Source organism: Neisseria sp. Marseille-Q1983, assembly GCF_018224585.1.
Taxonomy (GTDB): domain Bacteria; phylum Pseudomonadota; class Gammaproteobacteria; order Burkholderiales; family Neisseriaceae; genus Neisseria; species Neisseria polysaccharea.
Genome location: NZ_JAGTUI010000006.1, coordinates 1 through 57,423, shown reverse-complemented (window position 1 = coordinate 57,423; position 57,423 = coordinate 1). Strand labels below are relative to the sequence as shown.

General features: G+C 53.3%; 52 protein-coding genes, 2 tRNA genes and 2 pseudogenes (1 of these 56 only partly in view). 28 read left to right on the top strand and 28 right to left on the bottom strand.

Translation table 11 applies throughout. From position 1 onward, the window contains the following. Positions 1–14 carry the 5' end (the start) of a L,D-transpeptidase gene (locus KEM39_RS02480; protein ID WP_118997748.1) on the bottom strand. The gene continues 1,006 nt to the left of window position 1, outside the view, so only the first 14 of its 1,020 coding nucleotides appear in the window; the start codon lies at positions 12–14; its stop codon lies beyond the left edge, outside the window. Positions 15–77: 63 nt separating this feature from the next. On the opposite strand from KEM39_RS02480, the gene rlmD reads away from it, so the two are divergent. From rlmD to KEM39_RS02445, 7 genes are all read left to right on the top strand, one after another. Next, positions 78–1,409 carry a 23S rRNA (uracil(1939)-C(5))-methyltransferase RlmD gene (gene rlmD / locus KEM39_RS02475; protein WP_118997747.1) on the top strand — a complete coding sequence of 444 codons (1,332 nt, stop codon included), beginning with the start codon at positions 78–80 and terminating at the stop codon, positions 1,407–1,409. Between the two features lie 252 nt (positions 1,410–1,661). Continuing rightward, positions 1,662–3,080: a tetratricopeptide repeat protein gene (locus tag KEM39_RS02470; protein ID WP_118997746.1), complete on the top strand. Its 1,419-nt coding sequence runs from the start codon at positions 1,662–1,664 to the stop codon at positions 3,078–3,080. Positions 3,081–3,099: 19 nt separating this feature from the next. Further along, positions 3,100–4,197 carry a response regulator gene (locus KEM39_RS02465; protein ID WP_118997745.1) on the top strand — a complete coding sequence of 366 codons (1,098 nt, stop codon included), beginning with the start codon at positions 3,100–3,102 and terminating at the stop codon, positions 4,195–4,197. Between the two features lie 11 nt (positions 4,198–4,208). Beyond that, positions 4,209–4,745: a GTP-binding protein gene (locus tag KEM39_RS02460; RefSeq protein ID WP_003710372.1), complete on the top strand. Its 537-nt coding sequence runs from the start codon at positions 4,209–4,211 to the stop codon at positions 4,743–4,745. A gap of 1 nt (position 4,746) precedes the next feature. Next, positions 4,747–5,391, top strand: a complete 645-nt coding sequence (locus KEM39_RS02455; RefSeq protein ID WP_003710371.1) for a hypothetical protein — start codon at positions 4,747–4,749, stop codon at positions 5,389–5,391. 20 nt (positions 5,392–5,411) lie between these two features. Continuing rightward, the gene (locus KEM39_RS02450; RefSeq protein WP_003710368.1) at positions 5,412–5,771 is read left to right on the top strand and encodes a roadblock/LC7 domain-containing protein; all 360 of its coding nucleotides are present in this window, start codon (positions 5,412–5,414) and stop codon (positions 5,769–5,771) included. 92 nt (positions 5,772–5,863) lie between these two features. Then, positions 5,864–5,939, top strand: a tRNA-Asn gene (locus KEM39_RS02445). Between the two features lie 396 nt (positions 5,940–6,335). Here the strand turns inward: KEM39_RS02445 and KEM39_RS02440 are convergent. After that, positions 6,336–6,452, bottom strand: a pseudogene (locus KEM39_RS02440) (IS5/IS1182 family transposase); the annotation flags it as partial. Positions 6,453–6,645: 193 nt separating this feature from the next. Then, positions 6,646–8,055: a D-alanyl-D-alanine carboxypeptidase/D-alanyl-D-alanine-endopeptidase gene (dacB, locus tag KEM39_RS02435; RefSeq protein ID WP_211709546.1), complete on the bottom strand. Its 1,410-nt coding sequence runs from the start codon at positions 8,053–8,055 to the stop codon at positions 6,646–6,648. 158 nt (positions 8,056–8,213) lie between these two features. On the opposite strand from dacB, the gene KEM39_RS02430 reads away from it, so the two are divergent. The 3 genes from KEM39_RS02430 to KEM39_RS02420 all read left to right on the top strand — a co-directional run bounded on the left by KEM39_RS02430 (position 8,214) and on the right by KEM39_RS02420 (position 10,907). Next, a complete protein-coding gene (locus KEM39_RS02430; RefSeq protein ID WP_211709545.1) occupies positions 8,214–8,786 on the top strand; it encodes an NADPH-dependent FMN reductase in 573 nt (190 codons plus the stop codon). Positions 8,787–8,900: 114 nt separating this feature from the next. Then, positions 8,901–9,575 (top strand): response regulator transcription factor, encoded by a 675-nt coding sequence (locus KEM39_RS02425; RefSeq protein WP_211709544.1) that lies wholly within the window; start codon positions 8,901–8,903, stop codon positions 9,573–9,575. 81 nt (positions 9,576–9,656) lie between these two features. Beyond that, on the top strand, positions 9,657–10,907 hold the full coding sequence (locus tag KEM39_RS02420; RefSeq protein WP_211709552.1) for an ATP-binding protein: 1,251 nt from the start codon (positions 9,657–9,659) through the stop codon (positions 10,905–10,907). A 34-nt stretch (positions 10,908–10,941) separates the two neighbouring features. On the opposite strand, the gene rng is transcribed toward KEM39_RS02420, so the two are convergent. Then, positions 10,942–12,435 (bottom strand): ribonuclease G, encoded by a 1,494-nt coding sequence (gene rng, locus KEM39_RS02415; RefSeq protein ID WP_118997767.1) that lies wholly within the window; start codon positions 12,433–12,435, stop codon positions 10,942–10,944. 213 nt (positions 12,436–12,648) lie between these two features. Between rng and grxC the strand changes: the two genes are divergently transcribed. The 3 genes from grxC to recG all read left to right on the top strand — a co-directional run bounded on the left by grxC (position 12,649) and on the right by recG (position 15,498). Further along, positions 12,649–12,906, top strand: coding sequence for a glutaredoxin 3 (grxC, locus tag KEM39_RS02410; RefSeq protein ID WP_002214462.1), 258 nt, complete (start codon positions 12,649–12,651; stop codon positions 12,904–12,906). Positions 12,907–12,926: 20 nt separating this feature from the next. Further along, a complete protein-coding gene (gene secB / locus KEM39_RS02405) occupies positions 12,927–13,370 on the top strand; it encodes a protein-export chaperone SecB (protein WP_003754271.1) in 444 nt (147 codons plus the stop codon). An 85-nt stretch (positions 13,371–13,455) separates the two neighbouring features. Next, entirely contained in the window at positions 13,456–15,498 is a 2,043-nt protein-coding gene (recG, locus tag KEM39_RS02400; protein WP_118997742.1) for an ATP-dependent DNA helicase RecG, read from the top strand. A gap of 181 nt (positions 15,499–15,679) precedes the next feature. Here the strand turns inward: recG and KEM39_RS02395 are convergent, their stop codons facing one another. The 4 genes from KEM39_RS02395 to KEM39_RS02380 form a co-directional block, all read right to left on the bottom strand. Then, the gene (locus KEM39_RS02395; RefSeq protein WP_153067776.1) at positions 15,680–15,994 is read right to left on the bottom strand and encodes a hypothetical protein; all 315 of its coding nucleotides are present in this window, start codon (positions 15,992–15,994) and stop codon (positions 15,680–15,682) included. A gap of 118 nt (positions 15,995–16,112) precedes the next feature. Continuing rightward, on the bottom strand, positions 16,113–17,156 hold the full coding sequence (gene argC / locus KEM39_RS02390; protein ID WP_118997741.1) for an N-acetyl-gamma-glutamyl-phosphate reductase: 1,044 nt from the start codon (positions 17,154–17,156) through the stop codon (positions 16,113–16,115). A gap of 72 nt (positions 17,157–17,228) precedes the next feature. Beyond that, on the bottom strand, positions 17,229–17,678 hold the full coding sequence (locus tag KEM39_RS02385; protein WP_118997740.1) for a DUF6636 domain-containing protein: 450 nt from the start codon (positions 17,676–17,678) through the stop codon (positions 17,229–17,231). Positions 17,679–17,682: 4 nt separating this feature from the next. After that, positions 17,683–18,903, bottom strand: coding sequence for a YihY family inner membrane protein (locus KEM39_RS02380; protein ID WP_118997739.1), 1,221 nt, complete (start codon positions 18,901–18,903; stop codon positions 17,683–17,685). Positions 18,904–19,418: 515 nt separating this feature from the next. Here KEM39_RS02380 and queC point away from each other — a divergent pair. The 6 genes from queC to KEM39_RS02350 all read left to right on the top strand — a co-directional run bounded on the left by queC (position 19,419) and on the right by KEM39_RS02350 (position 23,131). Beyond that, positions 19,419–20,078: a 7-cyano-7-deazaguanine synthase QueC gene (queC, locus tag KEM39_RS02375; protein ID WP_118997737.1), complete on the top strand. Its 660-nt coding sequence runs from the start codon at positions 19,419–19,421 to the stop codon at positions 20,076–20,078. A gap of 27 nt (positions 20,079–20,105) precedes the next feature. Then, positions 20,106–20,624, top strand: coding sequence for a DUF1543 domain-containing protein (locus KEM39_RS02370; RefSeq protein WP_002243792.1), 519 nt, complete (start codon positions 20,106–20,108; stop codon positions 20,622–20,624). A 6-nt stretch (positions 20,625–20,630) separates the two neighbouring features. Next, positions 20,631–21,053, top strand: a complete 423-nt coding sequence (gene queD / locus KEM39_RS02365) for a 6-carboxytetrahydropterin synthase QueD (protein WP_118997736.1) — start codon at positions 20,631–20,633, stop codon at positions 21,051–21,053. A gap of 381 nt (positions 21,054–21,434) precedes the next feature. Continuing rightward, positions 21,435–21,854 (top strand): hypothetical protein, encoded by a 420-nt coding sequence (locus KEM39_RS02360; protein WP_042508533.1) that lies wholly within the window; start codon positions 21,435–21,437, stop codon positions 21,852–21,854. 270 nt (positions 21,855–22,124) lie between these two features. After that, a complete protein-coding gene (locus KEM39_RS02355; protein WP_118997734.1) occupies positions 22,125–22,496 on the top strand; it encodes a DUF1304 domain-containing protein in 372 nt (123 codons plus the stop codon). Further along, complete coding sequence (locus KEM39_RS02350; RefSeq protein ID WP_107863368.1) at positions 22,493–23,131, top strand: 7-carboxy-7-deazaguanine synthase QueE; 639 nt, start codon at positions 22,493–22,495, stop codon at positions 23,129–23,131. Before KEM39_RS02355 ends, KEM39_RS02350 begins: the two co-directional genes overlap by 4 nt. Before the next feature lie 333 nt (positions 23,132–23,464). On the opposite strand, the gene KEM39_RS02345 is transcribed toward KEM39_RS02350, so the two are convergent. The 6 genes from KEM39_RS02345 to KEM39_RS02320 all read right to left on the bottom strand — a co-directional run bounded on the left by KEM39_RS02345 (position 23,465) and on the right by KEM39_RS02320 (position 29,352). Beyond that, positions 23,465–23,541 (bottom strand) — tRNA-Pro (locus tag KEM39_RS02345). A gap of 223 nt (positions 23,542–23,764) precedes the next feature. After that, the gene (gene nagZ, locus KEM39_RS02340; RefSeq protein ID WP_118997733.1) at positions 23,765–24,850 is read right to left on the bottom strand and encodes a beta-N-acetylhexosaminidase; all 1,086 of its coding nucleotides are present in this window, start codon (positions 24,848–24,850) and stop codon (positions 23,765–23,767) included. A 56-nt stretch (positions 24,851–24,906) separates the two neighbouring features. After that, positions 24,907–26,427: a Na+/H+ antiporter NhaC family protein gene (locus tag KEM39_RS02335; protein ID WP_118997732.1), complete on the bottom strand. Its 1,521-nt coding sequence runs from the start codon at positions 26,425–26,427 to the stop codon at positions 24,907–24,909. Between the two features lie 200 nt (positions 26,428–26,627). Further along, on the bottom strand, positions 26,628–28,127 hold the full coding sequence (locus KEM39_RS02330) for a DegQ family serine endoprotease (RefSeq protein ID WP_118997731.1): 1,500 nt from the start codon (positions 28,125–28,127) through the stop codon (positions 26,628–26,630). 137 nt (positions 28,128–28,264) lie between these two features. Next, positions 28,265–28,894 (bottom strand): endonuclease III, encoded by a 630-nt coding sequence (nth, locus tag KEM39_RS02325; protein ID WP_078836083.1) that lies wholly within the window; start codon positions 28,892–28,894, stop codon positions 28,265–28,267. 44 nt (positions 28,895–28,938) lie between these two features. Beyond that, positions 28,939–29,352 (bottom strand): YqaA family protein, encoded by a 414-nt coding sequence (locus KEM39_RS02320; protein WP_118997730.1) that lies wholly within the window; start codon positions 29,350–29,352, stop codon positions 28,939–28,941. Positions 29,353–29,557: 205 nt separating this feature from the next. Here KEM39_RS02320 and KEM39_RS02315 point away from each other — a divergent pair, with 205 nt between their 5' ends. Both KEM39_RS02315 and nhaC read left to right on the top strand, forming a co-directional pair. Next, positions 29,558–30,781 carry an MFS transporter gene (locus tag KEM39_RS02315; protein ID WP_118997729.1) on the top strand — a complete coding sequence of 408 codons (1,224 nt, stop codon included), beginning with the start codon at positions 29,558–29,560 and terminating at the stop codon, positions 30,779–30,781. A gap of 290 nt (positions 30,782–31,071) precedes the next feature. Continuing rightward, positions 31,072–32,451, top strand: coding sequence for a Na+/H+ antiporter NhaC (gene nhaC, locus KEM39_RS02310; protein ID WP_118997727.1), 1,380 nt, complete (start codon positions 31,072–31,074; stop codon positions 32,449–32,451). A 128-nt stretch (positions 32,452–32,579) separates the two neighbouring features. Here the strand turns inward: nhaC and KEM39_RS02305 are convergent, their stop codons facing one another. Together KEM39_RS02305 and ybeY are read right to left on the bottom strand one after the other, a co-directional pair. Next, positions 32,580–33,404: an HlyC/CorC family transporter gene (locus tag KEM39_RS02305; RefSeq protein WP_118997726.1), complete on the bottom strand. Its 825-nt coding sequence runs from the start codon at positions 33,402–33,404 to the stop codon at positions 32,580–32,582. 1 nt (position 33,405) lies between these two features. Continuing rightward, entirely contained in the window at positions 33,406–33,921 is a 516-nt protein-coding gene (gene ybeY / locus KEM39_RS02300; protein WP_002240338.1) for an rRNA maturation RNase YbeY, read from the bottom strand. A 120-nt stretch (positions 33,922–34,041) separates the two neighbouring features. On the opposite strand from ybeY, the gene hemC reads away from it, so the two are divergent. Continuing rightward, complete coding sequence (gene hemC, locus KEM39_RS02295; protein ID WP_211709551.1) at positions 34,042–34,977, top strand: hydroxymethylbilane synthase; 936 nt, start codon at positions 34,042–34,044, stop codon at positions 34,975–34,977. Between the two features lie 276 nt (positions 34,978–35,253). On the opposite strand, the gene KEM39_RS02290 is transcribed toward hemC, so the two are convergent. Both KEM39_RS02290 and KEM39_RS02285 read right to left on the bottom strand, forming a co-directional pair. Then, a complete protein-coding gene (locus tag KEM39_RS02290; protein ID WP_118997725.1) occupies positions 35,254–36,447 on the bottom strand; it encodes an amino acid aminotransferase in 1,194 nt (397 codons plus the stop codon). A gap of 81 nt (positions 36,448–36,528) precedes the next feature. Continuing rightward, positions 36,529–37,026, bottom strand: coding sequence for a DMP19 family protein (locus KEM39_RS02285; RefSeq protein WP_118997724.1), 498 nt, complete (start codon positions 37,024–37,026; stop codon positions 36,529–36,531). Positions 37,027–37,141: 115 nt separating this feature from the next. Here KEM39_RS02285 and KEM39_RS02280 point away from each other — a divergent pair, with 115 nt between their 5' ends. Then, positions 37,142–37,345, top strand: a complete 204-nt coding sequence (locus tag KEM39_RS02280; RefSeq protein ID WP_211709543.1) for a zinc-finger domain-containing protein — start codon at positions 37,142–37,144, stop codon at positions 37,343–37,345. Between the two features lie 167 nt (positions 37,346–37,512). Here the strand turns inward: KEM39_RS02280 and KEM39_RS02275 are convergent, their stop codons facing one another. Together KEM39_RS02275 and lpxH are read right to left on the bottom strand one after the other, a co-directional pair. Then, the gene (locus KEM39_RS02275; protein WP_118782981.1) at positions 37,513–39,099 is read right to left on the bottom strand and encodes an L-lactate permease; all 1,587 of its coding nucleotides are present in this window, start codon (positions 39,097–39,099) and stop codon (positions 37,513–37,515) included. Between the two features lie 267 nt (positions 39,100–39,366). After that, a complete protein-coding gene (gene lpxH, locus KEM39_RS02270) occupies positions 39,367–40,089 on the bottom strand; it encodes a UDP-2,3-diacylglucosamine diphosphatase (RefSeq protein WP_002230310.1) in 723 nt (240 codons plus the stop codon). A gap of 247 nt (positions 40,090–40,336) precedes the next feature. Between lpxH and smc the strand changes: the two genes are divergently transcribed. After that, the gene (gene smc / locus KEM39_RS02265; protein ID WP_211709542.1) at positions 40,337–43,822 is read left to right on the top strand and encodes a chromosome segregation protein SMC; all 3,486 of its coding nucleotides are present in this window, start codon (positions 40,337–40,339) and stop codon (positions 43,820–43,822) included. A 75-nt stretch (positions 43,823–43,897) separates the two neighbouring features. Here the strand turns inward: smc and adhP are convergent, their stop codons facing one another. Both adhP and KEM39_RS02255 read right to left on the bottom strand, forming a co-directional pair. After that, a complete protein-coding gene (gene adhP / locus KEM39_RS02260; RefSeq protein WP_192886339.1) occupies positions 43,898–44,944 on the bottom strand; it encodes an alcohol dehydrogenase AdhP in 1,047 nt (348 codons plus the stop codon). 283 nt (positions 44,945–45,227) lie between these two features. Continuing rightward, a complete protein-coding gene (locus KEM39_RS02255; RefSeq protein ID WP_118997721.1) occupies positions 45,228–45,617 on the bottom strand; it encodes a type IV pilin protein in 390 nt (129 codons plus the stop codon). A gap of 225 nt (positions 45,618–45,842) precedes the next feature. On the opposite strand from KEM39_RS02255, the gene KEM39_RS02250 reads away from it, so the two are divergent. Next, the gene (locus tag KEM39_RS02250; protein WP_211709550.1) at positions 45,843–47,021 is read left to right on the top strand and encodes a MacA family efflux pump subunit; all 1,179 of its coding nucleotides are present in this window, start codon (positions 45,843–45,845) and stop codon (positions 47,019–47,021) included. Between the two features lie 65 nt (positions 47,022–47,086). Then, complete coding sequence (locus tag KEM39_RS02245) at positions 47,087–49,021, top strand: MacB family efflux pump subunit (protein ID WP_118997720.1); 1,935 nt, start codon at positions 47,087–47,089, stop codon at positions 49,019–49,021. A gap of 100 nt (positions 49,022–49,121) precedes the next feature. Here the strand turns inward: KEM39_RS02245 and KEM39_RS02240 are convergent, their stop codons facing one another. Next, the gene (locus KEM39_RS02240) at positions 49,122–49,904 is read right to left on the bottom strand and encodes a DsbC family protein (RefSeq protein WP_118997719.1); all 783 of its coding nucleotides are present in this window, start codon (positions 49,902–49,904) and stop codon (positions 49,122–49,124) included. A 257-nt stretch (positions 49,905–50,161) separates the two neighbouring features. Here KEM39_RS02240 and KEM39_RS02235 point away from each other — a divergent pair, with 257 nt between their 5' ends. Then, entirely contained in the window at positions 50,162–50,827 is a 666-nt protein-coding gene (locus KEM39_RS02235) for a hypothetical protein (protein ID WP_118997764.1), read from the top strand. A 41-nt stretch (positions 50,828–50,868) separates the two neighbouring features. Continuing rightward, a complete protein-coding gene (locus KEM39_RS02230; RefSeq protein WP_118997763.1) occupies positions 50,869–53,058 on the top strand; it encodes a primosomal protein N' in 2,190 nt (729 codons plus the stop codon). Positions 53,059–53,104: 46 nt separating this feature from the next. Here the strand turns inward: KEM39_RS02230 and KEM39_RS02225 are convergent, their stop codons facing one another. From KEM39_RS02225 to KEM39_RS02205, 5 genes and pseudogenes are all read right to left on the bottom strand, one after another. Beyond that, complete coding sequence (locus KEM39_RS02225) at positions 53,105–54,202, bottom strand: NnrS family protein (RefSeq protein WP_192886338.1); 1,098 nt, start codon at positions 54,200–54,202, stop codon at positions 53,105–53,107. A gap of 295 nt (positions 54,203–54,497) precedes the next feature. Continuing rightward, positions 54,498–55,112, bottom strand: coding sequence for a CadD family cadmium resistance transporter (locus KEM39_RS02220; protein ID WP_211709549.1), 615 nt, complete (start codon positions 55,110–55,112; stop codon positions 54,498–54,500). Positions 55,113–55,419: 307 nt separating this feature from the next. Then, positions 55,420–56,112: an ATP-binding cassette domain-containing protein gene (locus KEM39_RS02215; protein WP_211709541.1), complete on the bottom strand. Its 693-nt coding sequence runs from the start codon at positions 56,110–56,112 to the stop codon at positions 55,420–55,422. Further along, positions 56,112–56,909, bottom strand: coding sequence for an ABC transporter permease subunit (locus tag KEM39_RS02210; protein WP_211709540.1), 798 nt, complete (start codon positions 56,907–56,909; stop codon positions 56,112–56,114). Before KEM39_RS02210 ends, KEM39_RS02215 begins: the two co-directional genes overlap by 1 nt. Positions 56,910–57,202: 293 nt before the next feature. Next, positions 57,203–57,423, bottom strand: a pseudogene (locus tag KEM39_RS02205) (ABC transporter substrate-binding protein); the annotation flags it as partial.

Genomic DNA, 57,423 nt, shown 5'->3' with positions numbered 1-57,423 from the left:
TTTCGGCAAATCATACCTGAAACCGTACCAATTTGTGCGAAAATATGCGCTTCGGTACAGTGCGGACGGATTGAGTGATGGCAACGGAAACAAATGTCGCGGAAATTTCCGCCTTGGATTATGAAGGCAGGGGTGTGGCAAAGGTTGGCGGCAAAACGGTTTTTATTAAAGGGGCATTGCCGTCTGAAAGAGTCGGTTTTCGGATTGTCAGACAGAAAAAGCAGTTTGACGAAGCGGAAACAGTAGCGATATTCAAAGTTTCGGATGAGCGTACCGTCCCGCAGTGCCGTTATTTTGAACGCTGCGGCGGTTGTTCCCTGCAACATATTTCTCCGACAGCGCAGGTGGCGTTCAAACAAAGGATGATGGAAGAGCAGCTCGAGCGTATCGGCAAGGTCAAACCGAAGCAGATATTGCCGCCGATTTACGGACATGTATGGCATTATCGGGATAGGGCGCGGTTCAGTGTGTCATTAGACAAATCATGCCGTCTGAAACTGGGGTTTCAGGCAAAGAAAACGAATGATGTGGTGGGTATTTCGTCATGTATGCTGATTCCGAAGCCTGTTTCAGACAAGCTGCCGGCCATCAGGGAGCTTTTGCAGGATTTGGCGGAAGAGGGAAGTGTTGCCCGGTTTGCCGAGTTTTATTGCGGCAGTGAAATCATCGTATTGAACATCGCGTTCAAAAGCAAACTTCGGCAGAACGAAGAGAACCGGATTCGGCAGTGGTTTGATTCGGAATTGTCGGACGGCTGGCAGGTTTGGCTGCAAATCGGAGGAAAGGTATCGGAACCGTTTTATCCCCAAAAGGATACGACATTAAAATATACGTTACCGGAATTCGGCATTGAAATGCCGTTCCGTCCGGGAGATTTTACACAAATCAATACCGATACCAACCGGCTGATGGTTTCACGCGTCGTGAAAATGCTCGACATACGGCAGGGCGAAAGGATTGCCGACCTGTTTTGCGGTTTGGGCAATTTCAGTTTGCCGATGGCAAAAAGCGGGGCGGATGTGGTCGGCATCGAAGGTGCGGAAAACCTGGTCAGGCGCGCCCGGCAAAATGCCCGGTTGAACGGTTGCGGCGGACAGACAGACTTTATTGCCGCCAACCTCTTTGATTGCACCGAAAAGACAGTCGCCTCTTGGGGAAGGTTTGACAAAATGCTGATAGATCCTCCCAGAAGCGGTGCGTATGAAGTCGTCAAATCGCTGCATACACCCTACCTTCCGCAAAAAATCGTTTATGTATCCTGCAATCCTTCCACTTTGGCACGGGATGCGGGCGTGTTGGTTGAAAAAGGCTATATGCTCAGCGGGGCAGGGATAATGAATATGTTTGCCCAGACATCCCATACCGAGTCTGTCGCCGTATTCGATTTGTTGCCGCAAACAGGAAAATAACTTTTTGAAAATCAAAGGCAAAGAATAATTAAGGAAGGGGTGTAAACAGATAGTGCCCGACAAATACATTTAAACGTATAAAACATAAAAGGTCATATGGCAAGGCTTGTGCAGAAGACATATTGTCAAACGTTAAATTATGGTATGATTTGGAACTTACAAGTCTATTTCAGTAAATCGTTAATAATAAAAGCGGACAATTGCCGTTGCAGGCAGTCAGCTATCCGCTCGTTACGGTATCGGGAGTATCCTTTGGAAAACTCATTAATTATCGGTCTGGCACTGGCGGTATTGCTGGTGCTTTTGGTTATGCGTGCGAAGCAGGGTAAGAAAACACCGAAGCGCAAATCCCAAGGTGTCGGCAATACGCAGGGGCAGCCGCCCGGAAGCAATGATTCGGACTGGGTTGATCAGGTTGACCAATCGGTTTCAGACGGCACGCAGACGGGATTTTCTTGGAATGAGAGTGCTGAAAACGCATCTGCGGCAGTATCTGCGCAAGAAGTCGATCCGCTGACGGAATATCAGGTTTATAAGCAGTTCGGTTATCAGGGCAAGGCTGCCGAGTCTTTGGCTGCCTATCTGGACGGCATTCCGGATGGTGAAGCGAAACCTGAAAACCTTATCCGCGAGCTGCTCGATATCAATCTTGAAGTGGGGGATGTCGATGTTTTAGCAGACAATCTGCAAAAATACGGCAGACTGATTCCTTCCGAACTTTTGGCAAAATATATCGAACAGGCATTACAGCGCGATTCAAACCATTTGCGTATCCGCGTCTTGGCGGAAGAAGGTTTGGGATGGGGCATTCAGGAGATTGAAAAACGTGCGGAAGGCGGTTCTGCGACGGCAGCTTCCGCATTGCCCCCGCCGGATGCCGGCGGTAAGGCTTATGGAGCTGAAGAAATCAAGCGCATCCCGATTGTGCGGGGCAAAAAAGACGTGTCCGGAATCAGCCAAGAGGAAATCGGTGCGATTGCCGGTCTGGTTCGTGCCGATCAAGGTGCGAAAATCCTTAAAGACAAAGTCAGCTACGAAACGGCATCGAAACAATACGACCGTGCCATCCAAACTTCCGAAAAACCTGCAAACCTGATTATCGATGCGTTGAAACTCGATTACCAACACGCGGACATAGACCGTTTTGCTGGACATTTGTGGAAGCTTTACCAAACGTTGGGCAACTATGGCAGGCAGGTTAAAGAGCGGATGCTGGGTTGGGGGTACAGCCTGGGGTACCATGAAGTTTTCGATGATTTGGAAAAGGGGCCGAACGACCAGCAAATCAAAGACATCGGTATGGGGCACGGATATCTGCCGAAAAATATACAGAAATTCAAAGCGCAATATCGGGATTTGGTGCTTCAAGATTCTTCGTTGATCAACACCGGTTCGTCTCCGGCAGACGATGCGGTTAAAGAAGTAGAATCTTTGCTGATGTATGGTCAACTGGATGCGGCAATGGATGTGTTGGAGCAGGCGGTATTGAAATATCCCGATGAGTCCCAGCTTTATATTACGTTGATCGATATTTACGAACGTACTGAAGATTGGGATAGGTTGGGGCAGTTTTTAAGGGTATTGAGGGAACGTGCGGACAGGCTTCCTGAAGAGGTCGTTATGCTGATGAGCCGGCTGCTGCAGCGTATGAATCAAAATATAAAAAAATAAAACGGTACGGAAAATAAAAATGGAAGTTCAACTGCCGAAAATTAAAACAGTACGCGTAATGTTGGCGGGGATGACGGCGCAGCAGGAATCCGTTTTCAAAATGGCATTCAAAATGCACAATACCACCCGTTATGAAACGGTATCCCCTTCAGACGGCAGTGTCGTGCCCGATTTGGTTTTGGCGGATACCGATGCCGAGGGCGGTTTTGAACTTTGGAAAGAGCTTACCGAGCGTTATAAGGATATACCCGTCGCTGTCTGTTCGGAGAAAGTTCCCGATTCTGAAGTTCCCTACCTGCCCAAACCGATTCGGTTTGAAACATTGTTTCCTATGCTCCGCAAGTTGTTGCAGGGCGAGAATGTTTATGGGAAATCGTTTATTGCACCCGCAGACCGGTCGGCGAAAAACAACGGGAATGTGCAGCGTACGGTTACGATACGCCGGTTTAACCCGAATAAAGGATTATTGGGGGCGTTGCGGTTTGCGGAAAAGAACAGGCGGGACATCGCTATCTTGCATGGAAATAAGCCGGTCCTTATTGTTTTCCCCTCGATACAACGGGTTTTGCTGACAGAAAGTGTGCAAAAACTCGAAGAATTGTGCAAAGACGAAAATTTGCAGGTCAGTTGCAAGACTGTTCCCGATAACCCGCAATGGCGCGAAAAGGCTAAAGTAGGCATTATGTCCTGTATGTGGCAATTTTCCATTTGGACGGCGCAGGGCAGGTTGATTTATCCGATTTCTCCCGATACTCCGTTTACGTTGAAATCTTGGCCGAACCTGACCCGGTTGGCAAATGTGCCGGGATCGATACGCTTGTCGGCATTTCTGACCAAGGCATCCGTCAACCTTAATGTGTTGTATAAAGTGATGCCTTTAAACCTCAATGATATTCTGAATTATCTTGCAGCAACCTATATAACCGGGTTTTTGTCGGTAGATTTAAAAACGGTTTCACAACAGGCATACTCCGATATGGCGGATAAAATAAATATCGGGGCCGATTCTGCCTCTGATAGTGAAATGGTGAAAAAAGCGGAAAAAATCACGACACCATCCCAATCCCAGCCGCGCGGCCTTCTTCAAAGGCTGATGAAAAAACTGTTGGGCAGCTAAGAGGCGGAGAGATGAGAGAAAATAAAATTATTTTCACAGGACCTGTCGGCGTAGGGAAAACCACTGCCATTGCGGCTATTTCGGACGAAGCACCCGTCCAGACCGATGCTTCCGCATCCGATATGACTTTGGATAGGAAAAGGAATACGACAGTGGCGATGGACTACGGGGTCATCAGCTTGGATGAGGATACCAAAGTCCATTTATATGGTACGCCCGGTCAGGAACGGTTCAACTTTATGTGGGAAATCTTAAGCCAAGGCAGTATGGGTTTGGTCTTGCTTTTAGATAATGCCAGAACCAACCCATTGAAAGATTTGGAATTCTTCTTACATTCGTTTCGAGGGCTGCTGGAGAAGGCACCCGTCGTTGTCGGTATTACCAAGATGGATATACGCTCTCAGCCCGGTATCGACGTGTATCACAAATATCTTGCAAAACATAATCTTAATGTTCCGGTTTTTGAAATTGATGCCCGTAAGGAAGATGACGTAAAGCAATTGGTTAGCGCAATGTTATTTTCTATTGATCCGGGACTGGAGGTTTAATATGGAATCAACACTTTCACTACAAGCAAATTTATATCCCCGCCTGACTCCTGCAGGTGCATTTTATGCCGTATCCAGCGATACCCCCAGTGCCGGTAAAACCTTGTTGCACAGCCTGTTGAAAGCGGATGCGGACGAAGTGGTCAGCAGTGAGAAGCTGCTCGCCTGGGCGGACACCGCCGACATCGATACCGCTTTGAACCTGTTGTACCGTTTGCAAAAACTCGAATTCCTCTATGGCGATGAAAACGGTCATTCAGACGGCATCAATCTGTCAGACGAGCAATTGCCTTTGTTGATGGAGCAGTTGTCCGGCAGTGGTAAGGCATTATTGGTCGATCGGAATGGTCTGTATCTTGCCAATGCCAATTTCCATCATGAGGCGGCGGAAGAGTTGGGGTTGTTGGCGGCAGAAGTTGCACAGATGGAAAAGAAACACCGGCTGCTGATTAAGAACAACTTGTATATCAACAATAACGCTTGGGGCGTTTGCGACCCTTCCGGTCAGAGCGAATTGACATTTTTCCCATTGTATATCGGTTCAACCAAATTTATTTTGGTTATCGGCGGCATTCCCGATTTGAGCAAAGAGGCATTTGTTACTTTGGTCAGGATTTTATACCGCCGTTACAGCAACCGCGTGTAAAACTTGGGATAGGAGGGTTTATGCAGCAATTATTAATTTCGGTTTTGGAAGACTTGAACAACACATCTCCGGATATTGTCGCATCTGCCGTTATCTCAACTGACGGATTGCCGATGGCGACAATGCTTCCTTCACATTTGAATTCGGACAGGGTAGGGGCGATTTCTGCCACTTTGCTTGCTTTAGGCAGCCGTTCGGTGCAAGAACTCGCCTGCGGGGAATTGGAACAAGTGATGATTAAAGGAAAATCAGGCTATATCCTTTTAAGTCAGGCGGGTAAAGATGCCGTGTTGGTGCTGATGGCAAAAGAAACCGGCAAACTTGGTTTAATCCTATTGGATGCCAAACGGGCGGCAAGACATATTGCGGAAGCCATATAACATATAAAGATTGCGGGCTTGCAGATAAAGTGCAATCGATTGTAAATTTATATTGACACGTTCGGTATTTCTGTTTTATTATTCTCGCTTATTCCCCGATAGCTCAGTCGGTAGAGCGACGGACTGTTAATCCGCAGGTCCCTGGTTCGAGCCCAGGTCGGGGAGCCAAATTCCAAAACCCTCTAAGTATTTTCTTAGAGGGTTTTGTTTTTGTCAGAGAATCCGGTACGGCATCCTTTTATGGAGGGAAAGTTGTTACCCAATCAAGGCGGATTTTAGAATACGTAGAGAAGCAATGCGGCACGGTTCTTAAGTATTTGTGGATAAAATATCCCGATTCTGCCGTGTTGAGGCATGGTGGGAATAGGGGGAAATGGTATGCCCTAATCGGGAGGATCGCCAAAAGCCGTTTGGGTTTGCAGGGGATGGGGGGTAACATCCATTAATGTGAAGAGTAATCCTGATATGGTTTCCGTTTTGAGGTGGTGAGAAAATTTTTTACCTGCATACCATATGAACAAGCAGCATTGGGTCGGTATCGTGTTGGATTATGGTGCGGAAACGGATGAAATATAGTGGATTAAATTTAAACCAGTACAGCGTTGCCTCGCTTTGCCGTACTATTTGTACTGTCTGCGGCTTCGTCGCCTTGTCCTGATTTAAATTTAATCCACTATATTGATGCTGTTGGATTGGAGCTATGATTTGATGGAGAAATAAAAATGCCGTCTGGACTTGACTGCACCCTATAAGTTGGGGCAGTGCAAGTTCAGACGGCATTTTATCGTGGGTCGGCAGAAATCGGAACAAGGCGGTGAAACTGCAAACTGTACGGCAATGCGGTAACCTGTTAATTTACTATATTTTTGTCCGTTCAGGCGTGGCGTTCTTTGCACATCAGTTTTGCATCCAGCCAGCCGTCGCCTCCGGGAATGATATTTTTAGAAACGAAGTTGTCCAAATCAGGCAGTAGGGAAATGGCACGTCCGCTGTTGATGATGACGACGACGACCATCGGTTTGTCGCCCAGCCAGTAGCCTGCCAATGCGCGGACATTGTTGAGCGTGCCGGTTTTCAGGCGCAGCAGCCCGCCGCTTTGCTTGAGGCGGTTGCGCAAAGTTCCGTCTGTGCCGGCGATGGGCAGCGTGTCGATGAAATCTTGTGCAAACGGGCTGAAATAAGCCGTTTCCAACATTTGCGCCATCATTCTTGCTGTTACCCTTTCTTTTCTGGACAGACCTGAACCGTTTTCCAAAACCAAATCCGCAACATCGATGCCTGATACGGCAAGTTCGCGCCGGACGGCAGACGCTGCCTGTTCGGAAACGGCGGGTAGTTTGCCGTTGCCGCCGAGTTTGAGGAAGACGGAACGCGCAATCAGATTGTCCGAACGCTTGTTCATGTCCGTCAAAATTTCCTTCATCGGCTTTGAGTGTGCAACGGCAAGCGTCTGCGCGCCTTCCGGTGTGTCGGCTATGCCGATACCGTCTGAAATCCGTCCGCCGCCGAGCAGCCAGTGGTTGGTAAAACTTTGCCGGATCAGTTCGTCAAGTGCGAACATCCGGACACCGACAGGCTTGCCCAAACAGCTTTCGGGAATATTGCCGCGCAATTTCAGCGTATTGTCCGAAAAAGATGCGCGCATCAGTTTTTTGACCGAAGGGCAGGTAGCTTTGGAGGCGGTAATTTTCAAGTTGTTTTGGGCGAAAATATGCGGCAAAGGCGGATCGGTGAGGATGTCGGTACTGCCGGCGGTATTGCGTTCGGCGCGCACCATAACCATACCGGCAGACAGCATAGTCGGATTTGGGGGCGTCATAAACGGCGAACCGCTGTCGGCTTCAAAATAGTCGGGACTGCCGACTTCGCCCCACAGCTTGTGGTCGAGTATCAGGTGTCCCGTGATATTGCGTATGCCTTTGTCGCGCAACTGTTTTTGAACATCAAGCAGGTTTTCCTGATTGAAAACGGGGTCGCCGCTGCCTGCCCAATACAAATCGCCATCGAGCGTGCCGTTACTCACTTTGCCGTTGCTTTTAAACTCGGTCGCCCAGCGGTAATTGCTGCCGAAGGTTTTGAAGGCGGCAAACGCGGTAACGAGTTTCATCGTGGACGCGGGATTGACGGGGACATCCGCGCGGTGGTCGATGACGACCCTGCCGCTGCCGAGTTCTTGGACATATACGGCGATTTCGTTTTGCGGAATGCGGCCGGTATCGAGCGCGTGTGCGGCGAGGGAGGTGAGAAGCAGCAGCAGAAAGGCCGCTGTTTTGGGGAAATTCATAGGTGAATCTGTTACATAAAAAAAGCAATTATAAGGCAAAGCCGGATAAGTGGGAACGCCGGGGCGGCGGGCCGGCTTGTTTGCAGGGGAAATCGCATATATAATAATCGCTATCATTATTAAATGATTGAAACACACAAACTTAATATTCAGGAGGAATGATTGTGGCTAAGAAAATCAGTATTTTGGTGGGCAGCCTGCGCCGTGCTTCTTTTGCACGCAAGGTGGCATTGAATGCGGTACAGATGTTTCCAGAAGACTATCAGGCGGAAATTGTCGAAATCGGACATCTGCCGCTTTATAATTTCGATTATGACGACCCTGCGGTGGAAGATGTGCCGCTGCCCGAAAGCTACACGGCTTTCCGCGAAACGATTAAGGCTTCAGACGGCATTTTGTTCGTTACGTCCGAAAACAACCGCACTGTTCCCGCCTGTTTGAAAAATGCGGTGGACATCGGTTCTAAACCGAATGCCGATGTGGCTTGGAAAAACAAACCTGCCGGCATCATCAGCCATTCCGTCGGCAAGATGGGCGGTTACAGTTCGCAAAAAAACCTGCGTCTTGCCCTGTCTTATTTCGATATGCCCGTAACCGGACAGCCGGAAGTGTTTTTGGGCAATTCGCCGACGCTGTTTGATGAAAAAGGCAAATTGGTTGACTCGGCAAGGGATTTTGTTCAGTCATATATTAATCAGTTTGTCTCTCTGGTGGAGAAACACGCAAAATAGGTTGGAAACGGTCAAAAACCGCAGAATCTTGGTTCTGCGGTTTTTTGTTGCTGCTAAATTGCGGCTAATTTTGGGGTGTTAGAATAGGCACGGTTTATTTTGAAGGGAAAGTTGATGCGTGTATTGTTGGTTGAAGACGATGCGATGATTGCGGAAGCGGTGTCGGCAAGTTTGAAAGACGGCGGCTATGCGGTGGATTGGGTCAAAAACGGCGCGCAGGTTGCGGCGGCGGCCGCTGCCCAGCCTTATGACCTGATGCTGCTGGATTTGGGTTTGCCGGGGCGCGATGGTTTGGATGTTTTGTCGGAAATACGCGCGGCAGGCTGTACCGTCCCCGTGCTGATCGTTACGGCGCGGGATGATCTGTACAGCCGGCTGAACGGTTTGGACGGCGGTGCGGACGACTATATCGTCAAGCCGTTCGATATGGCGGAGCTTAAGGCGCGGATGCGGGCAGTGTTGCGGCGCGGCGGCGGTCAGGGACAGGTTTGCCTGTCCAACGGCGTGATTTCGCTGAATCCGGCAACGTATCAGGCGGAAATTATTGCCGAGGGGCGGCAGGTGGCATTGAGCAACAAGGAGTTTGCAGTATTGCAGGCTTTGCTGGCGAGGCCGGGCGTGATTTTGTCGCGCTCGGATTTGGAGGACAAGGTTTACGGCTGGGGCGAGGAAGTCGAAAGCAATGCGGTGGATTTTCTGATTCACGCGCTGCGTAAGAAACTGGGTAAGGAAAGCATACAAAATGTGCGCGGTGTCGGCTGGCTGATGCCGCGTCAAGATGACGTCTGAACAGGAACGAAGATGCCGGACCGTTTTTTTAAAATTTTAAAACATTCGCTTCAGGTCAGAATCAGCCTTGCCCTGATTTGGATGTTTGTTCCGCTGGCAATGCTTGCAGGTATGTTTTCCTACTACGAAACCTTCCACGAAACGGAAGCGTTGCAGGACGACCTGCTCCGTCAGGCGGCATTGTACGTCGCCCCCGATTCCAAACCCGAAACTTTGCCCGAGGGCGACGGCGATACGCGTATTTTGGTACAGATGCCGCAGCAGGAAGACCCTGTTGTCAGCCTGCCCGCGCATCTGGCGGACGGTCTGCACACGCTTCAGGCGGACGATGACGACGATTATTACCGCGTCTATATCCGCACGACCGAGCAGGGACGGATTGCCGTCATGCAGGAAAACGAATACCGTGAAGATTTGGCGGCGGATGCGGCACGGCAAAGCGTGTTGCCACTGCTGGCGGCACTGCCGCTGATGATACTGCTGACCGTGTGGATTACGCACAAAGCCATGCGCCCCGTCCGCAAATTGTCGCAAAGTCTCGAACAACGCCGAATCAATGACCTGTCTGCCTTGAGTGTGGACAATATTCCCAGTGAAATCAGAGGTTTCGTAACCGCCATCAACCTGCTTTTGAAACGTGTTGATGAAGATATACGCCGCCGTCAGCGGTTTGTTGCCGACGCAGCACACGAATTGCGTACGCCGATGACCGCCCTTTCCCTTCAGGCGGAACGGCTCAACAATATGCCGCTCCCGCCCGAAGCGGCGCGGCAGTCCGCCGTTTTGCAGCAAAGCATACGGCGCAACAAACACCTGCTCGAGCAGCTTTTGGCACTGGCGCGTTCGCAGTCGGACGAAACCCCCTTGGCGAAAACGACATTCGGGCTGCAAAGCCGTTTCCGCCAAGTGTTGCAGGAACTGATGCCGCTGGCTTTGGAAAAACGTCAGGACATCGGTGTGGCGGTCGGAGACGATGTCGAAATATTTGCCGACGAAACGGAAATCTATACGCTGATTAAAACCTTTGCCGACAACGCGGTACGTTACACGCCTCCCGAAGGCAGGATAGATTTGGGTTTCACAGACGAAGGGAAATATCTTGCCGTGTGGGTGGAAGATAACGGGAACGGCATTCCCGAATCCGAACGCGCCCGCGTCCTCGATCCGTTTTACCGTATTTTGGGAACGGAGCAGCAGGGGACGGGGCTGGGTCTGTCCATCGCCGACACGCTAGCCAAAAAATACGGCGGATATTTGGAACTGACCGACAGCCGACGTTTCGGACACGGTCTGCTGATACGCGCCTTGTTGGACAAGGAATCCCTGAAATAAACGGATGCCGTCTGAAGGCTTCAGACGGCATTTCCTACATCAATACGATGTCGTATTGTTCCTGTGTGTAAGCGGTTTCGACTGCCAGAGAAATCGGTTTGCCGATGAAATCTATCAGCATTGCCAAGGATTGCGATTCTTCGTCCAAAAACAAATCGATGACGTTGGGGGCGGCGAGGATGCGGAAACTTTCGGCATCGTAACGGCGCGCTTCGCGGACGATTTCGCGCTGGATTTCGTAGCACACGGTTTGCGGCGTTTTCAGACGGCCTCTGCCTTGGCAGGAAGGGCAGGGTTCGCAGAGGACTTGGTTTAAGTTTTCGCGCGAACGTTTGCGCGTCAGCTCGACCAGCCCCAAATGGGTAAAGCCGTGCAGGGTGATGCGCGTGCGGTCGAAGGCGAGGGCTTTGGCAAGCTCCTGCAACACGGCTTCGCGGTGGCTTTCCTGCGCCATATCGATGAAGTCGATGATGATGATGCCGCCAAGGTTGCGCAGGCGAAGTTCGCGGGCGATGGTGTGGCAGGCCTCTAAGTTGGTGCGGAAGATGGTTTCGTCGAAGTTGCGCGCGCCGACAAAACCGCCGGTGTTCACGTCTATCGTGGTCATCGCTTCGGTGGACTCGATAATCAGGTAGCTGCCGAAGTTGAGGTTGACGCGCGGTTGCAGGGCGCGGCTGATTTCCTGCTCGACGTTGTGGGTTTCAAACAGCGGGCGTTCGCCTTTGAACAATTCTATCCTGCCCAATGCGCCGTGAACGTATTGTTCGGCAAAACGCGTCATGCGGCCGTAGTTCGCAGTAGAGTCGACGAGGATTTTTTGCGTGTCGCAGCCGACCATATCGCGCAACACGCGCAGGCTTAAAGGCAAGTCCTGATAAAGCAGGGTTTCCGGCGGTTGGATTTTTGCCTGTTCTTGGATGTGTTCCCACACTTTGGTCAGGTAGTCGATGTCGGATTGTAGCTGTTCGTCGGTGGCGTTTTCGGCGTTGGTGCGGATGATGTAGCCGTGGCATGCCTTTTCCGGCAGGAGCTTGTTGAGACGCTCGCGCAGATTGCTGCGTTCGGCATCGTCTTCGATGCGCTGAGATACGCCGATATGTTCTTCCTGCGGAAGATGGACGAGGAAACGCCCCGCCAGCGAGATTTGGGTGGAAAGCCGCGCGCCTTTGGTGTTGATGGGGTCTTTGATGACCTGCACCAAAACCGACTGCCCTTCAAACAACATATGTTCGATGCGCTGGGTTTCTTCGGGGTTGCGGCGTTGTTCGAGGACATCGACGATGTGTAAAAACGCCGCGCGTTCCAAACCGATGTCGATGAACGCGCTCTGCATCCCGGGCAGCACGCGGCGCACCACGCCCAGATAGATATTGCCGACCAGGCTGTGCCCGCTGTTGCGCTCGATGTGCAGCTCGCAGATATTGTTTTCCTCCAACACCGCCACGCGCGTTTCCTGCGGTGTGATGTTGACCAATATCGTTTCGGGCGGGCGCGCGATGTCTTTGGGGATGGGAAGTCCTGACAACATGGTTTTTCCTGAAAATGTAATAAAAATATTTTTGCATCCGTTCCGCCGCGCAGAGCGGGTGCAAAAATATTTTTCACAATGCCTATCATACTTTAAAAAAGAAAGTTTGACACACTCCGCACATGCCGTTTGAACGTGCATCTGTTCCGCACTTGCCAAACGGGGGAAATGCCCCTATATTGATTATCATTGCAAAACTTTCGGAAACCCAATATGCAGACCGTTACCATGTACACAGGTCCGTTTTGCCCCTACTGCACGATGGCGAAAAGGCTGCTGCACGCGGCAGGTGTCGGACATATCGACGAAATCCGTGTCGATGCAAGCCCCGAAGCCTTTGCCGAAATGCAGCAGCTTTCGGGACAGCGCAGCGTGCCGCAGATTTTCATCGGCGAAACGCACGTTGGCGGATTTACCGACCTCTACCGCCTCCAGCAGGAAGGTGGGCTGGACGGACTGCTGAACCCTTAACCCCCAACTAGGAAAACAAAATGAGCGAAGAACTGCAACCCGTATTCAGCATCGAGCGACTGTATGTCAAAGACTTGTCTTTGGAAGTGCCGCACGCGCCGCAAATCTTCTTGGAACAGGGCGAGCCCGAAGTGGATATGCGCGTTTCCACCGGCAGCCAAAAGCTGGAAGACGGCTACTACAACGTGGACGTTACCGTAACCGTTACCGCCAAATTGGATAACGAGCGCACGATGTTTTTGAACGAAGTAACCCAAAGCGGTATTTTCCGTTTGGAAAACATCCCCGAAGAAGATGCCGACCTGCTGCTCGGCGTGGCGTGTCCGAACATCCTCTTCCCTTACGCGCGCGAAGCCGTTTCCAGTACGGTAACGCGCGCCGGCTTCCCGCCCGTCTTGCTTGCGCCGATTAATTTTGAGGCGATTTACCAACAACAGCAGGAAGCCGAAGCCGCCGGGGCTTGATTCCTGCCTGCCGATGCCGTCTGAATCTGTTTCAGACGGCATTTTTGTTTTCGGATAAAATAGGCGCGTCCGAAGGAATCTGCCTATGATGTCGCCCGAAACCCAGAAACAGCTCAAAATCACTGATGTTTCCGCCAAGAAGCTCGACAAACTCAACCTCCATACCGCGTGGGATTTGGTGTTGCACCTGCCGCTGCGTTACGAGGACGAGACGCACATTATGCCGATTAAGGACGCGCCGATCGGCGTGCCGTGCCAGGTCGAGGGCGAGGTTATCCATCAGGAAGTAACGTTCAAACCGCGCAAGCAGCTGATTGTCCAAATCGCCGACGGCTCCGGCAGCGTCCTTTTTCTGCGCTTCATCCACTTTTACGCCAGCCATCAGAAGCAGACGGCGGTCGGCAAACGCATCCGCGCCGTGGGCGAAATCAAACACGGCTTTTACGGCGACGAGATGATTCATCCCAAAATCCGCGATGCCGAGGGCGGCGGTTTGGCGGAAAGCCTCACGCCGGTTTACCCGACCGTAAACGGTTTGAACCAGCCCACTTTGCGCCGTATTATTCAGACGGCGTTGGACGTTACGCCGCTGCACGACACGCTGCCCGATGCCCTGCTGTGCCGTCTGAAGCTGCCACACCTCGCCGAAAGCCTGCGCCTTTTGCATTCGCCGCCGCCAAGTTTCACGATTCATCAGCTTTCAGACGGCACGTTGCCTGCATGGCAACGGCTCAAATTCGACGAACTTTTGGCGCAACAGCTTTCTATGCGGCTGGCGCGGCAGAAGCGTATCGGCGGCTCGGCGGCGGCATTGCGCGGCAATGGCGTATTGACCCAAGCCCTGCGCCGCGCCCTGCCGTTTGCCCTGACCGATGCACAAGAAAACGTGTTGGCGGAAGTTCAAACCGATATGGCGCAAACGCACCCGATGCACCGCCTGCTGCAAGGCGATGTCGGCAGTGGCAAAACCATCGTCGCCGCCTTGTCCGCGCTGACCGCCATCGAATCCGGCGCGCAGGTGGCTGTAATGGCACCGACCGAAATCCTTGCCGAACAACATTTTATTAAATTTAAACAATGGCTCGAACCTTTGGGCATTGAAGTTGTCCGCCTTTTTGGCAGTTTGCGCAAAAAAGCCAAAGACGAAGCCAAAGCCAAACTCGCCGACGGCAGCGTCAAAATCGCCGTCGGCACGCACGCCCTGTTTTCAGACGGCGTGACGTTTCACAATTTGGGCCTGACCATCGTGGACGAACAGCACCGTTTCGGCGTTGCCCAACGCCTCGCCCTCAAAAACAAAGGGCGCGAAGTCCATCAGCTGATGATGTCCGCCACGCCCATCCCGCGCACGCTCGCCATGAGTTTTTTCGCCGACTTGGACGTGTCCGTCATCGACAAACTGCCGCCCGGGCGAACACCGATTAAAACGCGCCTCGTCAATAATGTCCGCCGCGCCGAAGTCGAAGGCTTCGTCCTCAACATCTGCCGCAAAGGGCAGCAGGCATACTGGGTCTGCCCGCTGATTGAAGAAAGTGAAACCCTGCAACTGCAAACCGCTACCGAAACCCTCGAGCAGCTTCAGGCAGCCTTGCCCGAACTCAACATCGGCTTAGTACACGGGCGCATGAAGGCTGCCGAAAAAGCCGAAGTCATGGCGGAATTTGCCGCAGGCCGTCTGAACGTTTTGGTCGCCACCACCGTCATCGAAGTCGGCGTAGATGTGCCCAACGCCGCCCTGATGGTCATCGAACACGCCGAGCGCATGGGCTTGGCGCAGCTTCACCAATTACGCGGACGGGTAGGGCGCGGCGCGGCGGAAAGCGTGTGCGTCCTCCTGTTTGCCGAACCCTTGGGCGAACTCGCCAAAGCGCGGCTGAAAGTCATCTATGAACACACCGACGGCTTCGAAATCGCCCGCCAAGACCTCAATATCCGCGGCCCCGGCGAATTTCTCGGCGCGCGCCAAAGCGGCGTGCCTATGCTGCGCTTCGCCAAGCTTGAAGAAGACCTGCACCTTTTGGAACAGGCGCGTGAAACCGCCCCGATACTGATTGAACAAAACCCCGAAATCGTCGAGGCGCATCTGGCACGATGGCTTTCCGGCAGGGAAGGGTATTTGGGCGTGTGAGCAAAATGCCGTCTGAAATATTGGAAAAAAGTGTAACGGAAATCTGATTTTTATAGTGGATTAACAAAAATCAGGACAAGGCGACGAAGCCGCAGACAGTACAAATAGTACGGCAAGGCGAGGCAACGCCGTACTGGTTTTTGTTAATCCACTATATTATTTTTGACACATTTTCATGATTTCAAATCCCGTTATTCCCAAGTAGGCGGAAACCGGCAATGAGAAGCCGCAGAGACTTATCGGGAAAAACGGCAAGCCTTCCGCCGTCATTCCCGCGCAGGCGGGAATCTGGAAATGAAAAAACCACGGTGTTATCGGCAATGACTGAAACCGGAGAAATGACGGAATCGAAGCGTGTGGAAATGTGTCGGAAATCGCTGAAGCCGGATAAACTAGATTTCCGCCTGCGCGGGAATGACGGAATTTTAGGTTGTTGTTTTCGCGGAATGACGATTTGGAAGTTTCCCGAAACGCCAAAACAACCGAAACTTAACAAACCAGATTCCGCCTGCGTGGGAATGATGGGCCCAAAGCCGTCCGAACCAAAAAAAACCGCCGCTTTCAGACGGCATCAAAAACCGCAGGCACGATGCCTGCGGTTTGCCGTTTGCGCTTCAGGGGAGCAGGGGGATGCCGCCCAAGCCGTGTGTTTCCTCCAGTCCGAACATAATGTTCATGTTTTGCACCGCCTGTCCCGCCGCGCCTTTGACGAGGTTGTCGATGACGGAAAGGACGACCCACACATCGGATTGCGCCGCCTGTTGGATGCTGATGCGGCAGAGGTTTGCGCCGCGTACGCTGCGGGTTTCGGGTGTCGAACCTGCGGGCAGGATGTCCACGAACGGGCTGTCGCGGTAATAGTCGTGCAGGACGGTTTCGGGGCAGATGCCGTCTGAAAGGTGGAGGTAAACGGTGGCGTGCATACCGCGTATCATCGGCGCGAGGTGCGGCGTGAACACGAATCCTTCGGCGATGTCGTCCTGAAGCCCGGCGATGGTCTGCCTGATTTCGGGCAGGTGGCGGTGTCCGGTTATGCCGTAGGCTTTGAAGTTGTCGCCGGCTTCGCACAACAGCGAACCGACATTGCCTTTCCTGCCCGCGCCGGATACGCCGGATTTGCAGTCGGCAATCAGCGGCATACCGGGCTTCAGACGGCATTGCCGCAATAACGGTACGAGCGGCAGGGATACGCAGGTCGGATAGCAGCCCGGGTTGGCGACGAGGCGCGCCTGTGCGACGGCTTCGCGGTTGAGTTCGCTCAATCCGTACACGGCTTGGGAAACGAGGCCGGGGGCGGCGTGGGGCATACCGTACCAGTGTTCCCATACCGGGATGTCCCGTATGCGGAAGTCGGCGGAAAGGTCGATGACGCGCACGCCCTGTTCAATCAGGCGCGGCGCGTCTTTCATGGCGATGCCGTTGGGCGTGGCGAAGAAGACGATGTCGCATTGTTCCAAACCTGCCTCGTCGGGCGTTTGGAAGGCGAGGCCGTACACGCCGCGCAAACTCGGAAAGTAATCGGCAACCGCGGTTCCGGCTTCGCTGCGGCTGGTTACGGCGGCAACTTCGACATCGGGATGGGCGGCAAGCAGGCGCAGCAGTTCCACGCCCGTGTAGCCCGTCGCGCCGACAATGCCGGCTTTGATTTTTTTGCTCATAGTTTTCCTTTGTGTGGTTGGCGGGTATGCCGTCCGAACGCTGCAAAACTGCGGTTCAGACGGCATTCTGTTTTAAAACATACGCTGCCATTTGCGGTTGAGCAGGAAGCCGTGTCCTGCCGAGTTGGTGCAGAGTACGCCGTTTTCGAGGCTGCCGCACTGCCAACCTTTTCCTTTGGCGGTGTGTCCGTAGGCGAGGACGGGCGGATTCGGGCTGTACGGGTAGTCGCTGTAACAGCTCATATAGGCTTTCCCTTTGTTGTCGATGTTGAACACGTTGCCCCAGTCGAATCCGCATCCTTTGGGTTTCGGCATGGCGGGTTTGGTATTGTCGGTTTCGTGGATAAAGCAGGATACGCCGTGCCACGGTTCTTCGCCTTCCGGCGGTCCGGTGTCGCCGCCGCAGACGATGTTGCCGCTCGGGGATTGGAAGTTGACGGTAAAAACGCCGTCGGGCGCATCGGCGCGTGCCGAAGCAAAGACGGCTGCGGAGATGAGGATGAGGAGGTTTTTCGGCCGCATCGTTTTATCCTTCGGACGGCGGTTGGGACGGTGAGGGGGCGGTTTGCCCTGTTTGCGCGGCAAACTCCGCCAGCGTTATCTCTAAAGACTGAAGGCAGGGTTGCACCAGCCTGCCGACGGCTTGTCCGACGGGGTTTTGATTGGCGGCGGAAGGACGGTACACAAAGCGTTTAAAAAGCGTGTCTAATTTAATGGCATCCGCCCCTGTTTTTAAAACCCAGCCCTGCCGTCCGGAATAAACATAACCGTAGCGCGCCAGTTTTTCCAAGAGCGCGCCCAATTCGTCGTAGCCCATACCGATATGCCGTCTGAACTGCCGGATCCGCAGGGCTTTGCCGCGTTTTTGCGCCGCGTCGAGCAAGAGTAAAATGTCCAACACATCGTCAAAGCCGCCGCGCGCGTCCGCATTTTTCCGAAACGCCCCGCCCTGCCAATACGACAGTGAGGCTGTCAGCACTGCCCCGCCCAACACCAGCGTCCACAACAGGTTCAGCCACAGCAGGAAAAACGGCACGGCGGCAAACGCGCCGTAAATCGAGCGGTAGCCGTCGAAACTGCCCATATACCACACAAAAGCCGCGCGCGCGCACCACAGGCACAAAGCCGTCGCCGCCGCTCCGATCAAGGCGTGCCGCGCGGGTACGAAACGGTTGGGGACAAAGCAGTACAGCCCCCACAAAAGCAGCACTGTTCCCAGCGGCATTGCCAGCGGGCGCAGCAGCCACGATTCCCCCCATCCCGCCGTCAGCGAGATGCCTACGCCCAAAAACAGCGGCCCGCAAGTCAGCAGGGCCCAATAAACGAGGAACTGCATCATCCAAGGACGCTGTTCGCCAACGCGCCAAATGCGGTTAAACGCCTGATCTATCGTCCGAACCAGCATCAGCGACGTGACGAACAGCATCACGCTGCCGATGGCGGTCAGGCTGCCTGCCTGCCGGCGGAACGCGTCGAGGTAATCCAGCACCTTGTCCGCCCCTTGCGGCACGACGGTTTGTTTGACGAAGGACACAAACGCCCCCGACCAGTTCTCAAATACCGGAAAGACCGAAACCGCCGCCACCGTTACCGTCAGTACCGGCACCAAAGCCAGCAGCGTGGTAAACGTCATACTCGCCGCCGCCTGAGGTACGCGCTCTTCGCTGAAACGGCGGGCGACAAACAGTAGGAAGGCCACGCCGCCGTTTTCCATACCTTTTTGCCAATACTTTGAAAATACCGTCATTTTTATATGCCTGTACCGAACGGAAAGCACAGATTGTAACCGAAACCGCCGCCGCCCCCAAATCCTGCCCCGTTGCGCCGCAGGTGCGGATCCGGATGAAAACAAGCCGAAGCCTTTGCTGGCGCATCGCTTATGGTGGGCTTCGTTTTCAAATGCCGTCTACAAAATGAATAAGCCCCCGATTTTTTTATTTTGACGGCGTTTCAATACTGAAAAATAATTGCCTTTTCCCCGGCAAATAGTCGGAATCGGCGGATGGTTCAGACGCAGCCTTTATTTTTTCCCAATATCGGCAAGGTCTTGGCTGGCTGGGGGCGGCGCATCGTGATGCGTCAAATTCCGCGAACAGGCTGTTTTTCGGAGATTTCAAGCCGTGCCGTTGCCCGGCCGGATGCCACGGCGGCTTCAGACGGCATCGGCGGCGGTACGCAGTCCGCATTCGGAGTTTGTTATAATCCGATTTTTCCAACTTCGCGGTTCGCAAACCTCCCGCGTTACCAAAACTAGGATTCGATATGTCAAACCAAAAAGCCTTGGTCATCTTTTCGGGCGGTCAGGATTCGACCACCTGCCTGATTCAGGCAATCCAAACCTACGGGCGCGAAAACGTCCGGGCCATCACTTTCCAATACGGGCAACGCCACGCCGTTGAGCTGGAACGCGCCCGCTGGATTGCGCAGGATTTGGGCGTCAAACAAACCGTACTCGACTTGAGCCTGATGCGGCAGATTACGCACAATGCCCTGATGGACGAAGCCGCCGCCATCGAAACTGCCGAAAACGGCGTTCCGAATACCTTTGTAGACGGCCGCAACGCGCTTTTCCTGCTCTACGCCGCGATTTACGCCAAAGGGCAGGGGATACGGCACATCATCGCGGGTGTGTGCGAAACCGACTTCTCCGGCTATCCCGACTGCCGCGATGTATTCGTCAAATCGATGAACGTTACCCTTAATTTGGCGATGGACTATGATTTTCAAATCCACACGCCGCTGATGTATCTGACCAAGGCGCAAACTTGGGCGTTGGCGGACGAAATGGGCGCGCTGGACTATATCCGCGAGCAAACCCACACCTGCTATAACGGCATCGTTGGCGGCTGCCGCGAATGCCCGAGCTGTATCTTGCGCGAACGCGGGCTGGCGGAATATCTGGAAAGTAAAAAGGCCGTCTGAACACGCGCAAACCATAAGGAATACGATATGCCCAAGCTCCATATGTTTTACCTCGGCGGCAATGCCGGCAGGTCGAATATCGAAGTGCACGACATCCAATTTGCCGTGTGCGACGACTACCGTGAAGCCGTCCCCGCACTCAAAGCCGCGTGGTTCGGCGATGCGGACAAAATCCACATCGACGGCTGGCAGGTTGTCGAATGGGCGGACGGTTACGACATCGCCGTATCCGAAACGCCCAAAACGAAAATGCCGTCTGAAAACGCCCCACGCCTGTATTTTGCCAATGTCGGCGGCTATCGCGCAGGGCAGCTTGCCGAGGCGCACGCGTTCGGGCTGTTCGCCGCCGCCACGCCTGCCGAAGCCAAACAAAAAGCCCTGCAAACCCTGTTGACCGACAGCTATGTTCAGCAGCATAAAGACAACTTAAAAGATGTGGACAACCTGCTTGCGCTCGACCGCATCGGCAATTTCCATATCCGCCTGACCCCGAATCCGCACGGCAAACCCGCCGAAATCGGCTTTCAAGGTTATTTGCCCATTTGAGAACCCATGAAAATCACCAAAATCTTCACCTTCGACTCCTCGCATATGCTCGACGGGCATGACGGCAAATGCCAAAACCTGCACGGGCATACCTACAAACTCGAAATCACCGTTTCAGACGGCATTATCAAAGGTGGCGCGAAAGACGGTATGGTGATGGACTTTACCGACTTGAAAGCCATCGTCAAACAACACATTACCGACCCTTTCGACCACGCGTTTATCTACAACGTCGGCAACGACCGCGAATGCCAAATCGCCGCACTCTTGGAAGGCTGGAATATGAAAACCCTGCGCCTGCCCTGCCGCACGACTGCCGAAAATATGGCGGTCGAAATGTACGGCCGTCTGAAAAACGCGGGGCTGAACGTGTGCGGCGTGAAATTGTGGGAAACGCCGACATCGTGTGCGGAGTATGAAGGGGGGTAGGGGATAGTTTGAACGTATCGATATAGTGAATTTGAATGAAACTTGCACTAAGCCGTCATTCCCGCGCAGGCGGGAATCCAGACCTTGATTTATCAGGAATATTTAAAAATTGCAGCAATTCCAAATCTCTGGATTCCCGCCTGCGAGGGAATGACGATGTGGGGCGTCCTTATTTGAATCTGCTTTATAGTGGATTAAATTTAAACCAGTACAGCGTTGTCTCGCCTTAGCTCAAAGAGAACGATTCTCTAAGGTGCTGAAGCATCAAGTGAATCGGTTCCGTACTATTTGTACTGTCTGCGGCTTCGTCGCCTTGTCCTGATTTTTGTTAATCCACTAGTGGTACAAAATTCAAGATAGATTTCAAAGGGAGAGTTAATATTGTTAATTAAAAAAATAATTTTATGGGTAGTTATGACTTTATTTTGGATTTTCATTTTTTATCCAAATGAGAAGGAATTATCAACAAAACGATTTATTTTTGAGAAGTCATACAGTTATAATTCTGGCATACCATTTAACTATTTCTTAATAGATAAAAATCAGAATTCCATTATTTATTTCTTTATTAATAACTATATAGAAGAGGGTAACTTTATTTATTTTTCATATATTGATGGAGGTATTGTGCATGATTTCTGCTATACAAATAAAAAGTTAAAGCTATTACGTATTAACAAACTAACTGATAGTATAGAAAATGCTCAAATAAATAAGCACCAAATAGTTTTTGATAAAATTAATAAAATAAAATACAGTGATTTAACATGGTTGCAAAGTGAATATAATAGATGCAAGTAAATTTCTGTATTGATTATTTATTGGAAAAATTGCATTGTTTACACTTTTTTCATGCTGATCAGTGCACAGGTAGGGGGCGTGCTGGGGCAGAATGCGGTGGAGAATAATGCCCTAGACCGTTTGGACGGATTCACACCCGGCGAACGAAGCCTGAGAGCCAGAGCAGATAAGATCTACCAATATACCGTAAAACGGTTTTTTCTCCTGCACGGATTCCCCGTCTTTTCAAACGGCATTCCATCTCAAACGTACCCATTAAAAGGAACACCCATGAAACTTCTTTCCACCATTCTCGTCCTCTTCGTCGCCGCCGAACATTTTTACATCGCCTGGCTTGAAATGACGCAGATTCCCAGCGAAAAAGCGGCGGAAACGTTCAAGCTGCCTTATGAATTTATGGAACAAAAGCAAGTGCAGATCCTGTTTGGCAATCAAGGGCTGTATAACGGCTTTCTCGGCATCGGGCTGGTGTGGTCGCGGTTTGCCGTGCCGGACAATGCCGTTTACGGCGCGACGATTCTGTTTCTCGGCTTCGTCCTGATTGCCGCCGCGTGGGGCGCGTTTACCACAGGCAACAAAGGCATACTCGTCAAACAGGGGTTGCCCGCATTTTTGGCAGCGGCGGCGGTATTGGCGGCATGAAAAAAATCAGCGTCGCCCCCGAAAATCCGCAATACCGCATCGTTGAAATCTTTGAAAGCCTGCAAGGCGAGGGCTGGAACACGGGCATGCCTGCCGTGTTCGTCCGCATGGGTAAATGCAATCTGGCGTGCGGCTGGTGTGATACCGATTATTTGACATTCGGCATGATGAGCCTGTCCGACATCTTAGGCCGTCTGAAAACCTACGCCGCCCGCAACATCATCATCACCGGCGGCGAGCCGACCATACAGCCGCATCTCGATGCGCTGCTGGACACGCTCAAGGCGGAAGGCTATTTCCTCTGTATCGAAACCAACGGACTCAATCCTGCGCCGCCGCAAATCGACTATGTCGCCACCAGCCCCAAAGCCTGCTATGCCGCCAAATACGAAAAAAGCTGTATCGAAACCGCCGACGAAGTGCGGATTGTTGCCGACGGCGATGTCATCGGGTTCTGTGAAAATATGGAACGCAAAATCCGCGCGCACCATTACTACCTTTCGCCCTGCGAACAAAACGGCGCAATGAACATTTACGACACTATCCGCCAAATCGGTATTTTAAACAGCCGCCCCGACGCGCCCGTACATTGGCAGTTGAGCGTGCAGACGCACAAATGGGCGGGGATAGAGTAGTTTACGCAATGTAACTCAAAGGGCCGGCTTGCCGTTTTGCCGATGTTCGACATACGGGAAGTGTACCGCTTCCGCGTGAAACTGCCGGCATTTCCGCTGCCTGATTGGGCGGAACCTTACTGAATAAGATGCCGCTGTTGGGTACACGCCCGGCTTCCTAAATTCCGATGGTCTTTTGAACGTTGCAGATACCCTTTTTCAGTGTACGCAAATGGCAGGGTTGGGGGAAAACGAAATGCCGTCTGAAACAGAATGCTGTTTCAGACGGTATTTTTCTGTTGCCGCCAAAAGGGAAAAACCGCCCCGGCAATGGATACCGAGGCGGTTTGGATTTGGTCGGAATGAGAGGATTCGAACCTCCGACCCCTTCGTCCCGAACGAAGTGCGCTACCGGGCTGCGCTACATTCCGAATTAAGTAAGGCGTGATTATAGCGCAAAAAATACGGCGTGCCTATACCGTTTTGCCTTTTTGCCGCGTGTCGGGCGGATTTAAAACGCTGTGTTTGAATACAGTGTTGATAAGCATCCTTATCTTCAAGTAATTCAATAGGATAAATTTCTACTTAACCGGAAAATCATTGCCTTTCCCTGACAAACGGTTGAAATCGGCAGATTGTTGAAACGCAGCCGATTTAAAAGGCTTCGCCGACTTTTACGCCGCCCGCCGTGTCCTGCGGCGAAGTCAAACGGGAGGTCAAGGCTTGCGCCGCTTGAAAATCCGCCGTCTGCATCACGGCTTGCGCGGCGGCACTGCCGAGCGTGTTGGCCATGTATTGCCAACGTTGCGCCAAAGCGGGATTGTCGGGAATGCGGAAATCTTCGCGCAGTTCGTCCACAAGGTCGGGACGGTTGCAGACGAGGACGATGTCGCAACCTGCCTCAAAGGAAATGCGGGCGCGTTCTTTGATGCCGCCGACACCGCACGCGCCCTCCATAGTCAAATCGTCCGAGAAAATCACGCCTTTGAATCCGATGTCGCGGCGCAAAATCTGTTTGAGCCAGATTTCGGAAAACCCGGCGGGCTTGGCATCCACTTGCGGATAAACGACGTGGGCGGGCATAACCGCCGCCATACCTTCGCGGCTCATAATGCGGAAAGGGATGAGGTCGGCGGCTTCGAGTTCGGACAGGCTGCGCCCGTCTTCGGGCAGCACCAAATGGCTGTCTCCTTCGACAAACCCGTGTCCGGGAAAATGTTTGCCGCAGGATTTCATGCCGCCGCGATTCAAGCCTTTTTGCAGGGCGAGGGCGAGGCGGGTTACGGCTTCGGGGTTGCGGTGGAAGCTGCGGTTGCCGATAACGGGGCAGTTTCCCCAGTCCAAATCCAAGACGGGCGTGAAGGACAAATCGATGCCGCAGGCGGAAAGCTCGGTTGCCAACACCCATCCGATGTGTTCGGCATAGGTTTCGGCGGTTTCCGCGCCTTCTCTGTCCCAAATCTCGCCGAGCGTACTCATTGCGGGCAGGCGGGTGAAGCCTTCAATGAAACGTTGTACCCTGCCGCCTTCGTGATCGACGGCGATGATGAGTTCGGGTGTGCGCAGGGCTTTGATTTCGGCGGTAAGTTCTTTGAGCTGTTCGATGTTTTGGAAGTTGCGGCGGAAGAGGATGATGCCGCCGATTGCGGGGTCGAGCAGGCGTTGCCTTTCTTCTCCGGTCAGGCGGAAGGCGGCAATGTCTGCCATGACGGGGCCGCGCGGAATATGGGGAACAGTCATTTTGGTTTGCTCCAAAAAGCTTCAGACGGCATATGCCGTCTGAACAGGGAAAGGGGTCAGGCGTTGGCGCGTTTTTTATCTTTCAACAGAAAAATCAGCACCGCCAATACAATGCCTGTTGTGCCAAAGCCCAACAGCGCGGATTTTGTCAGACCCAATGCGAGGTAGCCCGATGCAGCGGCGGCGGCAACCGTCAGGGCATAAGGCAGTTGCGAGGTAACGTGGTCGATATGGTTGCAGCGCGCGCCTGTGGAAGACAGGATGGTCGTGTCGGAGATGGGCGAACAGTGGTCGCCGCATACCGCCCCCGCCATCACGGCGGACATACACGGGATAATCAGTGAGGGATCGACTTTGACCGCCATGGCGGCGGCAATCGGCAGCATAATGCCGAACGTCCCCCAGCTTGTGCCGGTGGCAAACGCCATTACGCTGGCGAGCAGGAAGAGGATGACGGGCAGGAAGCCGGGATGGATGTTGCCCGCAACCAGCGTGGAGAGGTAGTCGCCCGTGTGCATTTCGCCGACAACCGTACTGATGAGCCAGGCGAGGATTAAAATGGCGATTGCGCCGAACATAGATTTCGCACCCTGCCAAACGGCTTTGGGATAGTCGGCGGTTTTAATCGTGCCGAGCGTGCAGAGAACGACGGCAAGGACGCCGCAAGTGCCGCCGAATACCAGCGAAGTGTTTACGTCGGTATTTTCAAATGCCCCCAAAATGCTGAAGGTTTCGCTTGCCTGCGCGCCGGTGTAGATCATGGCGGAAACCGTTGAGGCGATTAAGGTCAAAACGGGAATAATCAACGCGTAAACCCTGCCCTCGATGCCGTCTGAAACGGCTGTTTCATTATGGGTTTCGTTCAAGGCGGCTTGTTCGAAACGTGCCATCGAGCCGATGTCGAAGGAGAACCATGCGACGACGAATACCATAATCAGGGCAAACAGCGCGTAATAGTTCATCAGGCTCATGGCGACAAACGTCCCCATCGGCGTGTATTCGGTGATTTTGTAGGTAACGAGCAGTCCGGCAAGTGTGGCGATAATCGACGCGCCCCAGCTTGAAACGGGCATCAGCACGCACATAGGCGCGGCGGTGGAGTCGAGGATGTAGGCGAGTTTGGCGCGGGAAACTTTAAACTTGTCGGTAACGGGGCGGGCAATCGCACCGACGGCGAGACTGTGGAAATAGTCGTCGATAAAGGTTACGAACACGAGGCAGGCGGTCAGCATTTTCGCGCCGCGCCGGTTTTTAATGTGCCGTTTTGCCCAGTCGGCAAACGCCTGATTGCTGCCGGAGTAGGTCAGCAGTGAAGTGAAAATGCCCAAAAGTATCAGGAAAACCAAGATTTTTGGTTTGCCCAGCGACCAATCGCCGTCTGACCAAGCCAAGCCGACGACCATGTCTTTCAGGTGTGTCAGACCGTCGACGGGGTTGCCGCCGACCAAAAAGGCAACGCCGACCAAAATGCCTATGCTTAACGACAGCAGTACGCGTCGGGTAATGACGGCAAGTGCGAGTGCCAAAAAGGGTGGCACAACCGAGAAAAATGAATTTGAATAGTCAATCAGCTGCATGGTTTGTGGGGGTGTTAAGCGTCCGGATGGGAGGGTATCTGTCCGCCTCCGGTTTGGGTTTTGTTGGCAAAATGGGCGGAAATATTTTTGTCGTAAAAAATATTTGTTTAAAATCAAATAACCGATTTTTTAAAATGCCCATTAATCGATATTGATGGGCATTTTATCATTTAAAAAATATTTTGGTTAAATTATGTGTGTTATTGCAGGTTTAATGCGATAAACAGCGTGTTGCCACGGCGCATGACCAGCAGGGGGACGTTTTTGCCTGCCTTGTCCATAGCTTTGCGGAAACCGTCTTCGTCATTGACGGGGACTTGCCCGACGGCGAGGATTTCGTCGCCGCGCCTCAAGCCTGCGCGTTCTGCCGCGTCGGAAACCCGTACGACGACGAGGTGTCCGCCGCTGCTGTCGGTATGTGTCTGAAGGGTAATGCCTGCGGATTCGACCGAGAACGTACCGGATTGCTGTTCGGTGTAGGGGGCTTCATCTGTTTTGGATGATGCGCCGGTATGCTCGGCGGCGTTGCCCAGCTTGATTTTGATTGTGATTTCTTTGCCTTTGTGCCATACGCCGAGGCTGACTTCTTTTCCCGGCGTAATGGCACCGACCATAACGGGAAGGTCTCCGGAAGAACGTATTTCTTCTCCGTTGAGGCTGAGGACGATGTCGCCCGCCTGCAGGCCGGCACGTTCTGCGGGGCTGCCGGGCAGGACTTTGGCAATCAGTGCGCCGCCGGCTTTGTCCAAACCGAACGATTGCGCCAAACCGTAGGATACTTCTTGAATAATCACGCCCAGTTGTCCGCGTTGGACTTTGCCGGTATTTTTCAGCTGTTCGGCAACATTCATGGCAACGTCAATCGGGATGGCGAAGGAAATGCCCATAAATCCGCCGCTGCGGCTGTATATTTGCGAGTTGATGCCGACGACCTGTCCTTTTAAGTTGAACAGCGGACCGCCGGAGTTGCCCGGATTGATGGCAACGTCGGTTTGGATGAAGGGTGTGTAGCTTTCGTTGGGCAGGCTTCTGCCTTTGGCGGACACGATGCCGGCGGTAACGCTGTTGTCGAAGCCGAAGGGCGCGCCGATGGCGGCGACCCATTCGCCCGGTTTCAAATCTTTGGGATTGCCGATTTTGACGACAGGGAGGTCTTCCGTGGCGTCTATTTTTAAAAGCGCCACGTCGGATTGGACATCCGAACCGATGAGTTTGGCGGTATATTCGCGCTTGTCGTTGAGCAGGACTTTGATGCTGCCCATACCGGCAACGACGTGGGTATTGGTCAGGATGTAGCCGTCTTTGCTGATGATGAAGCCCGAACCGAAGTTCAATCCGCCGTCGTCGGATTCTTCTTGGGGAATTTCGGGCATGTTCGGGACGAGGCGTTTGAAAAATTCGTAGAATGGATCGCTGTCGGCAAGCGGGTCGGAATCGGTTTCGGCATTGCCGCTGCCGTTTTGGGTGCGCGGGGCGGGGGCTGCCTGAATATTGACGACTGCCGGACCTTCGCTTTGCACCAATTGGGCAAAGTCGGGCAGCAGCATACTGACGCTGCCGTCGTCTTTGGTGTGTTCGATGCGTTCTACGAAGGATGCTTCTTTTTTGTCCGCACCGAAAAAGCTGCCTGCCTTGTCGCAGCCTGCCAGCGAGGCGGCACACAGTGCTGCCAAAGCGAGGTATTGGTATTTTTTGAACACGTTTTGTCCTTTGTTTCGTACCGATATTGACTTCAATGCCGTCTGAAACGCATGTTGTCGGCTTCAGACGGCATAGGTTGAAATTCTACAACGTCCGTCCGAATTTTCAAGCGTTTCATTTTGAAGGGCGGCGGCGGTCAGGCTTTGGCGGGATATTCGCACAAATCGTTGATGATGCAGGTTTGGCATTGCGGTTTGAGTGCCTTGCAGGTGTAGCGTCCGTGCAAAATCAGCCAGTGGTGCGCGTCCATCAGGAACTCTTTAGGAATGAAGCGCATCAGTTTGTCTTCGACTTCGCGCACATCTTTCCCGGGGGCGATTTTGGTTCGGTTGGACACGCGGAAAATATGCGTATCGACCGCCATAACGGGGTGTCCGAACGCCGTGTTCAATACCACGTTTGCCGTTTTGCGCCCCACGCCAGGCAACGATTCCAAAGCCTCGCGGTCTTCCGGCACTTCGCCGTTGTATTTTTCCAGCAGGATGCGGCAGGTCTGCATGATGTGTTTGGACTTGGTTTTATACAGCCCGATGGTTTTCGTGTATTCCATCACGCCGTCCAAGCCCAAATCCAGCATCGCCTGCGGCGTATCGGCAACCGGAAACAGCTTCGCCGTCGCCTTGTTTACGCCGACATCGGTCGCCTGCGCCGAAAGCAGAACGGCAATTAAAAGCTCGAAAGGGGAGTTGAAATTCAGCTCGGTGGTAGGATGGGGGTTGGCAGCGCGGAAACGCTCGAAGATTTCTTGGCGGATTTGTCTGTTCATTTTTTGTGCAGTCGGTTTGTGCGTTCGGCATTATAACGCACGGTTCAGGCGGCGTAATATTGCATTCCCCACAGAATGAAGGCGTAACGCGCCGTTTTGCCGATAACCAGCATCAGCCCGCTTGTCCACGGATTCAACCGCAGCCAGCCGGCGGCAAGCGGCAGTGCGTCGCCGACGACGGGCAGCCAGGCAAACGCAAGCAGCCATACGCCGTAACGCTTCATTATCCTGATTGTTTTTTCAGACGGCATTTTTCGGGAAGGCAGCAAACGTCCCATCCAATAGGAAACCATACTGCCCAGTCCGTTGGCAAGGCCGGCGCACAGCAACGCGCCGTATGCGTGTTCGGGAAAGCGGTGGACGAACAGGGCAAAGGCGGCTTCGGATGTGCCGGGCAGGAGGGTGGCGGAAGTGAAGGCGGAAAAGGCGAGTGCGGCGTAGGCGTAAAAGACGGTCATGTACGGTTTGTGATAAATCAAAATGAGGATTGAAAAAATACAGCGTCGGCGTGCTTGTCGGGATAATAGCGGATGTTGTCCGGCAAGGATATGCCGGCGGCTTGCAAATTTGTGAAATGTCAGTATGATTCACGCCGCCCTTGAAGAATGTCAATTTTTGCCGTCCGAACCGTGCAATGTATTCCAATAAAATGAAAGGCAAATCATGTCTGCGCAATCACAAAACAACCATACATCCCCGTTGGTCGTCTTGACCACGCTGTTCTTCATGATGGGTTTTATTACCTGCATGAACGACATCCTTATCCCTCATTTGAAAGAAATTTTCGACCTGACTTACGTTCAGGCGATGCTGATTCAATTCTGTTTCTTTACCGCCTATGCGGTGATGTCGATTCCCATGGGTACGCTGGTGGGCAAAATCGGTTATAAAAACGGCGTTATCGGCGGCTTTCTGCTGACGGCGGTCGGATGCCTGTTGTTTTATCCTGCTGCGGGCAGCCATTCTTACGCGGTATTTTTGGGCGCGTTGTTTATTTTGGCTTCCGGCGTAACACTGCTTCAGGTCGCCGGTAATCCTTATGTTACCCTGCTGGCGAAACCCAGCAAGGAATCGGCAACGCTGACGCTGGTTCAGGCGTTTAACTCTTTGGGTACGACCATTGCGCCTCAAATCGGCGCGTTCCTGATTCTGGCGGACGCAACCCAAACCGTCAGCAAGGCGGAACAGATTTCTTCCGTACAGATTCCCTATTTGGGACTGGCGGGGCTGCTGATTATCCTTGCCGTTCTCGTGAAAATGATCCGGCTGCCCGACGCGCGCAAAATTGCCGCCGAAGAAAGCGCGCATAACCATGACGGCAAAACCGGCGTATGGCAATACAAACATCTCGTGTTCGGTGCGGCAGGCATTTTCTGCTACGTCGGTGCGGAAGTCTCCATCGGTTCGCTGATGGTCAACGTATTGGGTTATCTGAAAGGGCTGGACCATGCTTCCGCCGCCCATTATCTGTCGTTTTATTGGGGTGGCGCGATGGTTGGACGGTTCCTCGGTTCGGCAGTGATGGCGAAATTCGCCCCCAACCGTTATTTGGCGTTTAACGCATCGGCTGCGGTCGTACTGCTTGCCGTCGCGATGGCGACGGGCAGCGGCAATGCGGATGTGGCGATGTGGTCGCTGCTTGCCATCGGTTTTTTCAACTCGATTATGTTTCCGACGATTTTCTCTTTAGCAACCAAAGGGTTGGGCAAATTCACCAACGCGGCTTCCGGTGTGCTGTGTACCGCGATTGTCGGCGGTGCGGTCGTGCCGGTGATTCAAGGCTGGGCGGCGGATACTTACACCCTGATGTCTTCGTTTGTCGTTTCCGTCATCTGTTACCTGTATATCGTGTTTTTTGCGGTGTACGGGTATCGGGCGGACAAATAATCTTTTTCTTGAGAAATGCCGTCTGAACATCTTTCAGACGGCATTTTTGCGTACCGGTGTTTGCGGCGTGTGTGCCGAGGTTTTAATATTTCAATCCATAAAAGTCTTATATGCCAACAAACAAAAAAATAAAAAATTATATTTCAAAAAAATTAATTTAGATTGAAAAAATTGCCGTTTTGTTTCTGTCCGGCTTTTGTAAAACGCTAAAATGCCGTCTGAAAACGTCGGGCGGATTCGGTATGGTGTGTTAGAATCCGTTAACTTTATATCAAATCGGGCAAAGAATCATGTTTGCTTTCAAATCCTTACTCGATATGCCGCGCGGTGAGGCACTTGCCGTCGTCGTCGCTCTGATTGCCGCGATGGGCTATACCATCATTTCATTGGAGTGGCTGCCGCATATGTCCATTATTGCTGCCATTGTCGTGCTGATTTTGTACGGCTTGGCGCGCGGTTTGAAATACAATGATATGCAGCAGGGCATGATAGGCGCGTTAAATCAGGGTATGGGCGCAATTTACCTGTTTTTCTTCATCGGGCTGATGGTCAGCGCGCTGATGATGAGCGGCGCGATTCCGACGCTGATGTATTACGGTTTCGGACTGATTTCCCCGACTTATTTTTATTTTTCCGCCTTCGCGCTGTGTTCCGTCATCGGCGTGTCCATCGGCAGCAGCCTGACCACCTGCGCTACGGTCGGCGTTGCCTTTATGGGGATGGCGGCGGCGTTTCATGCCGATATGGCGATGACGGCGGGCGCGATTGTTTCCGGTGCGTTTTTCGGCGATAAAATGTCCCCACTCTCCGACACCACGGGCATTTCCGCCTCTATCGTCGGTATCGATCTGTTTGAACACATCAAAAACATGATGTACACCACCATCCCCGCGTGGCTCATCAGCGCGGCACTGATGCTTTGGCTTTTGCCGAATGTCGCCGCATACGATATGGGCAGCGTCGAATCCTTCCGCAGCCAGCTTGAAGCCACGGGATTGGTGCACGGCTATTCGCTGATTCCGTTTGCACTGTTGGTCGTTTTGGCATTGATGCGCGTCAATGCCGTCGTCGCCATGCTCTTTACCGTCATGGTTGCCGTTGCGGTAACGTATCTGCACAGCACGCCCGATCTGCGTCAGCTCGGCGCGTGGTTTTACGGTGGCTACAAACTCGAAGGCGAAGCGTTTAAAGACATCGCCAAACTCATTTCGCGCGGCGGTTTGGAAAGTATGTTTTTCACGCAAACCATCGTGATTCTCGGGATGAGTTTGGGCGGGCTGCTGTTTTCGCTCGGCGCGATTCCTTCCCTGCTGGATGCCGTCCGCAGCTTTTTGACGAATGCCGGACGTGCGACGTTCAGCGTTGCCATGACTTCGGTTGGAGTGAACTTCCTGATTGGCGAACAATATTTGAGCATTCTGCTTTCGGGAGAAACGTTCAAACCCGTTTACGACAGGCTCGGCCTGCATTCGCGCAATCTGTCGCGGACGCTGGAAGATGCGGGGACGGTGATTAACCCGCTTGTTCCGTGGAGCGTGTGCGGCGTGTTCATCAGCCACGCGCTGGGCGTGCCGGTCTGGGAATATCTGCCTTATGCCTTTTTCTGCTATTTGAGTTTAGCTTTGACACTGTTATTCGGCTGGACGGGGCTGACTTTGAGCAAAAAATAAGCGGATAAGCGAAATGCCGTCTGAAACTTGCAACGGTTTCAGACGGCATTTTTATGTTTGGCGGATGGGGCGGATTGAAACAGAAAACGCCCGTACCGTCATTCTAAACTGTGCAGAAACGGCTCTGCTTACTTCACGCGGGTCGCCATCAGGGTGTGCAGGCGGCGGTTGTCGGCGCGGGCGACGGTAAATTGCAGGCTGCCGATGATGACTTTTTCGCCGCGTACGGGCAGGTGTCCCAACTCCTGAATAACCAGGCCGCCGATGGTATCGGCTTCTTCGCTGCTGTATTCCGTGCCGAAGAAGGCGTTGATGTCTTCGATTTCGGTAGCCGCGTGGATGCGCCAGCGTTCGGAAGAAACGGCGTGGATATTATCGGCGCTGTCGTCTTCGTCAAACTCGTCTTCGATGTCGCCGACGATTTGCTCGATGATGTCTTCAAAAGTGACCAAACCCGACGTGCCGCCGTATTCGTCGATGACAATCGCCATATGGTTGCGCTGTTCGCGGAATTCTTTTAAAAGCGCGTTCAGCGATTTGCCTTCGGGCACGAAGACGGCGGGGCGCAATATCGATTTGAGGTGGAACTGCTCGGGGTTGAACATATATTTGAGCAGGTCTTTGGCGTGCAAAATGCCCAAAACTTCGTCTTTGTCTTCGCCGATGACGGGGAAGCGCGAATGGGCGGTATCGATGACGTAGGCGGTGATGCGCTCGATGCTGTCGTTTTCTTTTAAAACGTTCATACGGCTGCGCGTAATCATCGCGTCGCGCACTTCCAAATCAGAAAAATCGAGGACTTTTTCCAACCTTAAAAGCGTATCCGCATCAAAAACTTCCTGCTCGTGCGCCTGCCGAAGCAGGTTTAATACGTCTTCGGCAGAATCGGGTTCGCGGGCGAGTCGGGCAATCAGGCGTTCAAAAAAATTTGTTTTCGGTTGTGCGCCGTCCATTTTAATGTCCGTCCTCTCGGTAGGGGTTGGGATAGCCTGCCGCCCGCATCAGGCGGATTTCTTCGGCTTCCATTATTTCGGCTTCGTCGTCTTCGATGTGGTCGTAGCCCATCAGGTGCAAAACACCGTGTATGGTCAGGTGGGCAAAATGCCGTTCGGGCGTTTTGCCTTGTTCGGCGGCTTCTTTCAAAACGACTTGCGGGCAGATAATCAAATCGCCGTACAGTTTTTCCGAAACTTGGCAGGGCAGGGTTTCGCCTTCGTTGAGTGCGAAACTCAAGACATTGGTGGCGTAATCTTTGCCCCGGTAGTCGCGGTTGTAGGCGCGGGCTGCTTCTTCGTCCAGAAGAATCAGGCTGATGTCTGCGCGGCGGTATCCGCTTTTCAGGGCAGACCACGCCCAGCGGTAAAAATCGTGTTCGCTTGGAAGGTTGGCGGCGGAAGAAGCGTTTTCAAAGTTCAGATGGAAACGTTGCCGCTGCAACGTTAAGAAAGGGTATTTTTTGGCGCGTTTCATTGTGGCGGGTTTCGTGTTTTGTGGGCGTAAATATAACATAGACCTGATGATGCCGTCTGAAGAAACGTTCAAAATATGATAGACTCCACGCCGTTTCCCATCCTTGTGGCACATAAAGATATGAACCCGAAAAAACTCGTCATCGCCAGCCGCGAAAGCCTGCTTGCCATGTGGCAGGCAAAGCATATCCAAGGCCGTCTGAAAGCCCTGTATCCCGATTGCGAAGTCGAGATTTTGGGTATGACCACGCGCGGCGACCGGATTTTGGACAGAACTTTGTCAAAAGTCGGCGGTAAAGGCTTGTTTGTCAAAGAGTTGGAACAAGCCCTTCAAGACGGGCGCGCCGATTTGGCGGTGCATTCGATTAAAGACGTACCGATGGATTTGCCTGAAGGTTTCGCGCTTGCGGCAATCGGCGAACGCGCCAATCCGTTTGACGCGTTTGTGTCCAACCGATACGCGCGTTTGGAAGAAATGCCCAAAGGTGCTATCGTCGGTACATCCAGCCTGCGCCGCGAAGCCCAGTTGCGTGCGCGCTATCCGCATTTGGTGATTAAACCTTTGCGCGGCAATGTGCAAACCCGTTTGTCCAAACTCGATAACGGCGAATACGACGCGATTATCTTGGCTGCCGCCGGTTTGCAGCGTCTGGAATTGGACGGACGCATCCGCATGATTTTGTCGGAATCCGACAGCCTGCCTGCCGCTGGACAAGGCGCATTGGGTATCGAAATTGCCGCGCACCGCGAAGATTTGTATGAAGTTTTGAAACCCTTGAACCACGGTGTTACCAATGCCTGTGTTACCGCCGAACGCGCTTTGGCGCGCGCTTTGGGCGGAAGCTGTCAAGTGCCGCTGGCCGCATATTGCACTGAAGAAAACGGTTTGCTGACCTTGCGCGGCTTGGTCGGTCATCCTGACGGTTCGGTTGTGTTGCAGGCGGACGCGCAAGCCCCTGCCGAATATGCCGACGCGCTCGGACGCGCAGTTGCTAAGAAATTGGCGGACGACGGTGCGCGGGAATTGATTGAGGCAGTATTGAATACGGAAAATTGATTTTATCGAAAATTTATAGTGGATTAACTTTAAACCAGTACGACAAGGCGAGGCAACGCCGTACTGGTTTAAAGTTAATCCACTATACTGTGGCGTTCAAATTTTGAATTTGAGAATGATGATATTCGTATTTTTTATTTGAGTTCATCATATTGGGTTGATTTTGTAGATGTTTTTAGCTTGTTTGAAATTGTTATAGTTTATTGTTTTTTAACAAAAAACAGATGCCGTCTGAACTGGTTAAGGTTCAGACGGCATTTTCATATGGCTGTGCTTTTACAGTACTTTCACGATGCTTTCGCACAGATAATCGATGTTGTCGTCGGTAATGCCTGCAACATTAATTCGGCCGGAACGGACGGCATAAATGGCAAACTCGTTTTTCAGGCGGTCAACTTGTTCGGGAGTCAAGCCGCTGAAAGAGAACATGCCGTTTTGTTCAATAATAAAATCAAAGTCTTGGGTAGCACCTTTGGCTTTGAGCAACTCAACAAATTTTTGGCGCATGGCTTTGATGCGGCCGCGCATTTCATCAAGTTCGGCAATCCATTGTGCTTTCAAATCATCATTTTTCAACACCAGCGCAATGGTGTTCGCACCGTGTGAAGCCGGGTTGGAATACAAGGTACGGATGATGGTTTTGACTTGGCTGTGGGCGCGGGCGGCGGTTGCTTCATCTTCGGCTACCAAAGTGAACGCGCCGACGCGCTCGTTGTACATACCGAAGTTTTTGGAATAAGAGCTGGCAATCAGCAATTCTGTATTGTGTTTCAAGAACACGCGCAAGCCGTAGGCATCTTCTTCCAAACCGTTGCCAAAGCCTTGGTAGGCAAAGTCAAACAGCGGCAGCCAGCCTTTTTCAGCAGAAAGTTTTGCCAAAGCTTCCCATTGTTCAGGCGTAGGGTCGATGCCGGTAGGGTTGTGGCAGCAGCCGTGCAGCAGGACGATGTCGCCTTTTTGCGCTTGGCTCAAGTCTTCAATCATGCCGTCCCAATCCAAACCGTGTTTGGCGGCATCATAGTAGCGATAAGGTTTATCTTGGATACCGACCGCTTTGGCGATGGCGTTGTGGTTTGGCCAGGTCGGATTGGAAATCCAGATGGTTTGCGCGTTCAACTGACGTTTGGCAAACTCAGCCGCAATACGCAATGCACCCGTACCACCAAGGCTTTGCGCCGTTTTGGCGCGGCGGCTGGCGATGATTTCGTGGTCTTTGCCGAACAGCAGGATTTGGGTTTGCTCGTTGTAGTCGGCAACGCCGTCGATGGTCAGGTAGTTTTTGGTGGTTTCGCTTTCCAACAGGCGTTTTTCAGCTTCTTTGACGGCTTTGACGATGGGTGTCGCGCCGGATGCGTCTTTGTACACGCCGATGCCGAGGTTGACTTTTTCGGGGCGGGTTTCGGCTTTGAACGCTTCGCCCAAACCGAGAATCGGATCGGCGGGGGCGGCTTCGATGTGCTTGAAGAACATAGCTTGCTCCTTGATGGGGACGGAAGGTCATTCGGGTTTGCCGATTTTACGCTGTTTTATATGTGCTGGAAACAGCCGTGCCTATACCTGCCCGATATGGGCGAAGGTTTCCCAGTTTGACCGTATGTGTTCAGCAACCAGGGGTAAATCTTGTTCGGTGGCTTCGTAGTATGCGCCGTCCCATTCTTCAAAGTCGGGGAACTGTTTGCGCAGGGATTCGATGTCTGCGCCTCCGTCGGCGAGCGTTTCGATGGTTTCGCCGTGTTTTTCGTAGAGGCTTTTGGCTTTGTCGATGATTTTGGGCGTAATTTTGATTTTCCAGCGGCGGAGACTGTCGGCAAGCGGGTTGCGGAAAATATATTCGCCGTAACCGGAGGCGATGAGTTGCACGAAGCCGCCTTCTTCGACTTGGCTGTCGAGGTAGCAGAATGCGGTCAGCGTGTGCTGGTCGTCGGACAGGCAGGAGAGGGATTCGTCGCCGGTTTGGGCGGTGTGTTCGAGGTAGGCGGAAACGAGGGTGTAGAGCAGGGCGGATGGCTCTTGTTGTTTGATGTTTTCAGGGAGGGTAAGCGCAGTCATGGTATGCCGTCTGAAAAGTGGGGATTATAGCGGATTGTGGCTTTGCGCCGAAAATATCCTTTAGCCTGCCGATGGCGTAAAATGGGCGCACGCCAACCACGCAAAGGAAAATCAAATGGACAATCTGAATACGCAGGAAATTTCCGTGTTGCCGGAAAATCTGCCGTTGTATTGCTCGGGGCCCGACAACGAGCAGTGGAACGGGCATCCGAGGGTGTTTTTGCCTTTGGGCGAAGGAGAATCGGGCAGCGTTGCCTGCCCGTATTGCGGCACGCGCTACCGCCTTGACGGAAAGATGCCGCATCATCATTACGCCTGAATGCAAACGGCGGAAAAATGCCGTCTGAAGCCTTTTCCGGTTTCAGACGGCATTTGTTTGGCGGGGCGGGCTGTTCCGGCACCGGGATTCTGCCCGACGCGCCGCCCTGACGGGGAGCGGCGGTTTCCGTTCCCCGCGTGCTGCCGCTATGGATGGCGGCGTTTCGCCTAGAGGAAGAAAATCATTGCCGTGACGACGGCAATCACGCCGTAAATCGCCATCGGGATAACGGTTTTCTTGATAATCGCACCTTCGGAATTTTTCACGTCCAATACGGTACATACGGCGATGATGTTGTTGAGGCACACCATGTTGCCCATCGCGCCGCCGACGGACTGCAACGCCAAAATCAGGGTAACGGACAGGCCGGTATCCAAGGCGATTTGCTGTTGGATCGGACCGAAGGTCAGGTTGGACACGGTGTTGGAACCGGAGAAGAACGCACCGATCGCGCCCAGATACGGCGAGAAATAAACCCAGTGTTCGCCCGCCATTGCGGCAAATTCCTTACCGATGATTTTCACCATCGAATTGTCGCCGCCGACCAGCATCAGCTGAACCATAATCAGCGCGCCCATCAGGGCAAGCAGCGGTTTTTTGGTTTGATTGAAGGTTATGGCATAAATCGCCCAAGCATCTTTGAATTTGGTCTTATACAGCAGGATGCAGATCCAAACGGTAAAGACAAACGGAATCCAAGCGGGAACGTACAGCGTTTGGTAAGACGCGCTGACATCTTGTCCGAAAATATTGCCGAAGGTAATCGTCAGGGAGTCGCTGACGGTAATTTTGGACAAATCAAACGGCAGTTGGAAGCTGAACCATTCTTCTTTGCTGGTCAAAATGCCTTTGATGCCCAGCTGTTTGATGCGAGTAACTACCAGCATACCGATCAGCATACCTAAAGGGGCGAGTGCTTTGGCGACTTGGGCGAACGGTACTTTTTCGGCATTCGGGTCTTTGGCGTGGTCTTTGCTCAAGCCCCAGCCTTTGTTGGCGGCGAATACGGACACCATCAGACCGATTGCGCCGGCAACCAAAGAAGGAAATTCTTCGTTGACCATTGCCAATGCGACATAGGGAAGGGTACAGGAGAAAACGGCAATGGCGACGAAGCCCAAGTTTTTGCGGATTTCAGACCAAGGTACGATAAAACTCAAGCCGATGACGGGGATGACGAAACCTGCGAAGAAGTGCATCACGCCGGTCTGCCTGCCGATGGCGAGGATGTCTTCGGCACTCAGGTTCAGCGGTGCGAAACCGAACCAAGTCGGCGTACCGACTGCGCCGAAAGAGACGGGGACGGAGTTCATCACCAAAGTGAAAATTGCCACTTTCAATGGGTTGAAGCCCAAACTCATCAGAATCGGCGCGGCAATCGCGGCAGGCGTGCCGAAGCCGGATGCGCCCTCAATCATAAAGGCAAACGACCAGCCGATAATCATCAGTTGCGCTACGGGGTTCGGGCTGATGGTCGCCAGCCATTTGCGGATGACATCGATGCAGCCCGTGGTTTCCATCATACGGTTGAACATAATCGCGCCGAAAATCACGGTAATCGGCGTGAGCGTTTTGACGAGGCCGGAAGCGGCGGTAGCGTTGAGCAGCATTCCCGCATCGCCGAAGTAGAAAAGTTTGATGGCGTAAATCAGCACTGCGGTAATCGGCAGCGCGACGTAGGAAGGCATACTGTTTTTTTTCACCATCAGCCAAATCAGCAGGACGATGGGGAATATGCTGAGGAAAAGTGCCATAACGAATCCTTTTTAGGCATTTGCATCATAAGGCGCGTCGAGGTTTGGAAAGACGTTCAAATCCCGCACACCCGATATTTTGATTAAAAGATAAATTGGTAAGACCAATTATTATGCGTTTGCACACTTTACGTAATCTTATGTAATCGGTCAAGCATTTTATCGATAATGGCTATTAATGCGGGTTAAGGATGGTGATGATGCGGCGGAGGGAGTGTGGGAAAGGGGCGTGTAAAAAAGCCGTCCGAAAGGCTTCAGACGGCATTTTCAGCATTTTTCCAGCGGCACGAATACCGCGCCGTCCCCGTCCACACGGAGGATTGAAGCATAGTCGTTATGCCAGTCGCCCAAAACGATGCGGGTAAAGCCGTTTTCGTGATGGATATGCTCGCGGTGGGTGTGTCCGTGTATCAGCCTTTCCGCGTTAAAGGCGCGAACCTGCCGCGCGGTAAAGGCGGCATTGACATCCATAATATCGGCGGGCTTGACCTGTTTTTCCATTTTGCTGACACGCCTGATTTTGGCGGCAAGGCGTGTGCGCCACTTCAGGGGCAGCATTAGGAACAGTTTTTGCAGCCGCTTCCGATGCACGATTTTGCGGAAACGTTGGTATGCCCTGTCATCCGTACACAGAGTGTCGCCGTGGCAGATGAGGGTTTTGCAGCCGAACAAGTCCAAAACCGAGTAATCCGGCAGCAGCGTCATACCCGCCTGTCGGCAAAAATCCTGACCGATTAGGAAGTCGCGGTTACCCCTGACAAAGAACACGGCAACGCCTTTGTCGGACAATTTCCTGATTTCACGCGCAACCGAAGTATTCAACTCGGAAACTTCGTCATCGCCCACCCAAAAATCAAACAAATCGCCCAAAATATAAACCGCCCGCGCCTGCCCGGCGGCGGAAGAACGTAAAAAACGCAGCAGCAGCGCGGTCAGTTCGGGGTGCTTTTCGCTCAAATGCAGGTCGGAAATGAAATAGGCGGGTTTCATAGGCAGGTTTCCAATCGGGCGGATGTCGGGGCGGATTATAACGCGCCCGGCGGCGGGGCAATACGGCAAATGCCGCGCCAAGCATCGGGCATTGGCGGAACCGGGGTTCGGGCGCGTTAAAAATGCCGTCTGAAGGCTTCAGACGGCATCGCGGGCGTAGGATGCGGTAAGGTTTTGCCGGCAAGATATGGGGTGTGGCGGCGGGATTTCCGTTAAAATACGCTTCTTTTTTATTTTTCCGACCATTATGCGCCTGACCCACATCAAACTCTCCGGCTTCAAATCTTTTACCGACCCGACCACGATTCATGTGCCGGGGCAGCTTGTTGCGGTTATCGGGCCCAACGGCTGCGGCAAGTCGAATGTGATTGATGCGGTACGTTGGGTGTTGGGCGAGGCTTCGGCGAAGCAGCTTCGCGGCGAGAGTATGCAGGACGTGATTTTTAACGGTGCGGCGACGCGCCGTCCTGCGCCGAGGGCTTCGGTGGAGCTGGTGTTTGACAACAGCGACCACAGTTTGCAGGGGGCGTGGGGGCAGTATGCCGAAGTGAGCATCAAGCGGCAGCTGACGCGTCAGGGCGAATCGACTTATTTCATCAACAATCAGACCGTGCGCCGCCGCGATATTACCGATTTGTTTTTAGGTACGGGCGTGGGCGCGCGCGGTTATGCCGTTATCGAGCAGGGGATGATTTCGCGCATCATCGAAGCGCGGCCGGAGGAATTGCGCGCCTATATCGAGGAGGCGGCGGGCGTGTCCAAATATAAGGAACGCCGCAAGGAGACGGAAGGCCGTCTGAAAGACACGCGCGAGCATTTGCAGCGTTTGGGTGATTTGCAGAACGAGTTGGCGCGTCAGGTGGAAAAGCTGGAGAAACAGGCGGAAACCGCCGAACGCTACAAATCCCTGACCGCGCAGTTGAACCAACAACAGGATTTGCTCGATTACGCCCAATGGCAGCAATCGCTTGCCGCCGCCGACAAAGCGACCGCGCAGCATCAGTCTTTGCAGGCGCAGCAGGACGAAACCGCCGCGCAGGTTCAGGCGTTAAACGACGAAGTACATGCCTTGCAGACCGCCGAACAGTCGCAGCAGCAGGCGGTACACGAATTGGGCAACAAACGCGGCGTGTTGCGCGAGCAGATTGCCCGTTTGGAAGAACAAATCCGCCACCGGCAAAACCTGCATCAACGCATCGAACGCGACAAGCAGGCGGCGCAGGCGCAGATGCAACGCATCCATCAAGAGCAGCAGCAAATCCGCGTCAAGCTGGAAGAAAACGAGTTGCAGGTCGAAGAAAAGCAAACCGAGCTGGCGGAATGGGCGATGCAGGTTGCCGAACACGAAGAGCGTCTGCCCGAATTGGAAGAAGCTCAAGCCACGCTCAACGCCGCCTTCCAAACCCGGCAGGACGAGGCAAACCGCATCCGCCGTGAACTGGCGTTGAAGCAGCAGCAGCTTGCCCATGCCGAACAAACCGTTGCCAAGCACGAAGAGCGCAAAGGTCGTCTGAAACAGGAAAACCAAGCCCTGAACCTGCCCGACGAGGCCGAAACCGCCGCCGCGCAGGAAGCCGCCGCCCTGTTGCAAAACCGGCAAGAGCATTACGAAGAACAAATCATCGCCGCCGAAGAAGCCTTACACGCCGCCCGCGAGGCGTTTCAGACGGCCTCAAACCGCTTCCAAAGCCTGAAGCAGCAACACATCACCTTGCAGGCGCAGCAGCAGGCGTTGTCGCAAATCCTGTCGCAACAGCAGGAAGCCGCCGACTTCTGGCAGGCAACCGACTACGCCACCGCGCCGCAACTGTGGCAACACATCACCGCGCCCGCCGAGTGGCAGCACGCCCTGTCCGTCATCCTTGCCGAACGCCTGCACGCCCGTAGCGTGCCGTCAGGCTTCGTGCCGCCCGAACCTTTACCCCAAGGGCAGGCGGCATGGCTTTCAGACGAGCTCTCCGGCGGCATCAAAAAATCCCTACCCGTACAGGCATTGTTGAACCAAATCCAAGCGCAGCCGCCGTTTCAGACGGCATTGCACCACTGGCTCGACGGCGTATTGTGCGCACCCGATTTGAGCTACGCTCTCGCGCATCAAAGCGATTTGGGCGCGCATCAAATCTGGCTCACGCCCGAAGGCCATCAGGTCGACAAAGTCAGCGTCCTGCTCTATGCTAAACCCGCGCAGGAAAGCCTGATTGCCCAAAAAGCACGCCTCGACGGCATCGCGTCCGAACTGGAAAACCTCGCCCCCGAACTTTCCGCCGCCGAAGCCGCGTTCAAACAGGCGGAAGCCGCCGTGCGCTCGTCTGAGACGCAACACAAAAACCTGATGCAGCAGCAACAGCAGCACACGCGCCAATACAGCCAGGCGCAGCAACGCGCCGCCGAACTTCTGGCGCGCACCAACCAAGGGCAAATCCGCCGCGAACACATCGAGCGCGAACTGGCGCAGTTGGCGGAAGAGCAGACCGTGTTGCAACACACGTCCGACGGCCTTTCAGACGACATCGCCATTTTGCAGGAAGCTGCTGCCGAACTCGAACACCAGCAGCAAACCGCCGCGCACAGCCGCCAAGAGCAGCAAGGCCGTCTGAAACAGGCGCAGCTTGCCCTGCTGGAAGCCAACCGCCAATACGGGCTTGCCGAAGTCGCCGTCCACAAGCTCAACCAGCAAAAACAAAACTACCAACAGCAAATCGCCCGACTCGAACAGCAAACCTTAGACTGGCAGGAACGCCAGCAAGAGCTTGCCCTCGCCTATGAAACCGAGTTCCAAAACGATGAGCAGCACATCAAGCTCGAAGAATTAAGCGAAGCCGTACAGACCTTGGATGAAGAATACATCGCCGTGCAGGAGAAACTCGCGCAGATTCAGGAGCAGGGCAGGGAGCAATACGCCCGAGTACAAGCCCTGCAAACCCAGTTGCCACAGCTTCAGGCAGCCACCCAAACCGCCCTGTTGCAGCAGCAGGAAGCCCTGATCAACGCCAAACGCTACCATCAAAACCTGACCGAACGCGCCGCCGATTTGGACGCGCTCGAAGCGTTGGCGAAAGAATCGCCGAAAGTATTGAACAGCAGCATCGGCAGCCTCACCCGGCAAATCGAAGCACTCGGCGCGGTCAACCTCGCCGCCCTGCAAGAACTCGAAGAAGCGCGCGAACGCGACGGCTACTACCGCAGCCAGAGCGAAGACGTGCAGGCCGCCATTACCCTTTTGGAAGAAGCCATCGCCCAAATCGACGACAAAACCAAAGCGCGTTTCAAAGAAACCTTCGATGCCGTCAACGGCAAAGTCCAAACCTTCTTCCCGACCCTGTTCGGCGGCGGCGAAGCCACCCTCAAAATGATAGGCGACGACCTCCTGACCGCCGGCGTGTCCATTATGGCGCGTCCGCCCGGCAAGAAAAACAGCACCATCCACCTCCTTTCCGGCGGCGAAAAAGCCCTCACCGCCATGAGCCTCGTGTTCGCCCTGTTCAGCCTCAATCCTGCTCCGTTCTGCCTTTTGGACGAAGTCGACGCTCCGTTGGACGATGCCAACACCTCGCGTTTCTGCAACCTGGTCAAAGAAATGTCGGCGCAAACCCAGTTCCTCTACATCTCCCACAACCGCCTGACCATGGAAATGGCGGAGCAGCTCGTCGGTGTAACCATGCAGGAAAAAGGCGTGTCGCGCGTCGTCGCCGTGGACATCAAACAAGCGTTGGAAATGGCGGAATCCGTTTGAAAGGCGTATCGGGATGTCAAAAATGCCGTCTGAACAGCGTTCAGACGGCATTTCGATGTGTACCGCTACGTCAAATCAGTGGTGATGGCCACAGCTGCATTCTTTTTTCATATCGATCACCATACGGCCGGTGATTTTGCCTTCGCGCATTTCTTGGAAAATGGCGGGAGCTTCGTCCAAAGCACGCAGTTTGACTTTGGGTACAACCAAGCCTTCCGCGCCGAATTGGAAGGCTTCTTCCAAATCTTTGCGCGTGCCGACCAGCGAGCCGACCACTTCGATGCCGTCCAAAACCAAACGCGGGATGGACAAATCCATTGATTCCGGCGGCAGTCCGACGGCAACCACACGCCCGCCCGCGCGGACGCAATCCACGGCAGAGTTGAATGCGGCGGCAGATACGGCGGTTACGACCGCAGCGTGTGCGCCGCCGGTTTTTTCCTGAATCACTTTGGCAGCGTCTTCTTTGGCGGCGTTGACAATCAAATCCGCGCCGGTTTCTTTGGCAAACGCCAGTTTTTCATCGTTGATGTCGATGGCGACAACATGCGCGCCGAATACTTTTTTCGCGTATTGGACACCCAAGTTGCCCAAACCGCCCGCGCCGTAAATCGCAATCCATTGTCCCGGGCGCACGCCGGAAACTTTCACGGCTTTGTAGCAGGTAACGCCGGCGCAAGTGATGCTGGACGCTTGTGCGGGGTCGAGTCCGTCGGGGACTTTGACCGCGTAGTCCGCATTGACGATGCAGTGGGTCGCCATACCGCCGTCTGCGGTGTAGCCCGCGTTCAATACGGAACGGCACAGGGTTTCGCGGCCGGTATTGCAGTATTCGCACGAGCCGCAGCTTTGGAACAGCCAGGCGATGCTGACGCGGTCGCCGACTTTCAGATTTTTCACACCGTCGGCAACTTCTTTAACCAAACCGATGCCTTCGTGTCCCAACACGCGGCCCGGTTTGTCGCCGTAGTCGCCCGCCGCAACGTGCAGGTCGGTGTGGCACACGCCGCAATATTCGACTTCGACCAATGCCTCGCCGTATTCCAACGGGCGAACCTCGCGTTCGACTACTTCCACATCGCCCGCTACATTTTTATTCACAACAACTGCCTGCATTTTCATGATTGCGCTCCTTAGTTACGGTAAAAAAACCTGTAAACGGAATGTTGTCCGATATAAGGGTAAGCATACGCTTCCGCATCTTGCGGGTCAAATAGTATGTTGTTGAAAAATATAGATTATATGTTATATTATAACAGCTCGGAAAGGCGCAGCATCGGGGGTGGTTGCCGGATGAGGGGCGGCAGGTTTCAAGTTTGAAAAACCGGATGGGCAAACCCGTAAAGATGCCGTCTGAAGCTGTGTTCGGACGGCATCTTTACGGGTTTCGGGCTTCGGCGGAGGATTAGTCGAAGTCCGGGCAGTCCTGCCCGCTGCCGGCGGCGGAAAGCGTGCCGCCGTCGTTGAGCGTGACGATGCAGGTTTCGCCTTCGTTGGTCGCCGGATCGGGGACGGCCTGAAGGGTGAAGTGGTCGGGGTTGACTTTGCTTAAGGTAATGTTGAAATATTTGTTTTGTTTCAGTTTTTTTGGGTCGTAGTTGTCAAACGTCCCTTTTTGGCGGTAGTAACGCTCCAAGTTTTGCGCGTTCATCAGCAGGGTGGATTTGACTTCCGACAGGCGGATGCGGCGGGTGTAGGCTTTATAAGAAGGGTAGGCGATGAGCGTCAGGATGCTGAGGATGGCGACGGCAATCAGCAGCTCGAGCAGCGTAAAGCCTTTTTGAACGTTTTTCATAGCAATGTGTTTCCATTTGTTTATCGGTCGGCGGCATTATAACGCCGTATCGGAAATGGCGGAATATGTAAACGGATTGAAATTTTCGGGAAAGCAGATTGTATAAGCCATTTAAAACAAATGGTTATTTTTATCGTCGGCAGTTTGCCGCCTTGGATGGGGCAGGGACTTGCGGTAGAATCCGCTTCCGATTTATGGGATTGGCGCATACAGAGAATTGGAAATATGGCAAAAATGATGAAATGGGCGGCTGTTGCGGCAGTCGCGGCGGCAGCGGTTTGGGGCGGATGGTCTTATCTGAAGCCCGAACCGCAGGCCTCTTATATTACGGAAACGGTCAGGCGCGGCGACATCAGCCGGACGGTTTCCGCGACGGGGGAAATTTCGCCGTCGAATCTGGTGTCGGTCGGCGCGCAGGCATCGGGGCAGATTAAGAAACTTTATGTCCGGCTCGGGCAACAGGTCAAAAAGGGCGATTTGATTGCGGAAATCAATTCGACCTCGCAGACCAACACGCTCAATATGGAAAAATCCAAATTGGAAACGTATCAGGCGAAGCTGGCATCGGCACAGATTGCATTGGGCAGCGCGGAGAAGAAATATAAGCGTCAGGCGGCGTTGTGGAAGGATGATGCGACCTCTAAAGAAGATTTGGAAAGCGCGCAGGATGCGCTTGCCGCCGCCAAAGCCAATGTTGCCGAGCTGAAGGCTTTAATCAGACAGAGCAAAATTTCCATCAATACTGCCGAATCGGAATTGGGTTACACGCGCATTACCGCAACGATGGACGGCACGGTGGTGGCGATTCCCGTGGAAGAAGGGCAGACTGTGAACGCGGCGCAGTCTACGCCGACGATTGTCCAATTGGCGAATCTGGATATGATGTTGAACAAAATGCAGATTGCCGAGGGCGATATTACCAAGGTGAAGGCGGGGCAGGATATTTCGTTTACGATTTTGTCCGAACCGGATACGCCGATTAAGGCAAAACTCGACAGCGTCGATCCGGGGCTGACCACGATGTCGTCGGGCGGCTACAACAGCAGTACGGATACGGCTTCCAATGCGGTCTATTATTATGCCCGTTCGTTTGTGCCCAATCCGGACGGCAAACTCGCCACGGGGATGACGACGCAGAATACGGTTGAAATCGACGGTGTGAAAAATGTGCTGATTATTCCGTCGCTGACCGTGAAAAATCGCGGCGGCAAGGCGTTTGTGCGCGTGTTGGGCGCAGACGGCAAGGCGGCGGAACGAGAAATCCGGACCGGTATGAAAGACAGTATGAATACCGAAGTGAAAAGCGGTTTGAAAGAGGGGGACAAAGTGGTCATCTCCGAAATGACCGCCGCCGAGCAACAGGAAAGCAGCGAACGCGCTATGGGCGGCCCGCCGCGCCGATAAACGAATATGCCGTCTGAACACGGAAACGGTTTCAGACGGCATTTGTTATTGATTTACGGAATATTATGAGCTTGATCGAATGTAGAAACATCAACCGCTATTTCGGCAGCGGCGAGAACCGCGTCCATATTTTGAAAGACATCAGCCTGTCGATAGAGAAGGGCGATTTTGTCGCAATCATCGGGCAGTCCGGTTCGGGCAAGTCCACGCTGATGAACATACTCGGCTGTTTGGATACCGCCGGTTCCGGTTCGTACCGAATCGACGGCATCGAAACTGCCAAAATGCAGCCTGACGAACTGGCGGCATTGCGCCGCGAACGCTTCGGTTTCATCTTCCAACGCTACAACCTCTTAAGCTCGCTGACCGCAAGGGACAACGTCGCGCTGCCGGCCGTCTATATGGGCGCGGGCGGCAAAGAGCGTTCCGCGCGGGCGGAGAAGTTGTTGCAGGATTTGGGTTTGGCAAGCAAAGAGGGCAACAAGCCCGGCGAACTCTCGGGCGGACAGCAGCAGCGCGTCTCCATCGCCCGCGCCCTGATGAACGGCGGAGAAATCATCTTCGCCGACGAGCCGACCGGCGCACTTGATACCTCCAGCGGCAAAAACGTGATGGAAATCATCCGCAGGCTGCACGAAGCTGGGCATACCGTCATTATGGTAACGCACGACCCCGGCATCGCCGCCAACGCCAACCGAGTCATCGAAATCAGGGACGGCGAAATCATTTCCGACACCTCGAAAAAACCCGAAATCCCCGCAAGCAATGTCGGGAGGATTCAGGAAAAAGCCTCGTGGTCGTTTTATTACGACCAGTTTGTCGAAGCCTTCAGAATGTCGGTGCAAGCAGTATTGGCGCACAAAATGCGTTCGCTGCTGACCATGCTCGGCATCATTATCGGTATCGCTTCGGTTGTCTCCGTCGTCGCGCTGGGCAACGGTTCGCAGAAAAAAATCCTCGAAGACATCAGTTCGATGGGGACGAACACCATCAGCATCTTCCCCGGGCGCGGCTTCGGCGACAGGCGCAGCGGCAAAATCAAAACCCTGACCATAGACGACGCGAAAGTCATCGCCAAACAAAGCTACGTTGCTTCCGCCACGCCCATGACTTCGAGCGGCGGCACGCTGACCTACCGCAACACCGACCTGACCGCCTCGCTTTACGGCGTGGGCGAACAGTATTTCGACGTGCGCGGGCTGAAGCTGGAAACGGGGCGGCTGTTTGACGAAAACGATGTGAAAGAAGACGCGCAAGTCGTCGTCATCGACCAAAATGTCAAAGACAAACTCTTTGCGGACTCGGATCCGTTGGGTAAAACCATTTTGTTCAGGAAACGCCCCTTGACCGTCATCGGCGTGATGAAAAAAGACGAAAACGCTTTCGGCAATTCCGACGTGCTGATGCTTTGGTCGCCCTATACGACGGTGATGCACCAAATCACAGGCGAGAGCCACACCAACTCCATCACCGTCAAAATCAAAGACAATGCCAATACCCAGGTTGCCGAAAAAGGGCTGGCCGAGCTGCTCAAAGCGCGGCACGGCACGGAAGATTTCTTTATGAACAACAGCGACAGCATCAGGCAGATGGTCGAAAGCACTACCGGTACGATGAAGCTGCTGATTTCCTCCATCGCCGTGATTTCATTGGTAGTCGGCGGCATCGGCGTGATGAACATTATGCTGGTGTCCGTTACCGAGCGCACCAAAGAAATCGGCATACGGATGGCAATCGGCGCGCGGCGCGGCAATATTTTGCAGCAGTTTTTGATTGAGGCGGTGTTAATCTGCGTCATCGGAGGCTTGGTCGGCGTAGGTTTGTCCGCCGCCGTCAGCCTCGTGTTCAATCATTTTGTAACCGACTTCCCGATGGACATTTCGGCGGCATCCGTTATCGGGGCGGTCGCCTGTTCGACCGGAATCGGCATCGCGTTCGGCTTTATGCCTGCCAATAAAGCAGCCAAACTCAATCCGATAGACGCATTGGCACAGGATTGAGGTTGGACAAAGATGCCGTCTGAAGCTGCCGCGACAGGCTTCAGACGGCATTTGAAAAAGGCTTGGAACACGGTTTCAAGCCTTTTGTTTTGCGGACGGGTTATTGATTTTTGCGGATGATTTCCTCCAGTTGGGGCATCGGGCTGTAGCCGCTTTGGCTGCGCCCGTTGGGGAAGACGAGGGTCGGCGTGCCGTTGAAGCCGAACTGTTCGCCCAAGGAAGTGGTTTCCGCGACGGGATTGTCGCAGATGCTGCCGCCGACCGGGAATTTGCCTTTACGCATCCAATCCGTCCACGCTTTGGCGCGGTCGGGCTGACACCATAAGATTTGCGCCTTGCGCGCGGCATCGGGGTGCAGGCCGGCAATGGGCATCATAAAGCTGTAAACCGTCACATCGGTCATTTTTTCAAACTCGTGTTCCAAGCGTCTGCAGAACGGGCAGTCGGGGTCGGAGAAGACGGCGACTTTCAGCTTGCCGTTGCCGCGTACTTCTTTGATGGCTTTGTCCAAAGGCAGGGAGGCGAAGTCGATTTTGTTCAAATCTGCCATACGCTGTTCGGTGAGGTTTTTCCGGTTGTTGATGTCAATAAGTTCGCCGGAAAATAGATAATCGGCGTTTGCATCGGTGTAGATAATCTGCCTGCCGCTGACGACGACTTCGTAAATGCCTTTGACCGGTGTTTCGCTGACGCTCAACACTTTCAAATCTTGGGCGGAATAGATTTTTTCCAAACGCGCTTTCAAAGAGGCGGCAACGGATTTGCCGGCGGACTCGGCTTTGACGGCGGGTTCGGCGTTGGCATTGGAAACGGGCGTTTGCCCGCAAGCCAGCAGCGGGAGGACGGTAAAGGGGGTTAAGATTTTGATTAACTTGGTTTTCATATAAAGATGATTGCGCGTGTTGGAAAAGCGGCATTGTATCAAACCTCTGTTGCGCCTGCATTGCGCCGAGGCTCAATTTATCGTCTGAAAATAGCTTCCGGCTGTTAAAATACGCAAAAAAATGATTTGCCTGCTTGCATGATCTACCACCGCATCGCTGTAACCATATGGCTGAGCGGACTTTATTGCCGCTTGAGGTCGTCTGAAAGATTTGCTGCGGGCAACTGAAAGATTTTATCGACACTTTGAGAAAAATGATGAACCAACAAGAATACGCTGAATATCTGTTTAAGCTGCTGGGCGAAGAGCCGCAGGCAGCAGATAAATATAATGGCTGGGAAGATTATTTCTACGGTTTGTTTCAAGGTTTTATGCCCGACGGAGAAGGCGTGGCTGCGGTGTTTGAACCTTTGGAAAAGGGACAGGAATTGCTGGCGCGCATCATGCCTGTGTATCAAAGCACTGCCGAACACAACCAAGAAATCCTCGACGGCGGCTATATTCCCGGCTATTTCTGCCTGCCTGCGCAAGATGAGGCAGAAGTGAGACAGACGGGTGAGCGTTTGTTGGAAGGGTTGCGCGAATTTGCCCGCTTTGTTGAAGACGAAGGGCTGATTGCAGCCTTGGCAGCGATTAAACAGATACGTTTGGGTGAGCCTGCGGAAGAGTTTGACGATACTCGGGATTTGTTGGGAGAAGCGTTTGATGAATGGCGGATTAGTAATACGGATTACAACAGCCCCGAACAAGTGTTGGACGAAGCCTATTATTCTATAAATTGCGATTATTACCTGTCCGCTTATCTGCAATATCCGCTTTACCGCAACAAACCCGATAGCGATTTTCTCCGTCCTTATTTCGATTTGTGGAAACAGGGTTACGGCTTTACTTTAGATAAAGACTGTTTGTATTTGTGCAAATAGCTTCCGTTTTTTCAGACGGCCTCAAACATTTTTTACATACCATGATCTACCACCGCATCGCCGTGAACGTGCCGCTTTCAGACGGCCTTTTGACTTATTCCCATTCCGAGCCGCTGCCGCAGGGCACGCGGGTGCTTGTGCCTTTTCGCAATAAAACTGTTGTCGGGATTGTGTGGGAAACGGATATTACGCCTGATATGGATACGGCGCGGATTTTGAGCGTTCAGACGGCCTTTTCGGACGAACCGCCGCTGCCTGAAAGCTGGCGTGATTTGCTCTCGTTTACGTCGCGTTATTACCACTATCCGACGGGGCAGGCGGTGTTTGCCGCGCTGCCGCAGGGTTTGAAGGAAACGCGCGCAGTGGAAATGCCGCAGCCGCCGTTGTTTTACGCGCTGAACGAAGCGGGCAGGGCGCAAACGCCGCCGCCGGCGCGGTTCAACAAAAAAGCGGCTTTGTGGGACGCGCTGCTGTCGGGCGGGATGACGATGGCGGCGTTGAAACAGGTAAACGCGCAGGCGGCGAAATTGATTGAGGATTGGGCGGCGCAGGGTTGGATTGAAACGGCGGAAGCGGCGAAACCTGTTTTAAGGTCGTACTACGGGCAGATTTCGCACTCTGAATTTGTGTTGAATGCCGACCAACGGCAGGCTTCCGATGCCATTCAGACGGCATTGGGACGCTTTCAGCCGTTTCTGCTGTACGGCATCACCGGTAGCGGCAAGACCGAGGTGTATTTCGATGCGATGGCGAAAGTGTTGGCGCAGGGGCGGCAGGTGTTGTTTCTGTTGCCCGAAATCAACCTCACGCCGCAGCTTTTAAAACGGGTGGAAGACCGTTTTGCTGACGTACCGACCGCCGTGTTGCACAGCCAGATGGCGGCAGGCAGGCGCACGCAGGATTATTTGCGCGCGATGTTAGGGCAGGCGAAATTGGTCATCGGCACGCGGTTGGCGGTGTTCACGCCGATGGATGATGTCGGGCTGATTGTGGTCGATGAGGAACACGACGGCTCGTTCAAACAAGACAACGAATTGCGCTACCACGCCCGCGATTTGGCGGTGTGGCGGGCGAAGCAGGGCGGCTGCCCCGTTGTGTTGGGCAGTGCCACGCCCAGCTTGGAGAGCTGGCACAAGGCGCAAAGTGGCGCGTACCGCCTGCTGCAACTGACCGAGCGCGCCCATGCTTCAGCACAACTGCCGCAAGTGGAAATCCTCAACGTAGGCCGTCTGAAACTTGACAACGGCTTCTCGCCGCAAGCCTTGCAGCTTTTGAAACAGAATTTTGAAGCAGGCGGCATGTCGCTGGTGTACCTCAACCGGCGCGGCTTCGCGCCCGCGCTGTTTTGCGGCGACTGCGGCCATACCTTCGGCTGCCCGAACTGTTCCGCCAAAATGGTGCTGCACCAACGCGCCCGCCAACTGCGCTGCCACCACTGCGACCACCGCGAACCCATCCCATTCAAATGCCCCGACTGCGGCAACCAAGACCTGACCGCCGTCGGACACGGCACGCAGCGCGTCGAAGAAACCCTGCGCGCCTTCCTGCCGAAAGCAACCGTCGTCCGCGTCGATAGGGATAGCACCGCGCACAAAAACGACTGGGCGGATTTGTACCGCCGCATCGCCAACGACGAAATCGACATTCTGGTCGGCACGCAGATGCTCGCCAAAGGCCATGATTTCGCGCGGCTCAACCTCGTTATCGTGTTGAACGCCGACGGCAGCCTGTACAGCGCGGATTTCCGCGCGCCGGAAAGGCTGTTTGCCGAGCTGATACAAGTGTCCGGCAGGGCGGGGCGCGCCGACAAACCCGGCAAGGTGTTGATACAGACCCAACTGCCCGAACATCCCGTCTTCGCCGCCGTTAAAGCGCAGGACTACGCCGTGTTTGCCGAAAACGAATTGAACGAGCGGCAAATGTTCGCCATGCCGCCTTTCGGTTTTCAAACCGCCGTCCGTGCCGATGCGCCGCGTGTTGCCGATGCGATGGAATTTCTCAATGCCGCCAAAGAAACCCTCGCCCCGCTGTTGCCCGAAAGCGTCTTCCAGTTCGGCGCCGCCCCCATGCTGATGGTGCGCCTTGCCGAACGCGAACGCGCGCAAATCTTCCTCGAATCTCCGTCCCGACAGGATTTGCACCGTGCCGTGAGTTTGTGGGTGCAGGTGTTGCAGCAAAACCGCGACGGCAAAATCAGATGGTCGGTGGATGTCGATTCGCAGGAGGCTTGATTATCGGCAATACGATGCCGTCTGAAAACCGTTTCAGACGGCATTTTTATTCCGGATCGCCTGTAAACGCATTCGCCCGAAAAATCGGTACGAATGTCAGCAGGTAAAGTACGAACACGGTAGCGGTCAGAATCGCGGGGACAGTGATAAAGAATATCGGGTTCACGTTCATTAAAACAGCGCGCGAGACGGCGGCGGCGAAAAGGATGGGGACGGCGATGCGGCAGAGTTTGGGGTAGTCGAGTTTGGTAAAGCCGCTGTGCCACAGTCCGGCAGTCAACCACACCATCATCACGCCGCCCATCATACCGCCGAGGGTAATCAGGTGCAGGGGCGCGGAGGCGGGCAGGTTTTGCAGTCTCGCCGCGCCTGCCCACAGATAGCCTGCGGCGGCAAAGAGTTGGAGCAGGTAATAGGTGCGGACGTAGTGTTTGCGCAGGAGTTCGTGATGGTGAAGCTCACGCAGTTTGGCAAGCAGGATGAAACCGACGGCGAGCGCGGTAAAACCGGCGGTTTGCGCGGGCAGCCAAAGTTCGGCGGCGGCGTGCAAGAGCAGGAAAGTAATAGCGATGTTTTTATAAACGATATTTGGAATAAAAACAGGGTCTTTCAGACGGCATTCTTTAAGGGCTTCCGCGCCCAAAAGAATGCTGACGCGGACGGATACGAACATGACCGCCGCCATATTCAAATGCACTTGCGCGCGTAACAGGTTCAAGTTGCCGGTTGTCGCGTATGCCGTCTGAAAAACGGTGAACGCGGCAAGCAGCATCAGCAGGGCGAAGTTATCCGTGTTGCGGTCGAGCCAAATCAACCAAGCGCAGAACAGAAATAAAACCAGCCAATAAGCCGCTACAAAGAATGCGGCAAGTTGCGGTAAAAACGGCAATAAAACAGCCGCAACAAGCAATAACGCCGCCAAAATGGTCGCGGCAGGTTTCAGGTTGCCCGAAAAACCCGTCCAATCCAACAAAGCGGCAGTCAAAAAACCGCCGTATGCCGCCGGCAGCATAAGTTCCAAGAAAATTTGGCGGTGCAGGACGATGGCACCGGGGTTGATGAAAAACACCAACGCACCGAGTATGGCAAGCACCGCCGCGCCGACGAAAAACGGCCGCATGGGGTGGGTAAAAAATTTATTCATGGCTTGGCTTGATTCTGTATGAAGATGCTTTCGGGTATGGATTTATTGGGCGGACAGGGTTGTATCTTTTGCCAAAGAGGCAAGCCTGAGGCTTGCTCGCCCTCTCCCTAGCCCTCTCCCACGGGGAGAGGGGATTAAACTGTCGAGCCCGAACATTTTCAGGTTTGCCTACCATCCGATTCCCAATCCTGCGCTCTCTAATTTTCAGCAACCTGATTCCCTCTCCCCGTGGGAGAGGGCTAGGGAGAGGGCAACGAACCGCAAGATTTGTCAGATACTCAAATGCCCGTATCATTCATATTATTGATATTATTGTTCGAATTGTATTATTTTCAATAATAATAAATAACCCTAAACCAATATAAATAACAGCCATTATCCAACGACTAAACTTCTCTACGAGTTCACCAACACCTGAAATATTAGCCAATCTTTGTGCTGTATATACTAAAACAAAAATCAATATTAAAAATACAAGAAGAGTAACTAATAAGTCGACAAGATCTAAAGTCACAAAGTAAGGAACAAAAAGTCCAATATTATCTGCACCACAACTAGCAACTGTAACCAAAGCAACAATACCGACTAATTTTGACAACCCTTTTTCATCCAATTCTTTTTTAGCTCTTTTTTCGCCCTCACAATCGTCGTAAATAGCAACTTTAATACCTAAGTAAATCGGTATTAAACCTAATAAACCCAACACCCATTTTTCCGGAACATAATGCAAAACAAAAGCTAGAAATAAACTAACTAATATTAAAATTACAGAACCTAAATATTGTCCGATATAAATATCTCGATATTCTTTTCTAGTATTTGCTCTAGCAAAAAATATTAATAGTATTACCAACAAATCTACTGCTGTAGCAATATATAAAACAGCAGCAGTAATCACAGTCGAAAACATAAAGCACCTCATAATGAATCCCCTGCCCCCTTGGCACCACGGCTTTTTCAAAAACCGAATCGCGTTCGGATAACAGATTCGTATCTTTCGCTAAAGAGGCAAGCCTGCGACTTGCTTACCCTCTCCCTAGCCCTCTCACACGGGGAGAAGGAATCGGGCTGCCAAACCCAAACATTTTCAGGTTTACCTGCCATCTGATTCCCAATCCTTCGCCCTCTGATTTTCAGCAAACTGTTCCCCTCTCCCTGTGGGAGAGGGTTAGGGAGAGGGTAACGAACCGCAAGGTTCGTCAGATACTCAAATCCCATCACTCATAATAATGAATCCCCCGAAACTCCCTTGCCACCACGCCTTCTTCAAAAGCCGAATCGCGTTCGGACAGCGGCGTGGGCAGAGTAATCACGTTTTGCACGTTCATGCCCTTAGCGGAAAGCAGCATAATTTCATGGCTCAGGCGCGCGGCTTCGAAGCGGTCGTGCGTTACCAGCATACACGCCATGCCCTGCCGCTCGATTTTTTCCACCAGCATGGCAACCAAAATATCGCGCAAATCCCGATCCAAACCGACAAACGGCTCGTCCAGCAAGGCAAGGTCGCAGCCGCACAGCAGCAGGCGCAGAAATGCCACCCGTTTCGCCATGCCGCCGGACAACTCGGTCGGATATTTGTTCATATCGCCCGCAGTCAGCCCGACTTTCGCCGCCAGCGCGACGATTTCGCCTTCATCGGGTTTGTCCATAAAAATCGCGATATTCTGCATCGCGGTCAAGTTTTCCGGCAGGCGGTTTTCCTGAAACAGAAAACCCGTTTTGCGGAAAGCATTGCGTATCGTGCCCGATTTCGGCGTTTCCAAGCCCGCAATCAGCCGCAAAACCGTCGTCTTGCCGCAGCCGCTCGGCCCGAACAAGGCTTTCACTTCGCCGTGTTGCAGGTTCAAACTGAAATCGCGCACGATGGGGTCGCGGAGAATTTCAAAACGCACGTTTTCAAGACAGAGCATTATCTTCTCCACGGCATAAACAAAATTTCCAAAGGCTTGGTAATCAGGTATTCAAACAGCGATACAAACACGATGACCAGCACCACATAAGCCATCACCGTCGAAGTCTCCAACATCGCCCTCGCATCCGCAATCCGCGCGCCCACGCCTTCGCTCGCGCCCAAGAGTTCCGCCATAATCACCACCTTTACCCCCATCGCCACCGCCACGCCGATGCTGGAAATCACATAGCCCGTCAGATGCGGGATATACAGATAACGGATTTTTTTCAGACGGCCTAATTTGTAAGCGTCAAACAACTCCTCATGTTGCCTGTTCACGCTCGCCATCCCGACCGCCGCACTCGCAAACGTCAGCGGCGCAACCAACACAATGATGGTAAACAGCACGCTCGGATTGCCGAAACCGAACCAAAACAGAGCCATCACCACCCAAATAATCGGCGGCATCGCCAACAAAACCGTAATCACAGGCTTGAGCAACGCCATCGCCGTCTTAAAACTGCCCGCCACCAGCCCCGCCGCCAATCCCGCTACCAGCGCAACCGAAATCCCCACCACCGACCGCCATAGAGAAATCCCAATTTCGTTTTCCTGAAAATGTTTCAATAAATCAAACGACTTTTGAAACACCTCCACCGGCGCAGGCAGCATAAACTCACCGAACACGGCACTGCCCCACGCCCACAACGCCACCACCACCATCGCCACGCTCAGACCGGCAAAGCCGCTCCAAAGGTAGTCGATGATGTAAAACACCGCAGGCTGCGGTTTGCGGATTTTGTCGGTTTTAATCATGGTTTGGGTGTTGGTTTGTCGTTATGTTTTGGCAAGGATAGACCGTCTGAAAAAAGTAGGTCGGATACTCGTATCCGACAGCCCCGTTTAGCCGAAATGTCGGATTCAAGAATCCGACCTACGCTGCTGCAATTTTAAAACATTCCTGCAATATCAGAGACCGGATTCCCGCCTGCGCGGGAATGACGGCTTTTTGTGTACTGTTCTGACTATTATCTGATAGGCCGTCTGAAAAGGGTATATTGGATTCCCCGATACTACTTCTCCCTTTTCAGACGGTCTCTTTCCTCCTTTTAAGCCAAGAAGAACCCGTTATCCGGCAGCTTGCCGCCCAAGAGTTTCGGGTTGAACTGCATCAGGATTTCGTAAAACTTCAAAATCTCGTTCTTCACGTCGCTGCCTTTGCTTACCGTCAGCCGCGCGCCGTCCAAGCCCATGACTAGGGCGGGTTCGGGGGCGGGGAGGTAGTTTTTGCCGATTTTCGCCGCGCTTTGGCGGTTGGCGAGTATCCAGT

Bases quoted from the DNA above. Each gene is read 5' to 3' on its own strand.
- rlmD (WP_118997747.1), top strand. From the start codon at position 78: ATGGCAACGGAAACAAATGTCGCGGAAATTTCCGCCTTGGATTATGAA.
- KEM39_RS02465 (WP_118997745.1), top strand. From the start codon at position 3,100: ATGGAAGTTCAACTGCCGAAAATTAAAACAGTACGCGTAATGTTGGCG.
- KEM39_RS02460 (WP_003710372.1), top strand. From the start codon at position 4,209: ATGAGAGAAAATAAAATTATTTTCACAGGACCTGTCGGCGTAGGGAAA.
- KEM39_RS02455 (WP_003710371.1), top strand. From the start codon at position 4,747: ATGGAATCAACACTTTCACTACAAGCAAATTTATATCCCCGCCTGACT.
- KEM39_RS02450 (WP_003710368.1), top strand. From the start codon at position 5,412: ATGCAGCAATTATTAATTTCGGTTTTGGAAGACTTGAACAACACATCT.
- dacB (WP_211709546.1), bottom strand. From the start codon at position 8,055: ATGAATTTCCCCAAAACAGCGGCCTTTCTGCTGCTGCTTCTCACCTCC.
- KEM39_RS02430 (WP_211709545.1), top strand. From the start codon at position 8,214: ATGATTGTGGCTAAGAAAATCAGTATTTTGGTGGGCAGCCTGCGCCGT.
- KEM39_RS02425 (WP_211709544.1), top strand. From the start codon at position 8,901: ATGCGTGTATTGTTGGTTGAAGACGATGCGATGATTGCGGAAGCGGTG.
- KEM39_RS02420 (WP_211709552.1), top strand. From the start codon at position 9,657: ATGTTTGTTCCGCTGGCAATGCTTGCAGGTATGTTTTCCTACTACGAA.
- rng (WP_118997767.1), bottom strand. From the start codon at position 12,435: ATGTTGTCAGGACTTCCCATCCCCAAAGACATCGCGCGCCCGCCCGAA.
- grxC (WP_002214462.1), top strand. From the start codon at position 12,649: ATGCAGACCGTTACCATGTACACAGGTCCGTTTTGCCCCTACTGCACG.
- secB (WP_003754271.1), top strand. From the start codon at position 12,927: ATGAGCGAAGAACTGCAACCCGTATTCAGCATCGAGCGACTGTATGTC.
- recG (WP_118997742.1), top strand. From the start codon at position 13,456: ATGATGTCGCCCGAAACCCAGAAACAGCTCAAAATCACTGATGTTTCC.
- argC (WP_118997741.1), bottom strand. From the start codon at position 17,156: ATGAGCAAAAAAATCAAAGCCGGCATTGTCGGCGCGACGGGCTACACG.
- KEM39_RS02385 (WP_118997740.1), bottom strand. From the start codon at position 17,678: ATGCGGCCGAAAAACCTCCTCATCCTCATCTCCGCAGCCGTCTTTGCT.
- KEM39_RS02380 (WP_118997739.1), bottom strand. From the start codon at position 18,903: ATGACGGTATTTTCAAAGTATTGGCAAAAAGGTATGGAAAACGGCGGC.
- queC (WP_118997737.1), top strand. From the start codon at position 19,419: ATGTCAAACCAAAAAGCCTTGGTCATCTTTTCGGGCGGTCAGGATTCG.
- KEM39_RS02370 (WP_002243792.1), top strand. From the start codon at position 20,106: ATGCCCAAGCTCCATATGTTTTACCTCGGCGGCAATGCCGGCAGGTCG.
- queD (WP_118997736.1), top strand. From the start codon at position 20,631: ATGAAAATCACCAAAATCTTCACCTTCGACTCCTCGCATATGCTCGAC.
- KEM39_RS02355 (WP_118997734.1), top strand. From the start codon at position 22,125: ATGAAACTTCTTTCCACCATTCTCGTCCTCTTCGTCGCCGCCGAACAT.
- KEM39_RS02350 (WP_107863368.1), top strand. From the start codon at position 22,493: ATGAAAAAAATCAGCGTCGCCCCCGAAAATCCGCAATACCGCATCGTT.
- nagZ (WP_118997733.1), bottom strand. From the start codon at position 24,850: ATGACTGTTCCCCATATTCCGCGCGGCCCCGTCATGGCAGACATTGCC.
- KEM39_RS02335 (WP_118997732.1), bottom strand. From the start codon at position 26,427: ATGCAGCTGATTGACTATTCAAATTCATTTTTCTCGGTTGTGCCACCC.
- nth (WP_078836083.1), bottom strand. From the start codon at position 28,894: ATGAACAGACAAATCCGCCAAGAAATCTTCGAGCGTTTCCGCGCTGCC.
- KEM39_RS02320 (WP_118997730.1), bottom strand. From the start codon at position 29,352: ATGACCGTCTTTTACGCCTACGCCGCACTCGCCTTTTCCGCCTTCACT.
- KEM39_RS02315 (WP_118997729.1), top strand. From the start codon at position 29,558: ATGTCTGCGCAATCACAAAACAACCATACATCCCCGTTGGTCGTCTTG.
- nhaC (WP_118997727.1), top strand. From the start codon at position 31,072: ATGTTTGCTTTCAAATCCTTACTCGATATGCCGCGCGGTGAGGCACTT.
- KEM39_RS02305 (WP_118997726.1), bottom strand. From the start codon at position 33,404: ATGGACGGCGCACAACCGAAAACAAATTTTTTTGAACGCCTGATTGCC.
- ybeY (WP_002240338.1), bottom strand. From the start codon at position 33,921: ATGAAACGCGCCAAAAAATACCCTTTCTTAACGTTGCAGCGGCAACGT.
- hemC (WP_211709551.1), top strand. From the start codon at position 34,042: ATGAACCCGAAAAAACTCGTCATCGCCAGCCGCGAAAGCCTGCTTGCC.
- KEM39_RS02290 (WP_118997725.1), bottom strand. From the start codon at position 36,447: ATGTTCTTCAAGCACATCGAAGCCGCCCCCGCCGATCCGATTCTCGGT.
- KEM39_RS02285 (WP_118997724.1), bottom strand. From the start codon at position 37,026: ATGACTGCGCTTACCCTCCCTGAAAACATCAAACAACAAGAGCCATCC.
- KEM39_RS02280 (WP_211709543.1), top strand. From the start codon at position 37,142: ATGGACAATCTGAATACGCAGGAAATTTCCGTGTTGCCGGAAAATCTG.
- KEM39_RS02275 (WP_118782981.1), bottom strand. From the start codon at position 39,099: ATGGCACTTTTCCTCAGCATATTCCCCATCGTCCTGCTGATTTGGCTG.
- lpxH (WP_002230310.1), bottom strand. From the start codon at position 40,089: ATGAAACCCGCCTATTTCATTTCCGACCTGCATTTGAGCGAAAAGCAC.
- smc (WP_211709542.1), top strand. From the start codon at position 40,337: ATGCGCCTGACCCACATCAAACTCTCCGGCTTCAAATCTTTTACCGAC.
- adhP (WP_192886339.1), bottom strand. From the start codon at position 44,944: ATGAAAATGCAGGCAGTTGTTGTGAATAAAAATGTAGCGGGCGATGTG.
- KEM39_RS02255 (WP_118997721.1), bottom strand. From the start codon at position 45,617: ATGAAAAACGTTCAAAAAGGCTTTACGCTGCTCGAGCTGCTGATTGCC.
- KEM39_RS02250 (WP_211709550.1), top strand. From the start codon at position 45,843: ATGGCAAAAATGATGAAATGGGCGGCTGTTGCGGCAGTCGCGGCGGCA.
- KEM39_RS02245 (WP_118997720.1), top strand. From the start codon at position 47,087: ATGAGCTTGATCGAATGTAGAAACATCAACCGCTATTTCGGCAGCGGC.
- KEM39_RS02240 (WP_118997719.1), bottom strand. From the start codon at position 49,904: ATGAAAACCAAGTTAATCAAAATCTTAACCCCCTTTACCGTCCTCCCG.
- KEM39_RS02235 (WP_118997764.1), top strand. From the start codon at position 50,162: ATGAACCAACAAGAATACGCTGAATATCTGTTTAAGCTGCTGGGCGAA.
- KEM39_RS02230 (WP_118997763.1), top strand. From the start codon at position 50,869: ATGATCTACCACCGCATCGCCGTGAACGTGCCGCTTTCAGACGGCCTT.
- KEM39_RS02225 (WP_192886338.1), bottom strand. From the start codon at position 54,202: ATGAATAAATTTTTTACCCACCCCATGCGGCCGTTTTTCGTCGGCGCG.
- KEM39_RS02220 (WP_211709549.1), bottom strand. From the start codon at position 55,112: ATGTTTTCGACTGTGATTACTGCTGCTGTTTTATATATTGCTACAGCA.
- KEM39_RS02215 (WP_211709541.1), bottom strand. From the start codon at position 56,112: ATGCTCTGTCTTGAAAACGTGCGTTTTGAAATTCTCCGCGACCCCATC.
- KEM39_RS02210 (WP_211709540.1), bottom strand. From the start codon at position 56,909: ATGATTAAAACCGACAAAATCCGCAAACCGCAGCCTGCGGTGTTTTAC.